A 57210-nucleotide genomic window follows, 5' to 3' on the forward strand; every position below is an offset into this window, starting at 1 on the left:
GCTTGAAATACACAAAATCATTCAAGCTACGCCGGGGCGGGCAAACAAAGCCAACCAAGAGGCAGCTTGAAATACACAAAATCATTCAAGCTGCGCCGGGGCGGGCAAACGAAGCCAGCAAAGAGGCAAGCTTGAAATACACAAAATCATTCATGCTGCATCGAGGCGGCAAGGGAAGAAATCCCCAGGAGCATAGGCAACTATGTGACTGGGGTTTCTGAGTGCAGCCAACAAAGAGGCAGCCTGAAGGATGAAGTGTATTTAGGCCTGGCGCTCCGGCGCGCCGTGTACCATGGTATACGCGTAATCCACGCCCATGCCGTACGCGCCGCTATGTTCGCGAACCAGATCCATCACCGCGTCGTAGGTCTCTTTGCGCGACCAGTCGCGCTGGTACTCAAGCAGCACCTGCTGCCAGGTTACCGGCACCGCGCCGGCCTGCACCATGCGGTCAATCGAGCGTTCATGCGCATCGACGGAGGTCCCGCCGGAAGTGTCGGTCACAACGTACACTTCATATCCCTCTTCCAGCGCCATCAGCGCCGGGAACGTCAGGCAGACTTCGGTCCACAGCGCAGAAATAATCAGCTTCTTACGCCCGGCAGCCTTAACCGCCTTAACGAAACCCGCATCTTCCCAGGAGTTCATTGAGGTACGTTCTATCGGTTTAACCTGCGGGTGCACCGCCAGCAGTTCTGGCCAGATATAGCCGCTAAAGCTCTTTGTTTCCACGGAGGTGTAAATCACCGGAACATTAAAAATCTTGCCCGCTTTGGCCAGCGCAACGGTATTATTTTTAAGCGTCTGGCGATCGATATTGGCGACACCAAACGACATCTGCGGCTGATGGTCAATAAAGATAAGCGTTGAGTTGGTTGGATCAATCAGTTCCCGAATAGACATAACATACCTTCTTAATCAATAAGTTAAAAAGAGACAATCAGCGCTGTTGTGGGTCTGGATCCTGACGGATAAAGCATGGTGAGTATAGTCAGTAATTTCTAACGAGTTATTAAAGAAATTTTTCTAATTTATTTCAAAAATAAAAGGCAAGAAATAAAAAACCCGCTATTGCCGAAGAGGGTGATAATGATGTTTATCAAAAAATTGCGGGTAACGGTTCTAAATTATTCACTGGTATTGAGCAACTGGCTTCGGTAAAACAGAGGAATTATTTATTACCGGTAAGCCACCGATGCGCCTGAATCTTGATGTCCTGCAGATCCTCGATGCCCTGGAGACCCATGGCTCCTTCGCTACCGCTGCAGAATCGCTCTATAAAACGCCCGCCGCCCTGAGCTACATGATCCAAAAGCTGGAAAGCGATCTCGGTATCACCCTGCTGGATCGCAGCGGACACCGGGCGAAGTTTACCGATACCGGCACAATGGTGCTGGAAAAGGGTCGGCTGCTGCTCAATGCGGCAAAGGATCTGGAAAAGCAGGCGCTGCAGCTGAATGCCGGCTGGGAGCGGGATCTGGCCATCGCGCTGGACGCCTCCTTCCCTTTCGATCGTCTACTCCCGCTTATCGACGCGTTTTACGCGCAAAATCCGCAAACCCGCCTCAATTTTACCCACCATACGCTGGCGGGTGCCTGGGAAGAGCTGACCCGTAACGGGGCGGATATCATTCTTGGCGCGATCAACGAACCGCCGACCTCCGCCGAATGGTCGTGGAAAATGCTCGGCACGCTGGATAACGTCTTTGTGGTCGCGCCTGGCCACCCGCTGGCGGAAACGGTACAACCGCTGACCAACAAGCAGCTCAGCCTGCATCGCGCGGTAGTGATCAGCGATAGCGCCCGCCACTGCCACCCGCTCAACAGCAACCTTCTCACCGAGCAGTCGCAAATTCGCGTCGATGACTTTGCCAGCAAGGTCGCGCTGCTGCGGGCCGGGATCGGCTGCGGTTTTCTCCCCCGTCACGTCGCCCGGCCGTGGCTGGCGAGCGGCGAGCTGGTGGAGAAAACCGTCATCTCTTTTCGCGAAAAGGATATCGCCTACATGGCCTGGCGTACGGATAACGACGGCCTGGCCCAGCGCTGGTGGCGGGAAGCCATTCTCGAAGAGCCGTTTCTACACCAGCTTTATCCCTGACGGCTAAACCAAACGCAGGCCGAGATGGCAGGAAGCGTCAGCACGCCGTCGTGCAGCGCTCCGCTGCCCTCTTTGAGCTGCCACTCGCCCACGTCCAGCAGCGGTGAATCCTCCACCACCACCTCACAGGCTTCACCGCGGTTGATAGCCACCAGCACGCGCTGATTTTTATACACCCGAGCAAATACCACCACGTTTTCTTCGGCATAAATCACCTGACACCCGCCGTAGCGCAGCGCCTGGTTTGCCTTGCGCAGCTTCGCCATGCGTTTATACAGGCCCAGCAGCGTAGCGTCCTGCAAAGCCGGGTCCCACGGGAAGGGTTTGCGGCAGAACGGATCGTTATTGCCATCAACGCCCACTTCGTCGCCGTAGTAAATGCACGGCACTCCCGGCCAGCAGAACAGCCAAACCACCGCCAGCGGCAGACGCGCAACGTCCTTACCCAGCAGCGACTTAAAGCGCGCCGTATCGTGGCTATCAAGCTGGTTAAACATCCGCAGCTGCTGCTGGTGCGACAGCCCGGCGCGGTAGTTATCCATCCACGCCACGCAGGTTTGCGCATCTATCTTCTGCGGATCGTAAGAGATATCGGTATTTGCCAGGAAGCCCCACAGCGGGAAGGTAAACCCGCGGTAGTTCATCGCCGAATCTTCGGCATCGGCCTGCAGCCACTGGCGCGCATCGCCGAAATGTTCGCCAAAGACAAAGGATTCCGGCTGCGTCTCCTTTGCCGCCTGGGTTATACCGGCGATATGGCGCAGGTTATTACGCGCCCCGCCGCCTTCCCCCAGCATATGCACCACGTCGAGGCGCCAGCCGTCCATGCTCCACGGCGCCTTCAGCCAGTAACGCACGATGCTGTCTTCCCCGGCGTAGATTTCGTTGATCAGGCTGGTCGATCGATAATCCAGCTTCGGCAGGCTGGCGTAGCCCAGCCAGCTATGCGCTTCCCCCTCGGGGGAAAAGGTGAACCAGTCGCGCCACGGTGAATCCGCGCTGTGGCAGGCTCCGCCGCTGCCGCGCTGGTGGCGGTCAAACCAGACGTGTGAATCTCCGGTATGGTTGAACACGCCGTCGAGGATCAGGCGCATCCCCTCCCGCTGCGTATTGTGCCGCAGGCGCAGCAGCGCGGCGTCCCCGCCAAACTGCGGATCGACGCGACGATAATCTTCGGTATCGTATTTATGCACGCTCGGCGCGACAAACACCGGATTCAGGTACAGCGCCGTGACGCCCAGCTGCTTGAGATACGGCAGCTTCTCGCTGATACCGTCCAGATCGCCGCCGTAGAAGGTTGAGCCGCCCGCCTCGCCGGTTAACGGTTCATCCCACTGCTTCTGAACGATATCCTGTCCCGCAGCGTGGTGATGGTAGGGCTGGTCCTGCTCGGCCTGGCGCGGTTCGCTGCGCGCAAAGCGGTCAGGAAAGATTTGATAAAAGACCTGATCGGCAACCCACTGCGGGCCGCTGTCCGGCAGATCGACCGCAAACTGCTCCAGCCGCGCCGGCGGGAAGCGGTTAAAGCCCTGCGGGGTAAACCAGCGCTGCCGGTCGGCCCACAGCAGCTTGAAGCTATAGCGCCGACGCGGCTGGCCGCTGGCCAGATTAATCTCGCCGCGCCACGCGACGACGCCCGGCCGCGGCTCCTGGCGCAGGCGGTGCATCGGCAGCGAAAGCTCTTCGTTGTCTTCTTCCGCACGCAGCGTAACGCGCTGCGGCAGCTCATCGCCGCTGACCCATAGGGTGATAAAGAGTCGTCCCTGCTGCTCCTTGATAAACGGGGCAACAGGCAGGTGCCATGCCTTCAACATCGTTATTCCTCTCTGTACAGAATGGGCACACCTTGCCACAGCGCTCAGGGGTATGACTCATCATCGGCAGAATTATTGGGGGAGGAGAGCGGAGGAGGATATCGGAAAAGCGCCAATAGCCTGCCGGATAGCGCGCGCATATCCGGCAGGCGAGCGGCCCGCCTAGCGGGCCTGCGCCAGCTGACGGTCGCGGCGAGTTTTCAGCTTCCAACCAACCAGCAGCAGCGCTATCCAGGCGAAGCCGACGTACAGGGAAATACGCGTATCCGGATGGTAGCCAATCAGCGCAATGATAAAGACGAGAAACGCCAGGCCTACCGCCGTGGTCGCCACGCCGCCCGGTACTTTAAATTTCAGCGCCCAGGCCTCTTCCGGCGGCAGACGGCGACGGAAGGCAATCTGCGACAGCAGGATCATAATCCACACCCACACCGTCGCAAAGGTTGCCAGGGAGGCGATCACCAGGAAGACGTTTTCCGGCATGATGTAGTTGAGGTAGACCGCAAACAGCAGCGCGATGGTCATCACCATCACCGTCACCCACGGCACGCCGCGGCGCGACGTTTTGGCGAACATCTTAGGCGCGCTGCCCTGCTCGGCCATGCCGTGCAGCATGCGCCCGACGCCGAATACGTCGCTGTTAATCGCCGAAAGCGAGGCGGTCAGCACCACAAAGTTGAGGATGCTGGCGGCAAACGCGATGCCCATATGCTGGAAGGTTAAGACGAACGGGCTGCCGTTAGTCCCGACCTGGTTCCACGGATAAATAGACATAATCACGAACAGCGTGCCGACGTAGAACACCAGAATACGCATCGGGACCGAGTTGATGGCGCGCGGAATGGATTTCTCCGGGTCTTCCGCCTCCCCGGCGGTAATACCGATGATTTCAATCCCGCCGTAGGCGAACATCACCATCTGCAGCGACATCACCATTCCCAGCCAGCCGTTGCTGAAGAAGCCGCCGTTGCTCCACAGATTGTGGATGCCGGTCGGCTGGCCGCCGTTGCCAATGCCCCAGATAATGATGCCGAAACCGGCGAGGATCATGATGATAATGGTGGCGACTTTAAAGAAGGAGAACCAGAACTCCAGCTCGCCAAACACCTTCACGCTCATCAGGTTGACGGCACAGATAATCAGCACCACGCTGAGCACCCAGATCCAGTGCGGAACCGTCGGGAACCAGACGCCCATATAGATGCCGAAGGCCGTCACGTCGGCGATGGCGACAATCAGAATTTCAAAGCAGTAGGTCCAGCCGGTGATATAGCCCGCCAGCGGGCCGAGATAGTCCTGCGCGTAGCGTGAAAATGAGCTGGCGGCGGGGTTATGCACCGACATCTCGCCCAGCGCGCGCATAATAATGTACGCCGCCACGCCGCCGATAATATAGGCCAGCAGCACGCTCGGGCCGGCCATTTTAATCGCATCGGCCGAACCATAGAACAGGCCGGTACCAATTGCCGAACCCAGCGCCATAAAGCGGATATGCCGGGTACTTAGCCCGCGCTTAAGTTTGTTACTACTTTCCATCGTATTCCATGCCGTTTTTCTCCTTTAGCCTTCGTCGGGCGAAGATCAAAAGAGGATTACCTGAAAAACAAAAAACCACGGGACCTGAAGTCCCGTGGTTTAACACTGATTTTTAAACGTCGGCTAGTGCGCGCTGGATGTCACCTGACGCCCTGCGGCGCGATCCCAAACCACCGCCAGAACCACCATCACGGCAGTCGGCATGAGCCAGGCCAGACCCTGCTCTGCCAAAGGCAGACGCGCGGTCCACGCCGGCAGCATATCGGCAAAGGCCGACGTTTTAATGCCGTCAATGATACCAAACATCAGGCTGATAAACATGGCCGGCGCAATAACGCGGGACGAATTATGCCACCAGTTGCGGGTAAAGCTTAATACCACCAGTGCGATACACGGCGGATAGATAGCCGTCAGCACCGGGATCGAAATCTGAATCAGGTGGCTCAGCCCGAGGTTGGAGACCGCCATCGAGAAGATGCCGAGAATAAACACCAGCGAGCGGTAGGAGAACGGCAGGTACTGGGCGAAAAATTCCGCACAGGCGCAGGTCAGGCCAACTGCGGTCACCAGGCAGGCAATGAAAATCAGCGCCGCCAGCATAAAGCTTCCCGCGCCACCGAAGGTGTGCTGGACGTACGAGTGCAGAATGGCCGCGCCGTTAGCCGACTGATCGACCAGGGTCGCGCTGTCGGAGCCGAGGCGGAACAGGGCCAGGTACAGCAACGTCAGGCCAACGCCTGCCATCAGGCCGGCCCACACGGTATAGCGGGTCAGCAGGCGCGCTTCGCTGACGCCACGAGAGCGGGCGGCGTTAACAATGACGATCCCGAAGACCATCGCGCCGAGGGTATCCATCGTCAGATAGCCGTTGACGAAGCCGTTTGAGAACGGCGCGGTGCGGTAGGCCTCCAGCGCGTTGCTGATCGGGCCTGCCGGCCAAATAATCGCCGCAACGGCGAGAATAATCAGGGCAATGATTTTCAGCGGAGCGAGGAAATTGCCGACGGTATCCAGCAGCTTGCCGGGATATAACGAAACGAGGATCACCAGGGCGAAATAGATGACGCTATAAATCAGCAGCGGCATCGCGCCGTCGCCGGTCAGCGGGGCAATCCCCACTTCAAAGGAGACCGTCGCGGTACGCGGAGTCGCGAACAGCGGTCCTACCGCCAGGTAGCAGACGACGGCCAGCAGAATCCCCGCCACTTTGCCAATCGGGGTGCTCAGGCTTTCAACGCCGCCGCCGACTTTCGCCAGCGCCACGACCGTCAGCACCGGTAAACCCACGGCGGTGATCAGAAAGCCGATAGCGGCGGTCCAGACGTGTTCACCAGCCTGTAAACCAACCATTGGGGGGAAGATGATGTTGCCTGCACCGACGAACAGCGCGAAGGTCATAAAGCCCAACGCTATGATGTCGCGAGATTTTAACTGATGGGTCATAAATTCATACTGCCTGTGGATGTGGTGGTGTTAAACGGAAAAATACCGTGCCTTCCCTTAGGGATGATACAGCGGCTATTGCCGGAAACTCAGCGAGATATGCTCCCGAAGCGGCGTGGGAAAGAATTGTTTTTTGAAATACCACGCAAAAGCAGTCTGTCTACGACTGCATGGGGCGCAATTTAAACGCTTATAACGTTTTAAAGCAAGGCGGGATCGTAAAAGCAGATGATTATGCTAAGTCTACAATTTCAACCAGCGTTATTAACCATAATGAAGGAAAACATGTGGCCAATCATGCGAACAAAAAAGCAGCAGACGTTCGTTAATTACGCAGCTGAAAATTGACTGCAAACGAAAATGACCAGCCGGAGCTGGTCATTGACAAGTTATGTTGACAGCGCGGCGTCTAGTCGCTTTTTTTGGCAATTAAACGTTCCGGCAGCAGGAAGCTAAACCGCGTTCCTTTACCGGGCGTGCTCTCAATATCCAGCCGGCTGTCGTGATGGTTGACCGCATGCTTAACGATAGCCAGTCCCAGGCCGCTGCCCCCGGTTTGCCGCGAGCGCGCTTTATCCACGCGATAGAAGCGCTCGGTCAGCCGCGGAATATGCTCGGGCGCGATCCCCGGGCCGTTATCCTCAACGCTAAACAGCGCGCCGTGCGGCGCTTTCTGCCAGCTGACGGTAATTTCCGTTCCCTCCGGCGTATGGTTGACCGCGTTATACACCAGATTCGAGATCGCGCTGCGCAGCTGCTCATCGTTACCGAGCACCTGCAGCGACTCATCGACCACAAAGTGCAGGGTATGCTTTTTCTGGCTGAGCGTTTGCGCCTCGCGCTCGACAACCCGCAGCATCATCGGCACGTCAATTTTGTCGTTCATCGCCAGAACCGGGGCCGCTTCAATACGCGACAGGGTCAGCAGCTGTTTAACCAATCCCTCCATACGCTGAGTTTGCTCGCGCATGGTATGCAGGGCCTTTTCCCGCGTCATCCCTTCCAGCACCTGCTCCTGCATCATCTCCAGATACCCCTGCAGCACCGTTAGCGGCGTGCGCAGCTCGTGGCTAACGTTGGCAAAAAAGTTGCGCCGGGCGCCTTCAAGCTGGTGCATCTGCGTCACGTCGCGCGCCACCATCAGCATCTGCTTATCGCTGTAGGGCATCACGCGGATTTCCAGATGACGGGCGTTATTAAGGATCAGATTAAGCGGTTTGCTGAAATCTTTGCTTTTGAGGTAGTTGGCAAATTCAGGATAGCGCAGGAGGTTAAGGATATTTTGTCCGCTGTCGTCCGGCCAGCGCAGATTGAGGATCTGCTGTGCCAGGCCGTTACACCAGAAGATCGCCCCCTCCTCGGTGGTCAGCACCACCGCGTCGGGCAGCGATTCCGCCCCGCTGCGAAAGCGTTTGATCAGGCTGCCCAGCTCGCGTCGGCGTTTTTTATTACGCATCTGCATCTGGTGGAGGCCGTACAGCAGCGGTTCCCAGCTGCCGCTCCCCGGCGGTGGCGTCATGCTGCGGTCCACCCACAGCCACCACGAAAGACGTAATAAATTCCAGAAATGCCAGATAAGAAGTCCGGTCACCGCCGCCAGTAAGAACCACGGCAAATGACCAAATAGCGCCCCGAGAATCAGGGCCGGGATACAAGATAAGAAAAGCTCAAGCGCCAGCCTTTTCCATGACAGCCGTTCCAGCACGGTTCACACTCCTGTCGACATTCAGAAACGGGCGGAGAAACGATATCCCGTGCCGCGAACCGTTTGTACCATCCGGTCATGGCCACTGTGTTCCAGCGCTTTACGCAGACGGCGAATATGCACGTCTACCGTTCGGTCTTCTACATACACGTTGGTTCCCCAGACGTGATTCAGCAGCTGCTCGCGGCTGTATACGCGTTCCGGATGGGTCATAAAGAAGTGTAATAACTTAAACTCGGTCGGTCCCATGTCCAGCGGGTTTTCGCCGGTCATCACGCGATGGGAGGAGGGATCGAGGCTCAGCCCCTGCATTTCAATCACCTCTTCCACCGCCATCGGGGAAATGCGCCGCATCACGGCTTTGATTCGCGCCACCAGCTCTTTCGGCGAGAAAGGCTTGGTGATGTAATCGTCGGCGCCGGTCTCGAGGCCGCGAACGCGATCTTCCTCTTCACCGCGAGCGGTCAGCATCACCACCGGAATATCGCGGGTCATCGCCTCACGCTTAAGCTGCTTAATAAACTGCAGGCCCGAACCACCCGGCAGCATCCAGTCAAGGAGAATCAGATCGGGCCAGGGTTCATTGAGCTGGTTCACCGCGCTGTCAAAATCTTCCGCCTCGACGGGCTGAAAGCCGTTTTGTTCCAGAACAAAGCAGACCATTTCGCGGATTGGAGCTTCATCTTCAACGACCAGAATTCTTCTCGCCATTATTTACCCTGTATTTTTTAGCCATCAGTATAGAGTGCGGCGCCATTATGCGTCAGTTTTGTGACAGATTTATGAAAAAAATGGTCGCCTGACGATCGAGGATTTTGAATTATGACACGCACTTAACTCCCCCTGCGTCGATGGTATAATGGCGGCAACGCTCTTAGGCAACGGAATATTTATGCGCATCATTCACACCTCTGACTGGCATCTCGGGCAAAACTTTTACAGCAAAAGCCGCGCCGCTGAGCATGCGGCCTTTCTCGACTGGCTGCTGGCCAGCGCGCAGGAGCACGAGGTCGATGCCATTATTGTCGCCGGCGATATCTTTGATACCGGCTCGCCGCCGAGCTACGCCCGCGAGCTCTATAACCACTTCGTGGTTCAGCTCCAGCAAACCGGCTGTCGGCTGGTGGTGCTGGCGGGCAACCATGATTCGGTTGCCACGCTGAATGAATCGCGCGACATCCTGGCCTTTTTAAAAACCACGGTCGTGGCGAACGCCGGCCATGCCCCCTTCGTTCTGCCGCTGCGCGACGGCTCGCCGGGGGCGATATTCTGCCCGGTCCCCTTCCTGCGCCCGCGCGAGCTGGTCACCAGCCAGGCCGGACACTCCAGCGGTGAAAAGCAGCAGCTGCTGCTCACCGCCATCAGCGACTACTATCAGCAGCAGTACCAGCAGGCCTGCGACCTGCGCGGCGACCGGCCGCTGCCGATTATCGCCAGCGGCCACCTGACCACCGTCGGCGCCAGCAAAAGCGACGCGGTGCGCGAAATCTACATCGGCACCCTCGATGCCTTCCCGGCCAGCCGTTTTCCTCCCGTCGACTATATCGCGCTGGGCCATATCCACCGGGCGCAGATCGTCGGCGGCTGCGAGCATATACGCTACAGCGGCTCGCCAATCTCCCTGAGCTTTGATGAGACCGGGAAAAGTAAAAGCGTCAATCTGGTGACCTTTACCGACGGCCGACTGACGGACGTTAGCCCGCTGACGGTGCCGATAGTTCAGCCGCTGGCGGTGCTAAAGGGCGATTTCGCCAGCATCAGCGAACAGCTTGACCAATGGCAGGACAGCGCGGAACTGCCCGCCGCCTGGCTGGATATTGAAATCACCAGCGATGAATATCTGCACGATATTCAGCGCCAGATCCAGGTCCGCTGCGAAGCGCTGCCGGTGGAAGTGCTGCTGGTGCGCCGCAGCCGCGCCCAGCGCGAGCGCATTCTGGCCGGCGAGCGGCGGGAAACCCTCAGCGAGCTGCGGGTTGAGGAGGTTTTTGCCCGTCGCCTGGCGCTGGAGAATCTCGAAGAGCCGCAGCAGCAGCGCCTCGAGCAGCTGTTCAACGAAACGCTGCACAGCCTGAACGGTGAGGAGCACCTGTGAAAATTCTGAGCCTGCGTCTGAAAAACCTTAACTCGCTGAAAGGCGAGTGGAAAATTGATTTCACCGCCGAACCCTTCGCCAGCAACGGGCTGTTCGCGATCGTCGGGCCGACGGGGGCCGGGAAAACGACGCTGCTGGACGCTATCTGCCTCGCGCTGTACCACGAAACGCCGCGCCTGAGCAGCGTGTCGCAATCGCAAAACGATTTGATGACCCGCAATACCGCCGAATGCCTGGCTGAAGTTGAGTTTGAGGTCAAAGGCACCGCCTACCGCGCCTTCTGGAGCCAGAACCGCGCGCGCAACCAGCCCGACGGCAACCTGCAGGCGCCCCGCGTCGAACTGGCCCGCTGCGACGATGGGCAAATTCTTGCCGACAAAGTCAAAGACAAGCTGGAGATGACCGCCTCGCTCACCGGCCTCGATTACGGCCGCTTTACCCGCTCGATGCTCCTCTCCCAGGGCCAGTTCGCCGCCTTTCTTAACGCCAAACCCAAAGAGCGCGCGGAGCTGCTGGAGGAGCTCACCGGCACCGAAATCTACGGGCAGATCTCCGCCCAGGTGTTTGAAAAGCACAAGCTCGCCCGCAGCGAGCTGGAAAAGCTGCAGGCCCAGGCCTCCGGCGTTCTGCTGCTAAGCGACGATCAGCAGCAGGCGCTGCAGCAAAGTTTGCAAGTACTTACTGCTGAAGAACAGCAGCGCCTCGCCGAGCAGGCGCGTGAGCAAAATACGCTGCAATGGCTGCTGCGCCAGCAGGAGCTCATCCGCGACGAGAGCCAGACCCAGACGCAACTGCGAGAAGCGCAGCAGGCGCTGGAGCAGGCCCAGCCGCAGCTGGCGGCGCTGCAGCAGGCGCAGCCTGCCGACCAGCTGCGTCCGCTGTGGACCCGACAGCAGGAGCAGGCCGAGGCGCTGGCGCAGACCCGCCGTCAGGTGGAGGAAGTAAATACTCGCTTACACGATCGGCTGCGGCTGCGGGCAGGCATTCGTCTCGCGGCGCAGCAGCAAACGAGCCAGCTGCAGCAGACCCAGCAATCGCTCGCCGAATGGCTGAAGGCCAACGACCGCTATCGCCAGTGGGGCAATGCCCTGGCAGGCTGGCGGGCGGCGTTCCAGCAGCAGGCGCGCGACGCGCAGCAGCAGGCCGGGCTGGAGCAGCGGCTGGCGGAAACCCGCCGTCGGCTCGGCGAACTGCCGCCGGCGACGCTGGCGCTGGATGCCGACCAGGTACGCCACGACCTTGCCCGCCACGCCGCCGCCCGCCCGCAGCGTCAGCAGCTGGCAACCCTGCACAGCCGTCTGCTGCCCCTGCGCCAGCGCCTCAGCCAGCTGCAGGCGACGGAGCAGGCCGGCCGCGAGGAGCAGGAGAAGCTGGAAACGACGCTCACCCAGCGGCGCCAGGCTTATAAAGAGAAAAATCAGCAGTTCAGCGATGTGAAAGCCATTTGCGAGCTGGAAGCGCGGATTGCCGGCCTGGAAGAGGAGCGCGCGCGCCTGCAGCCCGGCGCGCCTTGCCCGCTCTGCGGCTCCTGCGAACACCCGGCCGTCGCCGAATATCGGGCGCTGACGCCCGGCGTGAATCAGGCCCGCCGCGAGGCCCTCGAGCGCGAGGTTAAACAGCTGGCAGAAGAAGGCGCCCAGCTGCGCGGCGAGCTGGATGCGCTGTTGAAACAACAGCTTAAACAAAAAGAGGAGCGAGACTCGCTGCTCCAGCAGGAGCAAGCGCTTACCTCGCAGTGGCAGAGCGTCAGCGGCGAACTGCAGATTGACCTGCGGCCGGAGGATGATATTCCCGGCTGGCTCGACGCTCAGCAGGAGCGGGAGCAGCAGCTGTATCAGCATCAGCAGCGGCTGGCCTGGCAGGCGCAGCAGCAGGAGTGCGAGCTGCAGCTCCGGCAGCTGCAGCAGGATCTGGCCCAGCGTCACAGCGCCCTCAACGCCGAGCTTGCGGCCTTTGCCCTCAGCGCGCCTGAGGCGGAAACAGCGGCGGCCTGGCTGGCCGAGCGCGAAGAGGAAACCCGCGGCTGGCAGACCAGGCACGACGAATCTGCCGCCCTGCAGGAGCGCCTGCAGCAGCTGATCCCTCTGCTGGAGACGCTGCCGGAGACGGAAGAGGCGGTCCCGCCCGCGCCGCTTGAGGGCTGGCGCCAGGTGCACGACGACTGCCTGGCGCTGCAGAGCCAGTGGCGCACCCTGAGCCAGCAGGAGAGCCAGCAGCAGCGGCTGCTGGCAGAAACCGAGGGCCAGTTCGCCGCCGCCCTGGCCGCCAGCCCCTTTGCCGACCGGCAGGCGTTTCTCGACGCCCTGCTCGACGAAGAGACCCGCCAGCGCCTGGAGCAGCTCAGGCAGACGCTGGAAAATACGCTCCAGCAAAACGGCGCTCTCGCCCTGCGGGCCCGCGAAGCGCTGGCGCAGCATCAGCAGCAGCCACCGGCGGAGGCCGACATCGCCCAGCCGATGGAAGAGGTCGAGGCCCGCTTACGGCAGTTGGCCCCGCTGCTGCGGGAAAACAGCGCCCGTCAGGGGGAGATCCGTCAGCAGCTGAAGCAGAACGCCGAGAACCAGCAGCGCCAGCAGGCGCTGCAGCAGGAGATCGCGCTCGCCGCGCAGCAGATGGAGGACTGGGCGTGGCTCAATTCGCTGATTGGCTCGAAAGAAGGCGATAAATTCCGTAAATTTGCCCAGGGGCTGACGCTGGATAACCTTGTCTGGCTGGCTAACCATCAGCTCAACCGCCTGCACGGCCGCTATCAGCTGCAGCGCAAGGCCAGCGAAGCGCTGGAGCTGGAGGTGGTCGATACCTGGCAGGCGGACGCGGTGCGCGATACGCGCACCCTTTCCGGCGGCGAAAGCTTCCTCGTCAGCCTTGCGCTGGCGCTGGCGCTATCCGATCTGGTGAGTCATAAAACGCGTATTGATTCGCTGTTCCTTGACGAAGGGTTCGGTACGCTCGATAGCGAAACGCTGGATACCGCGCTGGACGCGCTGGATGCCCTTAACGCCAGCGGCAAGGCGATCGGCGTGATTAGCCACGTCGAAGCGATGAAGGAGCGTATCCCGGTGCAGATCAAGGTGAAAAAAATCAACGGGCTGGGATACAGCCGTCTCGATAAGGCCTACGCGGTGGAGTAAAACGCCACCCGGCTTCCCGGCAGCGCGGTGCCGCCGGGAAGCCGGAGTCGGGAGCCTCTCCTCAGCCGCCTACAGCGGCCACAGCCAGGCCGCGCCGCGCACGCCGCTGGAGTCACCGTGCAGCGCTTTACGGATCGGCGTTTCACACTCGCCGCCAAACACCCACCCTTTCACCAGCGCGGGTACCGTCTGGTACAGGCGCTCGACGTTGCTCATTCCGCCGCCGAGCACGATAACGTCCGGGTCGAGGATATTAATCACGTGGGCCAGCGACTTTGCCAGCCGCATCTCGTAGCGGCTCAGCGCCAGCTCCGCCAGCGGGTCCTGCTCGCCGACCCGCTGCACGATCTCGCTGCCCTTTAACGGCTGACCGCCCAGACGCCGATAGTCGGTGGCAAAGCCGGTGCCGGAGATAAAGGTTTCAATACACCCCTGCTTTGCGCAGTAGCACGGGACTTCCGCGCGATAGCGCAGCTCGTCCTCATCCATCCACGGCAGCGGGTTATGCCCCCACTCGCCGGCGGCGCCGTTGCCGCCAATATGCGAACGACCGTTAAACGCCACGCCGGCGCCGCAGCCGGTGCCGATAATGACCGCAAATACGGTTTGAGCGCCCGCCGCGGCGCCATCCACCGCTTCCGATACCGCCAGGCAGTTGGCATCGTTCGCCAGCCGCACTTCGCGATTCAGCCGCTGGCTCAGGTCTTTATCGAACGGCTGGCCGTTGAGCCAGGTGGAGTTAGCATTTTTCACTACGCCGGTGTACGGCGAAATCGAGCCGGGGATCCCCATACCAACGCTGCCGCGCTCTCCGGTCGCCTGCTCTGCCATATCGACCAGGGCGGCAATATTCTCTATCGTTTGCCGATAATCGTCCCGCGGAGTCGGCAAACGGTGGCGAAACAGCTGCTCTCCCTTATCACTCAGGGCAATGACTTCCGTTTTCGTGCCGCCTAAATCAATACCAATACGCACTGTATGCTCCTCTCCCCGATTAACAATGCAAGCATAGCGACAATTCGCTATCATGCCCGCTGGATTTAACGACAAAGCCGTGGAAATTATCATGCTGTGGTTCAAAAATTTAATGGTTTACCGTCTCAGCCGCGACATTTCACTGCGCGCCGAGGAGATGGAAAAACAGCTGGCCGAGCTGACGTTTACGCCTTGTGGTAGCCAGGATATGGCGAAAACCGGTTGGGTATCGCCGATGGGTTCGCACAGCGATGCGCTGACGCACACGACAAACGGCCAGATCGTTATCTGCGCGCGCAAAGAAGAGAAGATCCTGCCGTCTCCGGTGATCAAACAGGCGCTGGAAGCGAAGATCTTCAAGCTGGAAGCCGAGCAGGGCCGCAAGCTGAAGAAAACCGAAAAAGATTCGCTGAAAGACGAAGTGCTGCACTCGCTGCTGCCGCGCGCTTTCAGCCGCTTTAGCCAGACCATGATGTGGATCGATACCGTCAATGGTCTGATCATGGTGGACTGCGCCAGCGCCAAAAAAGCGGAAGATACGCTGGCTCTGCTGCGCAAAACCTTAGGCTCGCTGCCGGTTGTCCCGCTGGCGCTGGAAAACCCGATCGAGCTGACGCTCACCGAATGGGTGCGCTCAGGCACCGTGGCGCAAGGCTTCCAGCTGCTGGATGAAGCCGAGCTGAAGGCTATGCTGGAAGACGGCGGCGTGATCCGCGCGAAGAAGCAGGATCTGGTCAGCGACGAAATCGCCGTGCACATTGAGGCCGGGAAAGTCGTCACCAAGCTGGCCCTCGACTGGCAGCAGCGTATTCAGTTCCTGATGTGTGACGATGGCTCCATCAAGCGCCTGAAGTTCTGTGACGAACTGCGCGATCAGAATGAAGATATCGATCGGGAAGATTTTGCCCTGCGCTTTGACGCCGATTTTATTCTGATGACCGGCGAACTGGCCGCGCTGATTCAGAATCTGGTGGAAGCCCTGGGCGGAGAAGCCCAGCGCTAATCAGCTGAATGACATCCGCAGAATCACTCGATGACGCGGATCGTCATCCTGCCGCACGGCGGCAGGATGACAAAATCAGTATTACAGATAGCGGCACAGATAGGACGTTGGCTCAGCAACCTGCAGGTGGAACTCGCTGCTGCCAGGAACGTTGAATACTTCACCGGCGGTATAGACTTTCCACTCGGTTTCCCCAGGCAGCAGAACGTTCAGCGCACCGCTGACTACGGTCATCTCTTCCGGCTGTGCGGTTCCAAAGGTATATTCCCCTTCAGCCATCACGCCCACGCTCGCGCGGCCCGTACTGCTGCTGGTGAAACCAATCGATTTCACTTTTCCATCGAAGTATTCATTACTTTGAAGCATAAACAAGCCCTTATGATCTTTTGTTGAAACCTCAATATAGGGGGCGCTCCTCGTTTCTGTCACGTAAAATTAACGCCTGATGCCAGTCCTGTGACGCAGGATAGCCGCAGCGCCCGCGTTTGCCCGTAGGCCGGGCGCCCCGGAATACGCGCCGGCGCCGATCGGCTTAAACTAAAAGCTCTGCCGCCAGCCGCGAAACGAGCACATTGGAGAGCAGAACCGGCACGTCCAGCGCTTTTTGCAGCACGTCCCGATGATGCTGATGGTAGCCGAGACAGTCCAGCACCAGCACGTCGGCGCCCTGCTCCAGCAGCGCCCTTCCGGCCGCCAGCAAATCGCTGTCGCTGCCGCTAACCGGGTTCGCCAGCGCGTAGTACGGCGCGCTGTTGAGCGAGAGCCACTTTTGCTGCTGCAGCGGCAGAACGTCCTCAACGGGAACGATGACCCCCACCTGATGACCGTCGACGATCGACGCCACCAGTGGCGGGATAATGCGCTGTGGCTCCAGCAGAATAGCGTTGCGCGCCGTAAAACCGCTCAGCATGTCGGAGCTCAACAGCAGAATGACGTCATACTCCTGCCGATCGAGCAGCGCGATAAGATGTTTTAAATCACGTTCAATCTTCCACCGCGAGACCTCGGCCATCCGGTTGTCATTGAGCAAGGTAAGCAGGCGCTCGTCGTCGGGGTCAACGGCATAATCTTCCATCACCTCTTCGCGCGTCATTTTACCTAGCAGGCTAACATGCGTGATCTGCTCTTCCCTGATATGTTCGGTTAACAGCGGCAGAACCTCCGCCACCGGCACCACGCCAACGGTTAAAATGGCCATTGTTGTACTCATATCATCTACCTTTTCACTTCCACGCCTTCAGCACAGGCTTACCGCATAATATCCGCCCCCCTGGTGGCTAAAAATCAACCGTCCAGAAGCGTAGCAGCTTAGCGCTCCAGTAGAGTGTAAAGATTCCAGATGATTCAGGAACACTCCTGAAAAATCCGCACCTTAGATATTCATTAGTACGCGTGATGAATTAAAAATGTGACAGGTGTCCGGTTTGACTCTTTGGCTGAGAAAAACAGCGCGCCGCGCAGGCGCGTAAATCAGCGGCGAGAGACGTGTTCAGCGGGGGCAAAAATACCTGCCAGCGATGGCGCTGACAGGCTGCGGCGCAGAAGGCGGGCTACGATTTCTCAGGATCCTCATAGCGCCGTTTGGCATCCAGCGCTTCGCTCTCGACTGGATGTTCGCTAATCAGTGAATCGGGGGTGGGATAATCGGCGCGGAGTTGATACCAGGTTTCAGTCTGGCCCTTCTGACCTTTCTCAACGGCGACGACGCGCGCTTTGCGCGGATATGGCGGTCGGTCTGGCATGGCTCTTCCCTCTTTTACCGTACGAGCCATAAAGTATAGATAGCCGCGCTCCGTTTGCCCCAGGTAAAGTCCGAACTCGCTCCGTTACCCGCCAGCAGGCGGCTCTTTCGCCACTCTGAAGGGTTAATTATCGACCGTACAGGCGCTCTGCAGCGTCGCCACGATCTGTCCGACCACCTCATCCGGCTCGGCGGTCGCATCGATAATATGGTGCGCGGTCGCCCGGTACAGCACCTCTCTTTGGGCCAGCACTTCACCAACCTCATCGCGGATCGGTTTGCCGGTCAGCGTCGGACGCTGTTCGGTTTTCGGATAGGCTTCAAGGCGGTCAATCAGCGCAGATACCGAGGCCTGGAGATAGAAAACCACGCCGTTCTCGCGCATAAACTGACGGTTCTCTTCGATGAGCACAATGCCGCCGCCGGTCGCAATAACCGTTTCCGGGCGGGTGACCGCTTTTAGCGCCTGCGATTCCAGCTCACGAAAGCGATCCCAGCCCTCCTGCTCGACGATCGTCGCGACCGTACGCTGCTCAAGCGCCTGCAGGGCATGATCGGTATCGGTAAACTGGTAATTACGCGCCCGCGCCAGCGCGTGGCCGATCGTCGTTTTACCGCAGCCGCGTGGACCGATGAGATAGATTGGCTGTGTCATTACCGAAGACCCTCTGGTTCCGCATTTTGCGGGAAAATGAATACGAAAAGTGCGCAATGATACCTGCAAAGCGGCGTCACGATAACCGTAAAATAAACGTTACAAATTATCAGGCATTCCCTTTCATCATAGAGAGCAAAGGGATTTTGCATGTAAACTTATCATTGCATTAAATGTTGCGCCAGATTTACCTCGACTCAGGGATTATTTTTTAGCCGCTGGCTGGCGTAAACGGTAACACATTTATGCAAAGCTTTACGCTGCAACATATTTACAACATGGGTGGTCCAGACGCACTCTGACCGTAATTTATCAGTGTGACAGAGGAATGTATCATGCAATCTGAAGAACAACGCCTTATCGATGGGCTGTTTTCCCGACTAAAAGAGGCCGGAACGCAGAGCGCATCGCGCGATGCCGACGCCGAGGAGCGGATTGCGCAGCACATCAAAGAGCAGCCAGCCGCCCCCTACTACATGGCGCAAACGATCCTGATTCAGGAAGCGGCGATTAAGCAGCTCAACGATCGTATCCAGGCGTTGGAAAGCCAGGTGACGCAGCTGCAGGCGGCGAAACCGAGCAGCGGCGGGTTTCTCTCCGGCCTGTTTGGCGGCGGTCAGTCGCAGTCACGCGGTTCTGACCCTATTCCGGGCGCGGAGCAGTACGGTCGGCCGCAGGCCGGCGCGCAGCCGCAGTATGCCCCGCAAATGCAGCAGCAGAACTACGCTCCTCAGGCGGCTCGCGGCGGCGGCTTTATGGCCGGTGCGCTCCAGACCGCGGCGGGCGTGGCGGGCGGGGTGGTGCTCGGCAATATGCTGACCAATATGTTCAGCGGATCGCACCCGCAGGAGATCGTCAATATCATCGAAGAGAAGCCGCAGGCTGACCTCGCGCAGACGGCGGACAGCAGCGCATCGGACGATCCTTTCAGCCAGGACGACGGTCAGTTCCTTGCGGATAACAGCACCTACAGCTCCGACTTCGACGCCGGTTTCGGCGATGACGACATCGGCAGCGACGACGATAGCTGGGTTTAGGCTACCGACCTTTCGTTTCTGTAAGCCACTTCTCCAGCGCGGCGGCAAACTGCTGACGGTCGCGCTGCGATAGGGTATCCGGGCCGCCGGTTTGCACGCCGCTGGCCCGCATCGTTTCCATAAAATCACGCATCGTCAGGCGCTCGCGAATGGTGGCCTCGCTGTAGCGCTCCCCGCGCGGATTGAGCGCCGCGCCGCCTTTGGCCAGCACTTCGGCGGCCAACGGAATATCGGCGGTAATCACCAGGTCGCCCGGCTCGCACAGGCGAACAATTTCGTTATCGGCAACATCAAAGCCCTGCGGTACGCGCAGGGTACGAATGACGCGCGACGGCGGCACCCGCAGCGCCTGGTTTGCCACCAGCGTCATCGGCGTTTGCGTGCGCTCGGCGGCACGAAACAAAATCTCTTTAATCACGTTTGGACAGGCGTCCGCATCAACCCAAATAGCCATTCCAGCTCCTGTGGACGAAAAAGGGGGCTATTATTGTCACCTGCTTTTGTCCCCCGGGAAAGCTCCGGAGTGATAAGCTAGATAACTCACGACAAAATAAGCACAGGAGAAGGGTGATGGAGAAGAAAATTGGCTTTATCGGCTGCGGCAATATGGGTAAGGCCATTCTCGGCGGCCTGATCGCCAGCGGGCAGGTACAGCCGGGGCAAATTTGGGTCTACACCCCGTCGCCGGATAAAGTGGCGGCCCTACACGACCAGTACGGTATCAACGCGGCGCAGAGCGCCCAGGACGTTGCCCAGGTCGCAGATATTGTGTTCGGCGCGGTGAAGCCGGGGATCATGGTTAAAGTGCTGAGCGACGTGGCCTCCAGCCTGAATAAAGATTCTCTGGTGGTCTCCATCGCGGCGGGCGTCACCCTCGATCAGCTCGCACGCGCGCTGGGGCACGATCGCAAGATCGTCCGCGCCATGCCTAACACCCCCTCTCTGGTCAACGCGGGTATGACTTCCGTCACGCCAAACGCGCTGGTCACCAGCGAAGAAACCGCTGAAATTCTGACTATTTTCCGCTGCTTTGGGCAGGCTGAGATTATCTCTGAGGCGATGATCCATCCGGTGGTCGGCGTCAGCGGCTCGGCGCCGGCCTACGTGTTTATGTTTATTGAAGCGATGGCTGACGCCGCCGTGCTCGGCGGTATGCCGCGGGCCCAGGCCTATAAGTTTGCCGCGCAGGCGGTGATGGGCTCGGCGAAAATGGTGCTGGAAAGCGCAGAGCATCCGGGCGCGCTGAAGGATATGGTGTGCTCGCCGGGTGGAACCACCATCGAGGCGGTTCGGGTGCTGGAAGAGAAAGGTTTCCGTTCAGCGGTGATCGAAGCGATAGCGAAATGCATGGAAAAATCAGAGAAGCTTAGCCGCTCCTGAAGCCGGGTATGATCGGGTGAGGCCGGGCCTCACCCGTTTCCACTACCCCTGTTTTTTCAGGCAGGCGCTCATAAATTTCTTACGATCGTCCCCTTTCAGCGACTGCTGGGTCGCCTGACCGTTACACTCGCCCATTTTTTGCTGCTGAGGCGTTAACCCTTTGTTCTCCGGAGCCGGCGCATCTTTCTTCAGACAGCTGCTCATGAACGCCTTACGCTCATCCCCTTTCAGCGCTTTCGCCGACGCGTCTTTGTTACAGACCGTCATTTTTTGCTGCTGGGGTGTCGGCGTTTTTTCCGCGGCGCTGACCGCAGTGGCAAAGACCAGGCCAAACAGCAGGGCAACCAGTAATGTTATTTTCATCGCACCATCCTTCTGTGAGTCAATCCCTGTAAGTCTGGTCGCTGACGGGAAAAAAACCAGCCGGCGGCTGAAATTCGCCGCCGGCACGGGCTTATTTCAGGCCCAGAGCATCTTTCATGGTATAGAACAGATCGGTCTGATCGGTTAGGCCGACGACGTTCCCGGCATGTGGGCCGTAGGCGGCGATACGCAGCTGCGTCCCGGTATGCTCCATCGACTCGCCCTCGGAGTTACCGTAGCTCATCACCATCACCGCACCGTCTTTGGTGGTCAGCGCCTGCGTCAGGCCCGGCGCTTTAGAATCAGCGGGGATGATCTGGCTGGAGTGCGCGTGGTCGGCGGTCACCACCACCAGGGTATTGCCATCTTTTTTGGCGAACTCCAGCGCTTTCTGCACCGCTTCGTCAAGATCGACGGTCTCGCCAATCTGGCCGCACGGGTTCGCCGCGTGATCCTGTTTGTCGATGGAGGCACCTTCAACCTGCAGGAAGAAGCCCTTCTCGTTGCTGCTCAGCAGGCTGATGGCTTTATCCGTCATCTGCGCCAGCGTTGGCACCGAGGCGTCGCGCTTCGCGTTCGGCGTGCAGGTTACCGCCGGCTTGTCGATGTTGCCGTGCAGGGAGGCTTTAGGCCCTTCCCAGCGTACCGGCATATTACCGTCAGAAAACAGCCCCAGCAGCGGTTTGCCCTGGTTGGCTTCGCCGACTGCGGCCAGCGAAGCGGCGTCGGTGACAATCTGGTAGCCGCGGGCGACCGCCTGGTCATGCAGCGTTTTGCCCTGCCATTCACCGGCGGTGGCGGTTTCAGCGAAAGTTTTTGCTCCGCCGCCAAGCGTCACGTCGGGGCGGGCGTTCAGCAGCTGCTCGGAAATCGATCCCTTGCCGCCTTTTTCCAGCGCGTTGCCCGGACATTTTTCGCTGGTGACGCTGGGGCCATAGCACTTACGTGAGGTCACGTGTGCCACCAGAGCGGCGGGCGTGGCGTCCTGCAGTTCGGCGGTTGAGACGTTGCCGGTAGCAAAGCCGGCGGCTTTCGCCAGCTCAAGGATGGTCTGGTGATCTTTCTCGTGGATATCGACGCCCAGCGCGCCGTTATAGCTTTTGACGCCGGTGGTCCACGCCGTCGCGGACGCGGCGGAATCGGTCACATAATCCGGCTTGCCGGTTTTCTTATCCAGAGAATAATGGGTGTACTGACCGGTCAACGGCAGCGCATCAATACCTTTGAAGAAACCGCCCGCGCCTTCGGCATAATTGCGTGCGGCGGTAATTTCTGAATCCCCCATTCCGTCACCAATCAGCAAAATAATATTTTTGGCTGGCTTGTTGATTAATGAGGCCTGTAACGCGGCAGTTTGGTCGCCGCTTAAACGACGAGCGCCGCCGGCAGCGGTGATATCTCCCTGGGCGGCACGATTATCGAGCGCCGGGGCGGACGGGGTATCAGCATGAATAACCGGGGAAGCCAGCAGAGGCAGTAGGGCAATAAAGAGGGCGCTTAATTTCACTTTTGTCGTCTCCATGTAAAAATACTTAAAAAACAAAACGAGGGAGACTTTATAAAAGCGATGTGACAGTAAAATGACAGCATCCATACCTTGTCACAGGCGCTAGCTACGAGGATGCCGCAACAGCTTTTTTATATATTGCTGCAACCGCTGGGCATCGCGCTCGTCAACCAGCGGACCGGGGCTGGCCTGCTCGATAGCCTGTTCAATATCGTTAATTAACGCCTGCTGAGCGTCCTGCTCCATATGCCTTAGCAGCGCCGTGACCACCACTTCCAGCGCCTCAACCTGCACCGTCAGTTCCTTTGTTTCCTCTTCCTTTTGTGCCAGGTTTACCAGTAGCTCGGCAATGAGATTCTTCACAACGCTTTATCCTTTAGGCGAGGTCAGTAATTTGTTCTTTATGTCATAGATTCGTCGTCGGATACCAGATTTATTTTCTAAAAATGTCTGCGGATTATCACGGATAATAAGCGAAACGTTTTCACGATTAAAAAACAGGCAGCAAAAGCAACCACCATAAATAACGACCAAAGAGAGTTCTATAACCATTTTTAATAGTAAATAATAAAATGGTATAGCCGTCGTATTTCCGTAATAAGCAAAATGCATCACCATAATAGAATTGGTGAGCAGCCTGATACGCGGCTTTAGACCCCAGCACCATGCCGTGGTGTGCGGCGCTGATGGACTGGTGTCATAACAAAGAGTAATGAAAGCATCGCCGCGAGAAGTTAATAAGGCGGTATGCACACATACCGCCTGGCGGCAGTCAGGCAGATGCCCGGCTGCGCCGCAGCATAACCGCCAGCTGCCAAAGGTTAATCAGCACGATAATCGCCGTGGCGATAAACACCCAGCGGAAGCCGGCCATTGCCGATACCGAGGCGCCAATCAGCGGCCCGACGACGTTCCCCAGATACATAAACGACTGGTTGTAGCCGAAGATGCGTCCGGTCACGCTATCGCTGCAGTATTTGAGCAGCAGCGTTTGCACCGCCGGCAGCATCGCGCCGTCGGCAAAGCCCAGCATAAAGCGCAGCACGCCCAGCTGCAGCGGCGTGGTCACGAACGACATCGCAAAGAACATCACCACCGCGCAGCACAGCGTCGCCAGCAGGATCCGCGAGGTGCCAATCCGATCGCCAAGCTTGCCTAAACGCGGGGCCGAGATCAGCGCCGAAACGCCCGGCACGGCGGCAATCATGCCGGCGAGGAAGGCAATATTATTGCTCTCCGGGGTCATCGATTTGATAAACAGCGCCAGAATCGGCCCGATTGAACCGTTGCACAGCTGAATCACCAGGGTAGTGAAGAACAGGCTAATGACCAGGCCGGGATAGGGCAGCGTAGCAAATACCTCCCTGCCGCTTAGGCGATCCGCCTTATTGACCTGCGGGCGCACGCCCTCTTTAATCAAGAACAGCGTCACCAGGAAGCTCACCGTCAGCAAAATGGCGGTGATGATAAACACCATTCGCAGGCCAACGTGGTCGGCGAGGAAACCGCCCAGCAGCGGCCCGCCGATGACGCCGCTAATCTGCGCCGTCGATAGCGTACTGAGCGCCCAGCCGCTGCGTTCTCGCGGTACCTGAGAGGCCACCAGCGCCATCGCATTAGGAATATAGCCGGAAGTCAGCCCCATCACCGCGCGCAGGATAAACAGCTGCCAGACGTTGGTCGCAAAGGCCTGAAGCAGGATGGCAATCGCCATTCCCAGGGAGGCGCGCAGCAGCATCAGCTTGCGCCCTTTGCGATCCGCGAGGCTGCCCCACATCGGCGAAACGATGGCCGATACCAGGAAGGTGACGCTAAACGTCAGGCCCGACCACATCGACAGCGCCTCGTGAGAGGTGACGCCCAGCTGAGAAACATAGAGCGGCAAGAACGGCAGAATTTGGCTGATTGCCAGGCCGGTAAAAAAGCAGCCGAACCAGACAGAGATGAGATTAACCTTCCAGGATTCCATAACTACGCGTATTCATTAGTTTTTTGTGAATTATTATCTAGCTTAGCAAGTTCCCTCCGCCGGCGTATTACCAGAGATGCGCTCGCGATGAGTTTAGTGTTTTATCATTCCATATCCCGATTTATAAAATATTATCAGAGCTAATCGCCTGAGCCTTAGGGCGTTGTGCTGACGTCGCGGCGCCGCCGCGTATCGGCTCCCGCCCTCGCCTGCTTATCCGCAGCGGCGGTTGAACAGCTTTTAACCCCCTACCATCTGCCGCAGAGATTCTGGCAGCCATGCCGTCATCGCACATGCTATGTTATGTGCTTTGATGTAATCAGGATGGAAGTTGAAATGGCTAAGATGAGGGTTGGGATCGTTTTTGGCGGCAAGTCGGCAGAACATGAAGTGTCACTGCAGTCGGCGAAGAACATCGTGGAAGCAATTGATAAATCGCGCTTCGACGTCGTTCTGCTGGGGATTGATAAACAGGGTCTCTGGCACATTAACGATGCCGGTAACTATCTGCTGAACCCGCAGGATCCTGCCCATATTGCGCTGCGTCCCTCCGATGTCACGCTGGCGCAAATTCCCGGCCGCCAATCCCGGCAGCTGATTAATGCCGACAGCGGTCAACCGCTGGCCGCCATCGACGTCATTTTCCCGATTGTCCACGGCACCCTGGGAGAAGACGGCTCGCTGCAGGGCATGCTGCGGATGGCTAACCTGCCCTTCGTCGGCTCTGACGTGCTCGGCTCCGCCGCCTGCATGGATAAGGACGTCACCAAGCGCCTGCTGCGTGACGCCGGCCTGTCCATCGCACCGTTTATTACCCTGACCCGCGCTAACCGCCAGCGCTTTAGCTTCGCTGAAGTGCAAAACACCCTCGGCCTGCCGCTGTTTGTCAAACCGGCCAACCAGGGCTCGTCGGTGGGCGTGAGCAAGGTGAACAACGAAGAGCAGTATCAGCAGGCGGTCGCCCTGGCCTTTGAATTTGACCATAAAGTGGTGGTTGAACAAGGAATTAAGGGCCGGGAGATCGAGTGTGCGGTACTGGGTAACGATGAACCTGAGGCCAGCACCTGCGGCGAAATCGTCCTCAACAGCGAATTCTACGCCTACGACACCAAGTACATTGACGACCAGGGGGCGAAAGTCGTCGTTCCGGCCGCCATTGACGGTGAAGTTAACGATAAAATTCGCGATATTGCCGTTCGCGCCTATCAGACGCTCGGCTGCAGCGGCATGGCGCGCATCGACGTGTTCCTGACGGCAGATAATGAAGTTGTTATCAATGAAATCAACACGCTGCCAGGGTTTACCAATATCAGCATGTATCCCAAGCTGTGGCAAGCCAGCGGACTGGACTATACCAGCCTGATCACTCGCCTAATTGAGCTGGCGCTGGAGCGTCACGCCGCCGATCGCGCGCTGAAAACCTCAATGAACTGATGAAATTGCCCCGGCGACGCAGCGCTTGCCGGGGCGACAGCTTTACGGCCCGGGTGGCCGCGAAACTATCAATGCCTAGGCTTGCTCCGCCGGACGACGGCGAATAATAAACCCCGCCAGCCAGAAGCTAATGACCCAGGTCACCAGCCCCACGGCATAGGATTGCCAGCCCTGAGTTTCAAACCCCAGCAGCCCCACCACGCCGTTCAGAATAAAAATTAACCCCAGCGCAATAGCGTAATAGTGCCAGTCACGGCGAATTTTATCAGTGAGCTTCATGACAACTCCAACGGCAAAAAAAGCATCTTCGCACAGGCGCAATCCGCGGTCTGTAGCGACGTTGAGAATTATTTAACAGTGGGAGATGGCTCTCCCTTTGCCAAACTTTTAACGCGCTCGCAAAGCGATAAGTTCAGGAATATTCCTGGCCGAAAATTACCAGCAATCTGATACTGGATAGCGCCCCCCGCTGCCAAAATAATCGCCGTGTAGCCGGTGTAAAAACGGCTGAGAAGTGGAGTACGGAGGTTATATGGCAGAGTTTGCCTTTTCAAAAACGCTCTTTGGCAAAAAAAGAAGGAGCCCGCTGACCAGCAGCAATATCGCCTACGGACTGTTTGTGCTGTTCTGCTTCTGGGCCGGAGCGCAAATGCTGAGCATGCTGGTGCACGCGCCCGGCGTTTTTGAACACTTAATACAGGTCCAGAACACCCAACATCCGCGCATAGAAATAGGTCTGGCGGTGGGGACAATATTTGGCCTGGTCCCCTTTCTGATTGGCTGCCTGCTGGTGGCTCTTCTCGGGCTTATCCTGCGCTGGCGCAATAATCGCTAACGACGCGCCATGCAGCTGGCGCGCCGCTCATCAACCCGCTTCGCGAACCAGGCGGTTGTCAGATTTCGCGTAATTTTAGGGCTTTCGAGCTGGATCCCGGGGAGGATTTCCCGCGGTACGGCCTTGCCTGCTTTCTTATCCGCAAGACGGAAAACCTGCTGATAGAGGTCGGTTTTCTCAAACGCCAGGCTATCGCCTTTCTTCAGCTGTCGGTGAATATCGTCATCGCTCATCGCCAGCTGTCCGGCTACGCGCCGCACCGCCAGCTCTGTGGTCCCCGGCTCGTCGCTGTCGTAGCGAATCAAATCCCCGTCCAGCGCCAGCTTCACGCCGCTGACTTTGCTGACCGCATGTTGAAATGCGGCATTGCGGCTGGCGTACCAGCCGGCGTTGAAATCAGCAAAACGATACAGCGGCGCGCTATAGTTCGCCGGATAGTTCAGCAAATGCCGGGTGCCAAACCACAGGCCGCCGCGCAGGCTAAAGACCTCCTTGCGCACGCTGCCCTCCATTTTCCACGGATAGCCGTCGGTGTGCTGCTGGGCAAAGGCGATGCTGACCTGCATCGGGCCGCCGGTATGCACCGGGTTGAGGGAGCCAAACAGAGTCTGGCCCATCGGTACCATGTCGATAAAATCGTCAAAAACGGCGCTTAGCTGCTTCTCCGTTTTCACGCTATCCAGGCGCTCGCTGTAGCTTTTGCCGTTCGGGGAAGGAATTTTTAGCGCGGTATGCACGACGAACAGCGGAATGTGCATTTTCTCCGCCCGGCGGTCTATCTCCTGCCAGGCGATTTTATTCAGCCCAGGCACCACCGGATCAGACTGATAGTTGGACTCCTGCTGGGCCACGGCGAGCACCGAACAGACGTTTTCTTCCGTCGGCGCCAGCTTCTGGCTTTCGAAGGCTTTAGCTATCGCCTGCGCCCATTCATCACGGTCCTTCACGCTGGCCGGCATTTTTTGCCGGACTACGGCGGCAACGTCCACGGGCTTTTCGCCTTTTTTTAGCGCCGGTCCCTGATTACTGGTACAGGCGCTGAGAACCATCCCCGCCAGAAGCGTCAGGGAGAGCGAAACGATACGAGTAGAGGCTGCTGCCGCCATAATCCTTCCTTGAGATAATTAACCGAGCGTTTGCGTGACTTCATTTAACTCTTTGCCATCGAGCTCACGCTCAAAGCTGCGCAGACGTTTGTAGATGGACATCAGCTCCACCAGCGTCGTCCAGGAGCTGATCAGGTACTGGAACGAACCGCGCACCTGGCCAAATACGTTGGTTATCTGCGTCATCAGGCCCAGCGTAATCGTACCGGCAACGATCGACGGAAAAAGCAGGAACAAACCGAAAACGTTATCGACCTGCAGATAGAGAATGCGCGCGATGTTGAAGTACATGTAGTGGAAATAGAGGCGGAAATAGTTGCGGCGTACGGCGCCGAACAGCTCGCGTACGGTCGGTGGCGTCGCGCGAGCGGCGTCATCTTCGCCGTATACCAGCTCTTTACGATAGGCCGCCTCAACGCGCTGGTTTTTAAACTCCAGCCCCGGCAGCTTGATCCCCACCACCGCCAGCATACCGGTGCCCATCAGCGACCAGACGATCGCCGCAATCACCAGGCCATACGGCAGGTGGCCAACAATCGGCAGGTCCGGCACGTGCTCGGACAGGGTGACCAGCACCGGCAGAAAGGCAATCAGGGTCATCACCGCGTTGATAAAGCTCACGCCCATATCTTCAAGGGTAGAGGCAAAGCGCATGGTATCTTCCTGCACACGCTGGGCCGCGCCTTCGATATGGCGTAAATGGTGCCAGTGCGCCATGTAGTGTTCGTTCATCGCGGTACGCCAGCGGAAGACGTAGTGGCTGACGAAAAAGTTGTTCATCACGCCGATAATCACCGCAATAACCGCAATCCCGAGGAATACGCCAATCTCTTGATAAAACTGGTTAATGCTGACCTTATGCGGCGTGGCCAGCGCGGCCTGTATCAGATCGTAGAACGGCGCGTACCAGGCGTTGATCGCCACCCCCACTTCCACCAGGAACCAGGTGACGAAGATAATCAGCGACGTGCCGAGGATCGACCAGTACTGCCAGCGATGCGGGCACCAGCTAAACCAAAACAGGGCGAAAACGCCGACGCAGAACAGGTAGTAGGCGTAAAAAACCAAATAGTTCAGCGACCAGAAGCGCGCGGCGCTGATGGCCACGTTTTGCGATGCGCCGGCCATTCGCAGCAGCCAGTCGCCGCCGCCCGCCTGCCAAAAGATCACCGCCAGCAGCGACCAGATAAAGGCAGAGATAAAAAACGGCCCCGGTTTGGGGAAAAAAGATTTAAACATCATGCTCTCCTGCTAACTTCTTATCATTCTGATTATGCTGTGTACCACGACAATGCCCGCCGCAGAGGAGCAGCGGCAAGGAAAGGCGACCGAATTATGAGACCGGATATCAGCAGCTTAGTTCGTCTGCCAGGCGCTAAGAATTGTTTCTGTGGATTTCACGCGTACAGGATTGCCGGGGACGGTCAGCGTACGCCAGACCTCGTTATAGTGGGCAATCAGCGTTTGCGCCTGCGCCGCCGGGCGGTTAGCGGTAGTATGCGCATCTTCGGCGACGGTTAGGGCATAGCCGCGGCTGGCGCCGTTTTTGATGGTGGTATCAACGCAATAGTCCGTTGCGCAGCCGCAAATCACAAACTGCGTAATGTCCTGCTCGCTCAACACCTGCGCGAGGCGGGTCTGGTAAAACGCATCGCAGGCGGTTTTGGTGACAAAAATTGCATTTTCCGGCTGCTCCACCTCAGGCAGCAGCGCAAAACCTTCGCTTCCCTCTTCCAGCCCGCCATCCTCTGCGTGCTGAATAAAAATCACGCGATCCGCCGCGCGGATCAGGCGGTTAATTTGTGCGACGCAGCGCTCACGCTCAATACGCGGGGTCGCAAAAACGCCATTTTGCATATCTACTACCATTACTACCCGTTGAGCGGCCATGTCTCTCTCTCTTACAACCTGATTAACCAAACAATAATCATACGCGCCCGCCGGGTAAAGCGGGTATCGAAAGCGTAAAAAATCGTTTTTTACGCACCGTTACGTTTTTCCGTGAAATATTGTCGTCATTGCGCTTCGCTGTGCGCCGCTTCGTAGTATAAATACGCTCTATATCTCTTTTCATCATATGGATACCCCCGTTGAAACGTAGTCTGCTCATTTTTGCTGCGCTGTGCGCGGCGTCGTGGACATCGGTCCAGGCTGCTCAACCGAGCGTCGATCCGGAATTTGCCTCCGATGTTGTCGACCGTTATGCCAACCATATCTACTACGGTAGCGGCGCCACCGGCATGGCGCTGGTCGTCATCGACGGTAACCAGCGCGTTTTTCGCAGCTTTGGCGAGACGCGTCCGGGCAATAATGAACATCCTCAGCTGGATTCCGTTATCCGCATCGCCTCACTGAGCAAGCTGATGACCAGCGAAATGCTGGTGAAAATGCTCGATCAGGGGGTGGTGAAGCTTAACGATCCGCTGAGCAAATACGCTCCGCCGGGCGCTCGGGTGCCGAGCTATCAGGGCACGCCGATTACGCTGGTTAACCTGGCGACGCATACCAGCGCCCTGCCGCGTGAACAGCCCGGCGGCGCGGCGCACCGCGCGGTCTTCGTCTGGCCAACCCGCCAGCAGCGCTGGGAATGGCTGTCGACGACGTCTTTAAAAGCCGCGCCCGGCTCGCAGGCCGCCTACTCCAACCTCGCGTTTGATCTGCTGGCGGACGCCCTCTCGAACGCCGCGGGCAAGCCTTATCCGCAGCTGTTTGAAGAGCAAATTACCCGCCCGCTGGGCATGAAGGACACCACCTTTACGCCATCGCCGGATCAGTGTGGCCGCCTGATGGTCGCCGAGAAGGGCGCCAGCCCGTGCAACAACACCCTGGCGGCGATCGGCAGCGGCGGCGTTTACTCCACGCCGGGCGATATGATGCGCTGGATGCAGCAGTTCCTCTCCTCTGATTTTTACACCCGCGGCCAGCAGGCTGACCGCATGCAGACGCTGATCTATCAGCGCAGCCAGCTGACCCGCGTTATCGGTATGGACGTGCCGGGGAAAGCCGATGCGCTGGGCCTTGGCTGGGTTTATATGAAGCCGAAGAATGGGCATCCGGGCATTATTCAGAAGACCGGCGGCGGCGGCGGATTTATTACCTACATGGCGATGAACCCGCAGGCTAACGTGGGTGCCTTCGTGGTCGTCACCCGTTCCTCGCTGACGCGCTTTAGCAATATGAGTAACGGCATCAACGATCTGGTCAGCGAACTCAGCGGCGAAAAACCGCTGCCCGTTCCCGAATCCTGATTAATATTCTGAAGGCAAATGGTTGATGCTGACCAGTTTGCCTTTATCCATTTCGATATAGCCGCCCTTACGCAGAGCAGCAAGCACTTCGGCAACAACGGAGCGCGAAATACGTGTTTTTTGATGAATATAATTCATAACGCCAATACGGAAACGTAATTCTTCGTCCCAGTCAATCATCGACAGCAGCGTTGCGCGAATTTGCTCATAGGAGTTATTACCGATTAGCTGCAGGTCGCGTAGCTCCATAATGCGGTTATGCCATACAAGCCAGCAGAATGCGTCGCGCCACAAATTATTCTGGTCGATTATTTTAATCGCCAGGGAGGAAGGCAGGTGGTATCCGCTGCACTCTCCTTCGGTCATTAATTTATATTTCACCTCATTTTTCATTACCCCATCGGCCAGCCCGATAATAAAAGGGGCCTGAGCGATGCCCACAAGGATATTTTCACCTCGGCGCAGCGAGATTACGCCGGCTAAAATAACCACCGTTTGGTCACAATGTATATCGTTCGAAAATATAATCTGCTTTTCACTACAAAAATCGAAGCGCGTGCCGTATTTTGACAGGCATTGATCCAGCTGACCAAATTCATTAAGCGGTTTACTCAGCGATAGCATTTATGCATTCCTGACAATAATGCCCGTCAACTCCTTGACGGGCATACTTTTAGATTAAATAACCTTTAATGTTTTATCACTGCAAACTATCTTACCAGGTGTATTTAACGCCCACGTTAGCAGACCAGTCCTGATCCACATCCCCGCCGCCGAGGTAGCTCACATCAGAGTAGGCGCTGAAGCTGCGGGTAAAGCTGAACTGCGTACCCAGCCCAACGCGTACCGCAGAACCTTCGGTGCCGTTATCGATAGCATCCCCGTTGACCTTAGCGTTGTTGTCGGCATCGTCATACACGTAGGCCAGCTTGAAGTAAGGCGTAAGCGCCTGATCGCTGCCATAGCTAAAGGTGTAGCCCGCGTCAACGCCCAGCTCATAGCGCATGCTGTCGTAAGACTGTTCGCCCACTTTCATGCCGTTGCTCAGGCGGTAGTCGTCCCCGGACTGGAACAGGCCGGATACGCTGCCGTACGGGGTCACATAGCCCGCATCGCCCAGCTTCCAGTCGTAGCCCAGCTTCAGACCAAAGCCCCAGGCGTCTGTGGAAGTCCTGCCATCGACGTACTGGCCGTTGCTCATGTTGGCAGACAGCTCGTTGCTGAAGCGAGAGTAGTTCAGAGAACTGTCAACAAAAACGTTGTTTGCAAAGCGAGCGGACGAGTAGACGTAGGCCGTCTGGCTGTCCTGATCCACCTGACCGCTGCGATCGCTCAGGTCGCCTTTCACGAAGCCCGCTGCGGCCCCGACGATCCACTGGGCATGGTTCCCCTCAATTTTGCTATCCAGCCCCAGCATGACGCCGTTCACGTTCTGATCGTAGCTGATAGCGTCATTGTCGCCGTTGAAGCTACCGCCAAAGTAGCTGCCCCAGACGCCGCCGTTATCCGCCAGACCATGCCGGGAGTGGGTCAGACGAGTCGCCACGGTATCCTGCTGCAGGTTCCAGATATTGCTGTTAGCGGACGGGATGCTGAGCGCCATATTCGCGTAATCGGTCAGCGACCGCTGCTGCATAACCACCACGTTGCCTTCCTGCTTAGCCTGCCAGGTGTAGGCACCCAGATCGGCTTTGTTTGCCGCAGAGAAGGTGGCGGTGCTGCTCTTGTCGTTGACATAGACCAGCTCTTTGCCTTTGTAATCAGCAATGGAGCCCGTACCGACCGCGTTATCAATACGCACTTTATAGTTGCCGGTGGCGGCCGCAACGTTGTCGCCCGCGTTATCCACTTCGGACTGGTCAAAAGAGGTATCGGAGTCACCGTTGCCGTTGATGGTCAGGTGACCATCAGAGTTCATGGCGATGATGCCGTAGCCGTAGTTAGGCTTAGCGGTATCATTAGTGCGATCGTTGGTTAAATCGGCATTCAGCACGAAGCGATTGCTGTGAACATTAAACACGCCAGCATGTACATCCCCGCGGGCATCCGTCGAGCTGGTCAGGTTCAGCGTATCGGCCTGCAGCGCGTACGCCGTGCCGTTGCCGACGTCCAGAATACCGTCGTGAGTCACGTTGACGAAGTTGGTATACAGCGCAGCATCATCCACGCCCCAGCCGGCGGAGACATCGTCGGCAATCGTGACGGTACTGCTGTCGATTGTCAGCGCGTGGGTCGCCACGTGGCCATCTTCATCGATCTTCAGGACAGAGCCGCCGGTCAGAGAGATGGTGTCAGAGACCAGGGTGGAGTCCGCTACGTTGACCACAGAACCGCTGTTGATGCTTAAAGTATCAATCAGCGACGTTTTGGTCGTATCCCACCGTGAACCGCCGTTCAGCGTCACGTTGAACAGACCGCTCTGATAGACTTCGTTGCCGGCAACGTGACCGCTTTCACTGTAGGCCGTGTCGCTGCTGTTGACACCATAGGTTGACCATGGCCACAGGCTGTTCGCCGCGACATCAATCAGCGTTGCGGTCGCTTCAGTGCCTTCGCCAAAGCTGTCGTAAACGCCATCGCCATCAGAATCGATCTGATGCGTGGAGATCGCGGCCCCCACCCACTTGCTGCCGTTATTCAGCGTAACATCCATACGATCGGTACCATCCCAACCGTTAGTGTCTACGGCAGAATTGGTATCCCGATAGCTGTCCGCACCGTTCGGGAAGAAATTGTGGTCAAAGTTACTGGAAAATAAGATATCCCCCATCAGGGTCGAATGAGTAAGGTTAACCGTCGTCTGCATCGCGTTATCCGCATTCGGATTGGCGATGGCGGAGATCGCGACGTCATCAGCATTGAAGCCGGTACCGCCGTTCACGCTCAGGCCGCTCCCGCCGTAATCGCTGGCGTTATTGTTGTTGCCGAACCAGCCGGAGGTGCCTTCATCCGACCATGAGCCGGACGTCACGGTAGAATCCGCTACGCTAATCGTGTTCTGAAACACTTTGCCGCTGTTGACGCCGGTGCTGACGGTATTGTCGTCAATATCTCCCCACTCGTAGCCCTGAGTCAGAGTGATGCCGGCAACATGGGAGTTATTTTTGACGGCCAGATCGACCTCCTGATCCAGCGTAATGGCCGTCCCCAGATCGTAAACGTCAACAGCATGCGTATCTACGGAGCCATCGGCGTGCGTGCCGTTGTAGGTATAGTGCTCGTAGTTATCATCAATGGTCGAGTTATCAACGGTCAGCGCCAGGCGGTCATAAACGTAGCCGGTAGCGTCACGCCCCACGCAGTCGGTGGTCATGCACTCGGAGGTGATCATCCCGTGAATGGTGCTGTTTTTAATAGTCAGGCTATTGCTGTTCGCGTTGGTAGCAAGACCATCGTCCAGATAGTAAGTCGAGATCACGCCATTAACGACGGACTTATTGATGACAGGATAAATGTCACCGTTATAAATACTGTCCGTCGCATAGTTATTCCAGCCTACATAGCCATTATAGTAAACGCCGTCAGCATAGGCAGCGTCGTTATAATGTTTAAATGTCGTGTAGTTGGTTCCAGATATATCAGTAACAGCACTTGCCTGAGAGGTGATAGCCAAAGTGCAGGCTAATGCTAATTGTGAAACTACAAATTTCTTTTTCCAAGGGTGCATTGTCATCCCTCCTCAGGGACGTAATATCGTTGATCCATCAATTATCAATACGTAGAAGAACATTATTATGCTTCGCGGAACGATTATGCGGTGTCAGCGGGGAAAGGTTCAATTATTCTTTAGCCAAAGTCCGAAACCGGACAATAATTTAATCAGCCCACTTCTCAGAAAGAAAAAATAAACACTCTAACTTCAGTTAATTAGCCACCAAATAAACAGAAGGTATAAAACAAACAAATACATTAGCAAACAAACAAAACAACAATGAATAAGCAGACCAACACCCTCGCCCACATTAAATATATAAATCCCATTAACTCCAAAAACATCCAATAAAAAAATAAACATTATCTTGGAATATAAATATTCGCCATGCGCATGCAATTCAGGAACCCATTATTATTGCCAGCGCCGTTCGCGAGGGGAGATTTTAAGCCACTTTCGTAAAACGCCCGCCCTCAGGTTCGGGTATACTGCAGTCTTTCATTTCACAAAATCAGGCAAACCATGACAGATTTAATCACTCGCCCGCGCCGCTTGCGTCAGTCCGCTTCGCTACGAGCTATGTTTGAAGAGACAACACTGAGTTTGAATGACCTGGTGTTGCCGATCTTTGTTGAAGAAGAAATCGACGATTACAAAGCCATCGAGGCCATGCCCGGCGTGATGCGCATCCCGGAGAAACACCTGGCGCGTGAAATCGAGCGTATCGCTAACGCCGGTATCCGGTCGGTGATGACCTTCGGTATTTCCCATCACACCGATGCCAACGGCAGCGATGCCTGGAACGAAAACGGCCTGGTCGCGCGGATGTCGCGTATCTGTAAGGATGCGGTACCGGAGATGATCGTGATGTCCGATACCTGCTTCTGCGAATACACCTCCCACGGCCACTGCGGCGTACTCTGTGAGCACGGCGTAGACAACGATGCCACCCTCGTGAACCTCGGCAAGCAGGCGGTTGTTGCGGCAGCGGCCGGCGCTGATTTTATCGCGCCATCCGCCGCGATGGACGGTCAGGTGCAGGCGATTCGCCAGGCGCTGGATGCCGCCGGCTTTACCCGCACGGCCATCATGTCCTACTCCACCAAATTTGCCTCTTCGTTCTACGGCCCGTTCCGCGAAGCGGCGGGCACCGCGCTGAAGGGCGATCGTAAAACCTATCAGATGAGCCCGATGAACCGCCGGGAAGCAATTCGCGAGTCGCTGCTCGATGAAGCCCAGGGCGCTGATTGCCTGATGGTGAAACCGGCCGGCGCCTATCTTGATATCCTGCGCGATATCCGCGAGCGCAGCGATCTGCCGATCGGTGCTTACCAGGTCAGCGGCGAGTACGCGATGATCAAATTTGCCGCTCAGGCGGGCGCCATCGATGAAGAAAAAGTGGTTCTGGAAAGTCTTGGAGCCATTAAGCGCGCCGGCGCGGATCTGATATTCAGCTACTTCGCCCTTGATCTCGCCGAGAAGAAAATCCTGCGCTAAATCCGCCTTGCGGGCGCCAGGCTCCGCGCGCAGGCCGGGAACTCTCCTGACCTGCGCCGCGCTTTCGGGCCTGACAATGCCGAATCTTCACCCAACTGCAATATAAGCGACACTTCCGCCTTCTACTGTCTGGGCAGGACCGAGGAGGAAGCGCTATGTTTAGTCTCGACCATGTACTCGACAACCTGTGGCCTCAGGCCAGGCCCGCCGCCTGGCAAAAGAAGCTGCTAAAAAAACTCCTCCATGAGGAAGAGTTTCAACAATTTGCCGCCCGCCATCGTCACCTGAAGGGGCTCGATACGGTCGAACAGGTGCTGGAACACCTGAATATTCGCTGCGCAATCCCGGCGCACGATCTGGAACAAATTCCTGAACACGGCCCGCTGGTGATCGTTGCCAATCATCCTACCGGTACCCTCGACGGCCTTGCCCTACTCTATGCCGTCTCCCGCGTTCGCCGCGATGTGAAAGTCGTGACCAACCGCCTGTTGACCCACCTTGAGCCGCTCAGCTCGCTGTTCATTCCGGTCGATAACATCAACGGCCGTACCGCTAAAGCCGCGCTGCAGCAAATGGATCGCCAGTTGCAAAACGGCGGCGTGCTGATCTTTTTCCCGGCAGGTGAAGTCTCACGCCCGACGCGCCGGGGGATCCGCGATAAGAAATGGCACCCCGGCTTTATCAAGCTGGCGACCAAATATCGCGCCCCGCTGCTGCCGGTGTGGATCCGCGCGCACAACAGCGCCCTGTTTTACGCCAGCACCCTGCTTTCAGAAAACCTGCCGCTGCTGCTGCTCATGCAGCAAATGTTCCGTCGCCGCAACAGCAGCCTGCCGATCGGCATTGGTCAGCAGATTGCCTGGTCCAGCTGGTATAGCCCGCAGATGTCTCCTCGGGAGCTAGCGGACCGCTGCTATCGCCACGTCGAGCTGATGGGCAAAGGTCTGGCGGGCATATTTAAAACGGAAAGCGCCATCGCCCGCCCCGAAGACCGCGCGCTGATAAAACGCGAGCTGCACCGCGCGGAGAGCCTGGGGCACACCGCCGATGGCAAAACCATCTATCTGTGGCAGCGCAACGGTCAGGACGACGCCCCGCTGCTGCGCGAGCTCGGCCGCCTGCGGGAGATCGCCTTTCGCGCGGTGGGGGAAGGTAGCGGCAAGCGTCGCGACGTCGACGGCTATGACGACGATTATCTGCATCTGATTCTGTGGGACGAGGAAGATCTGGAGATCGTCGGCGCCTATCGCTTTATGCCCACCGCAATGCAGCTGGAAAAGCGCGGGATGGAGGGGATTTACAGCTATAGCCTGTTCCATTACGACCAGCGGATGGACGACATTCTCCAGTACGGTATTGAGCTGGGGCGCAGCTTTATTCAGCCGCGCTACTGGGGACGGCGCGGGCTGGATTATCTGTGGTCGGGCATCGGTGCCTACCTCGCACGCTACCCGCACTATCGCTATCTGTTCGGCCCGGTGTCGATTTCTGGCGGCCTGCCGCCGGCGGCCCGCGATCTGCTGGTGGCCTTCTATCGGCTGTGGTTCCCGGCGACCCACCCGCTGGCGGAGTCGCGCCGTCCCTATCCCGCTTCGCTACCGGACGTGCTGGCGCAGTTTAGCGGCGAGGATTATGCCGAGGATCTCACCCGGCTGAAGTCCCTGCTCGGCAATCTCGGCTGCGCCATTCCCCCGCTGTATAAGCAATACTCAGAAGTGTGCGAGCCGGGCGGCGTGCAGTTTATCGATTTCGGCAGCGATCCTGACTTCAACAACTGCGTGGACGGGCTGGTGCTGGTGGATTTGACCTACCTGAAGGCCAACCGCTATCAGCGTTATATCGGCGCGCATCTATAAAGCGTCATCTCCCGGCCTGCGGCGCGCAGCGCCATAGCCGGGCGTCCCGGGGCGCTATCCGGCCCGGTAATACGGCTTATCGCCGAGGATCGTCGCCCGGTGCATGATGCGCCGCTGCGGCAGATAGTCGGCGTTGGCGTAATGCTGGGTCACGCGGTTATCCCAAATCGCCACATCGTTCGGCTGCCAGCGCCAGCGCACCTGAAACTCGGGTTTCGTTATATGGCTAAACAGGAAGCCCAGCAGCGCCTCGCTCTCTTTCTCGGTGACGTCAACAATGCGCGTGGTAAAGCCTTCGTTAACGAACAGCGCCTGCCTGCCGGTCACCGGATGCGTGCGCACCACCGGATGCTGCAGCGGCGGGTTCTTCTCTACCGCCTCCAGCCAGCGCCGGTGCTCCTCTTCGCTGTTGCGGTATTTATACTCCTGGAACGATTTACGGAAATCATGCTCCGCCCGCAGGCCGCTCAATAGCTGACGAAAAGGCTCAGAAAGCGCTTCGTACGCCGCCACGCCGCTGGTCCACAGGGTGTCACCGCCGGTGGACGGCAGCTCTTTCGCCGCCAGAATCGCGCCGGCGGGCGGCGTCTCGATGAACGTGACGTCGGTATGCCAGTTGTCGTTATCCGGCGGATTATCGTCATGGGTGTCGAGCACGATAATTTCATCGACGCCCGGCGCGTGGGGATAGACCGGATGAATATGCAGGTCGCCAAAGCGTAGCGCAAAGTCACGCTGCTGCTGCGGGGTAATATTCTGCTCGCGCAGGAACACCACCTGATGGCGCAGCACCGCGTGATACAGCTGCTCAAACTGGTTATCGCTCAGCGGACGCGCGAGGTCCACGCCGGCGACCTGCGCGCCAATATAGGGCCCCAGCGGGGTAATGCTCAGACGTTCACTCATTGTACTTCTCCATGCCAGGGCGTCAGGCGGCGCTGCAGCGCGCGCAGCCCCAGTTCCAACAGAAACGCAATTATCGCAATCACCGCAATCCCGGCCAGCACCACGTCGGTTGCCAGGAATTCGCCGGCGGATTGCACCATAAAACCTAATCCGCGGGTGGCGGCGATCAGCTCCGCGGCCACCAGCGTTGACCAGCCCACGCCAAGACCAATGCGCAGCCCGGTGAGGATCTCCGGCAGCGCGCCGGGTAAAATAACCAGCCACAGCACCTGCGCGCGGCTGGCGCCTAACGACTGGGCGGCGCGGATGCGCACCTGCTGGGCGCTTTTCACCCCCGCCAGCGCCGACATCGCCACCGGGGCGAAAATCGCCAAATAGATCAATAAGATCTTCGACGTTTCGCCGATGCCGAACCAGATAACCATCAGCGGGAGATAGGCCAGCGGCGGCACCGGTCGGTAGAGCTCAATTAACGGATCGAGAATACCGCGCACCGTCGGGCTCAGCCCCATGGCGATCCCCACCGGAACGCCGAGCAGCACCGCCGCCAGCAGCGCGATGACGATCCGCGTCAGGCTCGCCGCCAGATGCTGCCAGAGGGTGGCATCCATAAAGCCCTGCGGGCCGGCAATGGCGATCAGCTTGTGCAGCACCTGGCCCGGCGGCGGCAGAAACAGCGGGCTAACCAGCTGTAGCGCCGCGACGGCCCACCAGATAGCCAGCAGCACCGCCAGCGTCGCCGCGCTCAGCGTCAGCTGGCGGGAAACCGGCCAGCGCCACTTCAGCGGCCGCCGACGCGGTTTATCGTTGATGACCACGCTCATGAGAAGGCCTCCCGTTGTTCAAATACCCGGCTCAACACGTATTCACGCTGCTCGATAAAGCGCGGATCGGATTTAATGCTGCGGCAGGACTCGCCGGCGACGAAGCGGCGGCCAAAGTCGAGCGGCAGGCGCTCCAGCACCCGCCCCGGTCCCGGCGACAGCAGCACCAGCTCGGTGGCCATAAACACGGCCTCTTCAATATCATGGGTAATAAGCAGGACCTGCTTGCCGGTCTCGTGCCACAGGCCGAGCAGCAGGGTTTGCATCTGTTCACGGGTAAAGGCGTCCAGCGCGCCGAACGGTTCATCAAGGAGCAGCAGCTGCGGGTTTGCCGCCAGCGCTCTGGCAATCCCCACCCGCTGACGCTGGCCGCCGGAAAGCTGCCAGATAAAGCGTTTTTCAGCCCCTTCGAGGCCCACCTTCTTCAGCATCTGCGCCGCGGTTTCCCGACGCAGCGCTTTGTCCACGCCCGCCAGCTGCAGCCCCAGCGCCACGTTATCCTGCACGTTACGCCACGGCAGCAGGCCTTCATGCTGAAAGACCACGCCGCGTTCGGCTCCCGGTCCGGTTACGCGCTGCCCTTCAAGGACGATGCTGCCGTGCTGATAAGGCACGAATCCGGCAATCAGGTTCAGCAGCGTGGTTTTACCGCAGCCCGACGGTCCAAGGACCACCAGCAGTTCACCGCTGTCCAGCGTCAGGTTGATATCCGCCAGCGCCGGTTTGCCGCCGTAGTCGGCAAAGAGATGCGAGATTTGCAGCATCGTGACCTCCTTTATTTCACAAAACGGTCGGTGACGTACTGGCTGTAATCGGCGCCGGCATCGGGTACTTTGCCCTGCTCTTTGAGGAACTTAGCCGTATCGATAATCGCTTTGTTCACCGGCCCGTTCAGCTCCTGCGCCTGCTGCGCCGCGGTCAGGTAGGTATTGCCCTTCACCAGCCCGGGGACGTCCGCATCCGGCACGCCGCTGAGGCGCGACAGTTTGCTGATATTTTCCGGCTGCTTCAGCCACGCATCCGGGTTAGCGATGTAGGGCTGCTGGGCGTCGATTGCGCTCTTCGCAAAGGCTTTCACAATCTCAGGGTGCTTCTCGGCAAAGTCTTTACGCACCACCCACACGTCCAGGGTTGGCGCGCCCCACTCGCCGACCTGCGACGAATCGGTCAGCACCTTGCCCTCTTTTTCCAGGGCGTTGACCGCAGGAGCCCAAACGTAGGCGCCGTCGATATCCCCGCGCTGCCAGGCGGCAATAATCGCCGGCGGCTGCAGGTTGATAATCTGTACCTGGCCCGGCTTGATGCCCCAGTGCTTCAGCGCCGACAGCAGGCTGTAGTGGGTGGTGGAGATAAACGGCACCGCGATACGCTTGCCGATCAAATCTTCGGGTTTGGTAATGCTCTTTTTCACCACCAGCGCTTCGGAGTTACCGAGCTTTGAGGCGAGGAGGAAGACTTCAATCGGCACCTGCTGGCTGGCGGCTACCGCCAGCGGGCTGGAGCCGAGGTTGCCAATCTGCACATCGCCGGAGGCCAGCGCGCGCACGATGCTCGCCCCGCTGTCAAACTTGCGCCAGTCAACGGTCGCCCCGCTCTCTTTGGCAAAGGTATTGTCCGCCTGGGCGACTTTCGCCGGCTCGGCGGACGTTTGATACGCCACGGTGACGTTGACCGCCTGGGCCTGAAAAGCGGCGAATGCCAGGGCGGCGAAAAGTGTAATGCGCGATGCGTGTGCCATAGTGTCTGCTCCCCTTCGTTGTTATGGGTGCAGTATTTCCGGCCTGATGCGTTTGATGAAGTAATTAAAAATTCTGGCTAATAGCCAATCGTCATTAGAAAAAAAGCGGCAAAAGATAGTTAAAAACGGGGATTGAGAAGCGGGAGCGCTGGCCCCGGTAAGCATTGCTGGGCGAGGGAAACGCCCGGCCGGCAGCGCGCTGCGCCGTCGCCGGGCTATCGGTCAGCGTTTGGCCGCCAGGGCGGCAATATCTTTCGGCGTGGTGCGACAGCAGCCGCCAATCAGTTTTGCCCCCGCCGCCAGCCACTGCGGCAGATACTCGCTGAGGGCAACGCAGGACTCGCCGTGATGGTGCCAGGTTTTGCTCACCGCGTCGTAGTGTTCCCCGGAGTTGGGATAGACCACCAGCGGCAGCGCGGTCAAACCATGCAGATGCTGTAACGCGGCGGTGGTGTTCTCCAGCGCAATACAGTTAATGCCCAGCGCCACCACCTGCGGAGACTCCGCAAGCGCCGCCACCACTTCGCTCAGCGGCGTGCCGTCGCTGAGATGCCCGGCGTCGCGCAGGGTAAACGAGAACCAGGCGCGAGCGCGCGGGTACTCAGCCAGCAGCAGCGCCAGCGCCTTAATTTCGGCAAATGACGGCAGGGTTTCGCAGGCCAGCAGATCGGCTCCGGCATCGAGAAGCGCTTCCACGCGCGGGCGATGGAAGGCCTGAAACTCTTCCACGCTGCGCTGGTAATCGCCGCGATATTCCGAACCATCGGCAAGATAGGCGCCGTACGGCCCCACCGAACCGGCGACCAGCAGCGTGCCGGCCTGCGGGTTTTCTGCGAGGTAGGCTTCCCGCGCCTTGCGCGCCAGCTCAACGCTTTTTCCGATCAGCGCTTTCGACTGCGCCTCATCCAGCCCACAGGCGGCGAAGCCCGCCGGAGTGGCCTGATAGCTGGCGGTGATTGCGACCTGCGCTCCGGCGCGGAAATAGTCGAGGTGCACGTCGCGAATCAGCTGCGGATTTTCCAGCAGCACCCGCGCTGACCACAGGCTATCGGCCAGATTACAGCCGCGCGCTTCCAGCTCCGTCGCCATCGCACCGTCGAGCAGCACAAAGGGCTCGCGGGAGAGGATAGAGGTTAACGGGTTATTCTGCGACATGCTGTTGCTCCCTGTTGAGTTGTCGTGAGTGGGTCAGATACCAGGCACCATAGCACAGCGCCACGAAGGGGATCCCGCACCACAGCGCAATGCGCTGGCTGGGGTCAAACGCCAGGCCCACGCAGGCCACCAGGCATAAAATGAATCCCAGCACCGGCACCAGCGGATACCAGGGCGCGCGGTAGTGCAGTTCGCTCAGGGCTTTACCCTGCTGGAGATGGCGACGGCGGAACATAAAGTGCGAGGCGCAGATGCTGAGCCACACCGCCACCACCGCAAAGCCGGAAATCGCCGACAGCGCAACAAATACCGTATCTGGCGCAATTACGCTGGAAAACAGCGCCAGCACGCCGCCAAGCATGCTCACCGACAGCGCGGTCAGCGGCACGCCGTTTTTGTTCACTTTGGCAAAGCACGCCGGCAGAGTCCGCTCGTTCGCCAACGACCACAGCATCCGCCCGGAGGCGTAGAGGCCGGAGTTGGCCGCCGACAGGATCGCCGTCAGGATCACGAAGTTAAAGATATCCGCCGCGTAGGGGATGCCCACCTTTTCAAAGACCAGCACAAACGGGCTTTTCTCCACTCCCGCCTGCTGCATCGGGATCAGCGCCGCCAGCACAAACACGGTGCCGATAAAAAAGATAATCAGCCGGGCGATGGTGGTACGAATGGCGATCGGGATGACCTTATGCGGGTTTTGCGTTTCGCCCGCCGCGATGCCGATAAGTTCGGTCCCGGAGAAGGCGAAGTTCACCGCGACCATGGTCATCAGGATCGGCAGGCCGCCGTGGGGGAACCAGCCTTCAGAGGTCAGGTTACGCAGCCCCGGCGCCGGCGAGCCGTCCTGCATCGGGATAATGCCGAATATCGCCGCCCCGCCGAGAATAATAAAGGCGATGATGGTGATGACTTTGACCAGCGAAAACCAGAACTCGCCTTCGGCAAAGAAGCGGGTAGAGATGACGTTGAGAAAGAAAATCACCGCGCAGAACACCACGCACCATACCCACACCGGCACCTGCGGAAACCAGTACTGCATACAGAAACCGGCGGCGGTAAAGCTCGAGCCGAGCGCCACCGTCCACGTCAGCCAGTAGAGCCACGCTACCGTGTACCCCGTTGCCGGGCCGAGATAGCGGGCGGCGTAGACGTGAAACGCCCCGGTCTCCGGCATCGCCACCGACAGCTCGCCGAGGCACTGCATCACCAGCCAGACCACCAGCGCGCCAATCAGATAGGCCAGCAGCGTTCCCGCCGCCCCGGTGGTCGAGATGATATAGCCGGTATTAAAGAACAGGCCGGTGCCAATCACGCCGCCCAGCGAGAGCATGATCAGGTGGCGGGTTTTCATGGTGCGCTTCAGCGGCTCACCCTGCTGTAGTGTACTTTGCATATTACCTTCTATACGTATGGACATCTAAACATCCAAAGAGGTGCAGTTATACCGCGCCGCAGCTGAAATTGCAAAACAAGCGCCGCTTTCCACGCCATTTTACGGGCGTTTGCCCGAAAAATGCGCGCGGGTTCCGGGCATTTAAATGACAAAAAGCAAAACGTGATCGGCATAAACACAAAAATAAAACAATGTTGCTATTTTTACAAAACACAACACCTAAAAAGGATAATCAGATGACAACCCGCCCCTTTCCTCTGTTGGCTGCCGCCGCTATCGTCGGCGTCATCCCCTTTCATACGGTTCTCGCCGCCAGCGCGGTGACGTTTGCGGATAAAGTCTGCGACGTCACCCAATACGGCGCAGAAGGCCACCGCCTGCAGATTGCGCTGAATACCGACGCCATTCAAAAAGCGATCGATGACTGCGCCGCCGCAGGTGGCGGCACGGTGCGGGTCCCGAAGGGAAACTATCTGACCAATCCGCTGTTTTTGAAAAGTAATATTCGGCTCAAGCTGGAGAAAGACGCGACCCTCGTCGCCTCAAGCGAAGTCGCAGCCTGGCGCGGAGATGAAAAAACGCAGTATGCTGCAGCGGAAAACGGCTGGCTGCCGTTTATCAGCATCGCCAATGCGCAAAACGTCGCTATCGTGGGTGAAGGGACCATCGACGGCCAGGGAGCGGTATGGTGGGAGCGCTGGCGAGAAAATATTCGCGCCAGCGGCAAGAAAGGCGGCACCGACCGGCCGCGGCTGATCTACATCACCCGTTCGAGCAACGTGCTGATCGACGGCGTGACCCTCACCCACTCTCCCAGCTTCCACATCGTCACCCGCTACGCGCATGATATCGACATTAACGGCACGCGAATTTTATCCCCGTGGCATGCGCCGAATACCGACGCCATCGATCCTATCGACAGCCAGAACATCCGCATCACCAACAACTATATCGACTGCAATGACGACCATATCGCCATCAAAGCGGAGAGAGCCGATCCGCGCTTCCCTGACGGGGTGGTCGATAATATTTACATCGCCAACAATACGCTCAGGCAGGGGCGCGGTATCTCTATCGGCAGCGAAAGCGCCGGCGGCGTCAACAACGTGCTGGTGGAAAACAACACCTTTGAAGGCTCAATGTACGGCATTCGCATTAAGAGCCCGCGCGGCAAAGGCGGAGAGGTAAAAAATATCGTTTACCGCAACACCACCATGCATAACGTCGAGGTGCCGCTGGTCTTCTCCGCCTACTACAAAGCCGCGCCTATCGTGCAGGCCGAGGTCGACAAGCAGCTGCAGGCCGGAGGATTTACCCTCGGCGAGCAGATCTACCCGCCGGACAGCGACCCGAAACAGCCGTTCGACAAATATAAAACCCCGCACTTCAGCAATATCACCGTGGAAAATTTAACCTCCACCGGCGATAGCAAAGCGGCGGCCTATATTATCGGCACCCCGGAGGCGCCGCTGAGCGGGTTCCACTTTAGCAACGTCAACATCGAGGCGACCCGCGGTCTGCGCATTCGTCACGCCGAGCTGGAGACCCGAGGCCTCAACCTGAAGGTAAAAGAGGGCCCGGTGATTCAACAGGACGCGGGCGCCGTCGTTCGCGACTAGCGCTACATTTGTGGGCAGCTGCACCAGGACGCATATCTTTGCGCGCGCAGGCTGCCCTTTTTTGGATCGTCCCGCGGCTAACCCCCCGCGTTTATCGGGGCTCTGACCTGGCACTCTCTTTGCAACCCTCCACATATCTGAAATACCAGGTTCACCAGGCGTCATTATTGCAGGCAGTTTGGGCATGGACAGCGCGCAAAAACCGGAGCGTACACCTGGTACGTGAGGATTTATTCGCTGCGCTCACCCTGCGGGCCGCCCTAAAGGGCGTTCAAAATACTCGCGTATTTTGTTGAGCACTGCCCAGGCCTCAGCTGGCAAATAAAATAGCGTGGTGAGCCGGGTCACTTTATCTGGCGAGGTCGTAAAAATGACAGAGCAAACCACAACGCTAAAAAGAACGCTCGGCAGTTTCCGCCTGTGGGGGATTGCCGTTGGGCTGGTTATTTCCGGGGAGTATTTCGGCTGGAGCTACGGCTGGTCCCAGGCCGGGACGCTGGGATTTCTCATCGTGGCGCTGGCGGTTGCCGCCATGTACTGCGCCTTTATTTTTAGTTTCACCGAGCTGACGACCGCGATCCCCCACGCCGGCGGCCCGTTCGCCTACGCCTACCGCGCTTTTGGCCCGACCGGCGGCTTTATTGCCGGCTTCGCGACGCTGATTGAGTTCGTCTTCGCCCCGCCGGCGATTGCCATGGCGATTGGTGCCTACCTCAACGTCCAGTTTCCGGCGCTGGACCCAAAATGGGTGGCCTGCGGCGCCTACGTCATCTTTATGACGCTGAACATTCTCGGCGTCGGCATTGCCGCTACCTTTGAGCTGATTGTCACCCTGCTGGCGATTTTCGAACTGCTGGTGTTTATGGGCGTGGTCGCTCCGGGCTTCTCGTGGAGCCACTTCACCGCCAACGGCTGGGCCGGAGCGGAGAGCTTCAGCGGGCTGGCGCTGCCGGGAATGTTCGCGGCCATTCCTTTTGCAATCTGGTTCTTTCTGGCTATTGAAGGCGCATCGATGGCCGCCGAAGAGGCTAAAGATCCGCAGCGCACCATCCCCCGCGCGCTGGGCGGCGGGATCCTGACCCTTACCGTATTGGCGCTCGGCGTCATGGTGTTTGCCGGCGGCGTCGGCGACTGGCGGGCGCTCGCTAACATCAACGATCCGCTGCCGCAGGCGATGAAAATGGTGGTCGGCAGCAGCAGCGGCTGGCTGCATATGCTGGTATGGCTGGGGCTGTTCGGCCTGGTGGCTTCGTTCCACGGCATTATCATGGGCTACTCCCGGCAGATCTACTCGCTGGCGCGGGCCGGCTACCTGCCCGCCAGCCTGGCAACGCTCAACCGCCGCACCCGCACGCCGCATCTGGCGATCCTCGCCGGGGGCGTGGTGGGCATTGCCGCTATTTTCTCCGACTCGCTGATCACCATCAGCGGGATGCCGCTCACCGCCTGCATCGTCACGATGTCGGTATTTGGCGCTATTGTTATGTATATCACCTCGATGGCGGCGCTGTTCAAGCTGCGCCGCAGCGAGCCGAAACTGATTCGCCCGTTCCGCGCGCCGCTCTATCCGTGGGCGCCGGCCTTCGCCCTGGCGATGGCGGTGCTCTGCCTGGTGGCGATGGTCTGGTATAACACGCTGCTGGCGCTGATTTTTGCGGCCATGATGCTCGGCGGCTACCTGTGGTTTCGTAAAACCGCGGCGGCCCGCGAGCGCGCGCCGGTGGATCCGCAGCTGCGTATAGTCTCCTGAGGAGGCGGCATGTATAAAACAACGCTATCAGGCCAGGTCTGGCGCTTTGATAGTCTGAAGACGCTACTGGCGAAGGCCTCTCCGGCACGTTCCGGGGATGCCCTCGCCGGGATTATCGCCGAGAGCGCCGAAGAGCGGATGGCGGCGAAAATGGCGCTGGCGGAGGTGCCGCTAAAGGCGATCCTCGACAGCCCGCTCATCCCCTACGAGCAGGACGAAGTCACCCGGCTGATTATCGACACTCACGATAGCCGCGGCTTCGCGGCGATTAGCCACCTGACGGTGGGCGACTTTCGCGACTGGCTGCTTGACGACGCCACCGATACCGCCACCCTGCAGCAGGTGGCGCGGGCGATAACCCCGGAGATGGCGGCCGCGGTCAGCAAGCTGATGCGTAACCAGGACCTGATCCTCGCCGCCAGCAAATGCCGGGTAACCACCCGCTTTCGCAATACGATTGGCCTGCCGGGGCATCTTAGCGTGCGTCTGCAGCCCAACCACCCGACCGACGATCTGAAGGGCATCGCCGCCAGCATGCTCGACGGCCTGCTGTACGGCGCGGGCGACGCGGTTATCGGCATCAACCCGGCCAGCGACAGCCTGCCGGTGCTGGCGCAGCTCAACCATATGCTCGACGATATCATTCAGCGCTTTGCGATCCCCACCCAGTCCTGCATTCTGACCCACGTCACCAACACCCTGCAGCTGATTGAGCGCGGCGCGCCGGTGGACCTGGTATTTCAGTCGGTGGCGGGCACCGAGGCGGCCAACGGCGGCTTCGGTATTAATCTGGCGCTGCTGCAGGAGGCCAGGGAGGCCGCGCTGAGCCTCAACCGCGGCACCCTCGGCAACAACGTGATGTATTTTGAAACCGGCCAGGGGAGCTGTCTTTCGGCTAACGCCCACCACGGCGTCGATCAGCAAACCTGCGAAGCCCGCGCCTACGCCGTCGCCCGCCATTTCGATCCGCTGCTGGTCAATACCGTGGTGGGATTCATCGGCCCGGAATATCTCTATGACGGGAAGCAGATTATTCGCGCCGGCCTCGAGGATCACTTCTGCGGCAAGATCATGGGGCTGCCGATCGGCTGCGACGTTTGCTACACCAACCACGCCGAGGCGGATCAGGATGACATGGACACCCTGCTGACCCTGCTGTGCACCGCCGGGCTGACCTTTTTAATCGGCGTTCCCGGCGCGGACGATATCATGCTCAACTACCAAAGCACCTCGTTCCACGATGCCCTGTACGCCCGCCGCCTGCTGGGCCTCAAGCACGCGCCAGAGTTCGCCGCCTGGCTGACGAAAATGCAGATAACCCACCCGGACGGCGCGCTGCGCCTGACCGACGCCCGCCATCCTCTGCTTTCCGTGATGGCGTAAGGAGAACCGGTATGAATCGCCCCGACGCCTGGAACCCGCTACGTGAATTCACCGCTGCGCGCATCGCGCTGGGCCGCAGCGGCGCCAGCCTGCCAACCCGCGAGGTGCTGAATTTTGGCCTCGCGCACGCCCGGGCGCGCGACGCCATCCACCAGCCTTTTGACAGCGAAGGGTTGATATCCCCGCTGGCGGAGCTGGGCCTCTCGTCGCTGACGGTGCACAGCGCCGCCGCCGATCGGCATATCTATCTTAACCGCCCCGATCTGGGGCGACGGCTGAACGATGAGAGCCGCGCGGACCTCGCCGCCAGCGGCGCGCGTCCCGCCGACCTGCTGCTGGTTATCGGCGACGGGCTCTCCTCTTACGCGGTGCAGCGCCAGACCCTGCCGCTGATCCGCGCCCTGCTGCCCTATCTGCAGACGCTGGGGCTGAGCCTCGCGCCGGTGGTGCTGGCCCATCAGTCTCGGGTCGCGCTGGGGGATGATATTGGCGAAACGCTGCGGGCCCGCGCGGTGGCGATACTGATTGGCGAACGGCCGGGGCTTTCGTCACCGGACAGCCTCGGGGTTTACCTGACCTGGCAACCGCATCGTCAGCGGCTGGAGTCGGAGCGCAACTGTATTTCGAATATTCGCCCGGAAGGGCTGGGCTATGATGCCGCCGCCTTTAAGCTGGCGTGGCTGCTGGAGCAGGCTTTTCTGCGCCGGCTGACCGGCGTGCGTCTGAAGGATGAAAGCGATAATCCGGCACTGCATGGCAGGGTGAAACCCCTGGTCATCGGGAAAGATTAAAGCTGCTCGGGGCTGCGGCAGATAAGTTCAGTCGCCGCAACCGCAAGCAGCCTTGTGCTACACAAAGCACACCTCGTTCCAGTAGGCTTCACGCGTCCTGCGCCGCTCAGTATGTTTTATCATGGCGAAACCACCGCGTTTCGACATTCCCCATATCAATGCCGTACAGGCTGGCGACCGGTAATATGGCCTCCATCATTCTCTGGGTATCCTGCTGTCCGGCTTCAGCGTGAGATAGCGAAGCCAGCCAGCGCGTCATTCGCTGCCATAATGTGAGTTTCATTTTTTCCTCCGTCGGGAAGCGTTTTGCCTGGGTCTATTTCAACCACAGCCTGCGCCGCTCGGGAAATATCAATTCCGTCTTTTCAATCCCGGAAGATGCATATTACGCGTCTTCTCCAGGGCCGCCGGGCGTGCGCCGCCCTATGCCAATACCCATGATCTTGTTAAGTTCTTTTTTGCTATAGATAAGAACTTTTTCTTCTTTGCCGTCAGCGGCCAATCTATGGGAGCGTAATAACCACAGAACATATACAGGGACTTAGGGGATATAATAATGCGCAAGACAAAAACAAAAATTGCACTGGCGCTGGGCATTTTGGTGCTTGCCGCGCAGACTCAGGCCGACCAGCTGGCGGATATCAAAGCCGCCGGGGTAGTAAAAGTCGCCACCTTCGATGCCAACCCGCCGTTTGGCTCGGTTGACCCGAAAACGCACCAGATCGTCGGCTATGACGTTGATTTCGCCCAGGCGCTGGCTAAATCTCTCGGCGTGAAGCTGGAGCTGGTCGCCACCAACCCGGCCAACCGCATTCCGCTGCTGCAGTCCGGTAAGGCCGATCTGATCGTCGCCGATATCACCATCACCCCGGAACGCGCGCAGGTGATTGATTTCTCAACGCCGTACTTTGTCACCGGCCAGCAGTTCCTCGTGCCGGCTAAGTCGGCGGATAAGCTTGATGACTACAGCAAAGCGCGCATCGGGGCGGTCAAAGGCACCACCGGCGAGCAGGCGCTGCACCAGCGCTTCCCGCAGTCGCGCGTGCTCTCCTATGACGATATTCCGCTGGCGCTGACCGCGCTGCGTAACGGCAACGTGCAGGCGATTACCCAGGACAGCACCATTCTCGCCGGCCTGCTGGCGGAAGCGCCGGATAAAGCCAACTTTAAAATCATCCCCGACCTGCTGAGCAAAGAGGAGATCGGCGTCGGCGTGAAGAAAGGCGAGCCGGCGCTGCTGAAGGCGGTGAACGACGAGCTGGTGAACCTGGAGAAATCTGGCCAGGCGGCAAAAATTTACGACGTCTGGTTCGGCCCGGCGACCAAAACCCCACAGCCGCGCGCGTTTACCATAGAAGCTAAATAATATGTTATCGGGTTTATTTTCACGCTCCGCGGCCTCGGCCGCGGATTTTTCACATCTGCAGAACGCCAGTATCGAACTGCGTAAAGCAGCAAAAAGCTACGGCGATCATCGGGTGCTTAACGGCGTCGATCTGCAGATAAATCCCGGGGAAGTGGTGGCGATCCTGGGGCCTTCCGGATCGGGAAAATCAACGCTGATCCGCCTGATCAACCAGCTCGAAACCCTGAGCGACGGCGAGATCCTGATCGACGGCAGGCCCACGCGTCAGCTCAGCACCGCCGCGTTACGCCAGCTGCGCAGCCGCGTCGGATTCGTGTTTCAGCAGTTTAATCTCTACGCCCACCTGACGGCGCAGGAAAACATCACCCTGGCGCTGGAGCGCGTGCACGGCTGGGCGAAAAATGACGCCCGCCAGCGGGCGCTGGAGCTGCTGCGGCAGGTGGGGCTGGAGGATAAGGCCAGCCAGATGCCGGCCCAGCTCTCCGGCGGCCAGCAGCAGCGCGTGGCCATCGCGCGCGCCCTCGCCTCTTCGCCGCAAATTATTCTGTTCGACGAGCCAACCTCGGCGCTCGACCCGGAGATGATCGGCGAGGTGCTGCAGGTGATGAAAACCCTGGCGCACAGCGGCATCACCATGGTGGTGGTCACCCACGAGATGCAGTTTGCCCGCGAGATTGCCGACCGGGTGGTGTTTATCGACGGCGGCGATATCCTCGAAGTGGCGCCGCCGGCGGAGTTTTTCGCCCGCCCGCAGCACGCCCGCAGCCGCCGCTTTCTGCAAAAGGTGCTTAATCCGCTGCACCAGGAGGGCCTCGAGTGACGCCGATTCTCGACTGGCACGGCGTACTCAGCGGCCAGCCGCTGCAGTGGATCGTCTCCGGGTTTCTCACCACCGTATGGGTCAGCGTTGCCGGGATGGCGCTGGCGACCGTACTGGCTATCCTGCTGCTGGCGCTGCGCCTCGGCGGCGGCAGGCCGGGGCGCTGGCTGGTGGCCTGCTGGGTTTCACTGTTCCGCAACACCCCGCTGCTGGTGCAGCTGCTGTTCTGGTACTTTGCCGCCTGGAACCTGCTGCCCCTCGGTGCCCGCGATTTTATCAACGCCGACCACGCCTGGTCGATTCTGCCGGGTAACGTCTGGTGGCTGACGCCGGAGTTTATCTGCTCGATGTGGGGACTCGGGGTCTTTACCTCGGCGTTCCTGATCGAAGAGATCGCCTCCGGGCTGCGCGCCGTCGGCAGCGGCCAGCGGGAAGCGGCGGTCTCGCAGGGGTTTACCCCATGGGGAGAGCTGCGCCATATTCTGCTGCCGCAGGGGCTGGCTAACGCCTGGCAGCCGATTGTCGGCCAGTATCTGAACCTGATGAAGCTCTCGTCGCTGGCAAGCGGCATTGGCTTTGCCGAACTGACCTATCAGGTGCGGCAAATTGAAAGCTATAACGCCCACGCGCTGGAAGCCTTTGCCGTCGGCACCGCGCTGTATCTGGCGCTCGGCGTGGCGATGGGGCTGCTGCTAACGCGCCTCGGCCCGGGTAATAGTCCGCACAGGAGAGCCCAGCATGAACGCTAATCTGGCGGTTATCGCCGACAATCTCGATTACCTGCTGTGGGGACGCCTGGCGGAAGGCATTCCCGGCGGCGTGGCCCTGACGCTGATGATGGCCGTTGGCGCAGCGGCGCTGGCGCTGCCCGGCGGGATTTTACTGGCCGGCGCCGCCTGGCGCTATGGCGGAACCGTCCGTCGGCTGCTGTTTTTGTGGGCCGAAATCATTCGCGGCATTCCGCTGATTTTCGTCATTTTTTGGCTCTGGTATCTGCTGCCGATGCTCACCGGCAGCGATCTGCCTGGCGCCGTGACGGTGACCCTGGCGCTGGCGTGGTTTACCGCCGCTTCGGTGATGCACTCGGTGCTGGCCGGCCTGCAGTCGCTTCCCGCCGGACAGTATGAGGCGGCGCGGACGCAGGGCTTTTCCGCCGGACAGGCGCTGCGCCTGATCCTGCTGCCGCAGGCGCTGCGCAACGTACAGCCTTCGCTGGTGGGGATTTTTATCGGCCTGCTGAAGGATACGTCGCTGGCGTTTATCGTCAACGTCCCGGAGCTCACCACCGTCGCCGGCCAGGTGAACAACCGCGTCCAGATCTATCCCCTGGCCATTTTTGTCTTTACCGGAGCGGTCTACTATCTGCTGTGCTGCGGCCTGAGCCTGCTGGCAAGCCGCCGTTTTCGCTGGCACAAGCGGCTGAAGCCGGCATAAAAATCGCCGCCGTACCCGGCGCGCTACCTCCCTGCCCTTCGTCATCGGAGGGCACTATTTTCGCCCTTTCCGCGGCGACAAATCGCGACCGTTCACTATTTGTTCGCCTTACCGTCATATAACGATCATATAAAACGCCATTAATAGTGCCCAGTTTAACGACGAACCTGGACGCTGTTATGAATAGTTCTCTCGCTGCACTAACCGATACCGATTACCCACAATTTAGTCAGCCGGATACCGATCGGCAGCGGAAAGTCTTAAGCGTGCGCGGCCTGAGCAAGTCCTACAGCGCGCAGCAAACCGTGCTGGACGACATCAGCTTCGATCTCCACGCCGGCGAGCTGGTGGGCGTTATCGGCCGCTCCGGCGCGGGCAAATCAACCCTGCTCCACGTGCTTAACGGCACCCACAGCGCCACCAGCGGCGAGATCCTCAGCTATCCGGAAGTCGGCACGCCGCACGATGTCGCCAAACTCAAGGGCCGGGCGCTGAACGCCTGGCGCAGCGAATGCGGGATGATTTTCCAGGATTTCTGCCTGGTGCCGCGCCTTGATGTACTGACAAACGTCCTGCTCGGGCGCCTGAGCCAAACCTCAACGCTGAAGTCGCTGTTCAAAGTCTTCCCCGATGCCGACCGGGCGCGGGCGATCTCCCTGCTCGAATGGATGAACATGCTGCCGCATGCGCTGCAGCGGGCGGAAAACCTCTCCGGCGGGCAGATGCAGCGCGTGGCTATCTGCCGGGCGCTGATGCAGAACCCCGGTATTTTGCTGGCCGATGAGCCGGTCGCCTCTCTCGATCCGAAAAATACCCAGCGCATCATGAACGTGCTGCGCGAAATTAGCGAACAGGGCATCAGCGTGATGGTCAACCTGCACTCGGTCGAGCTGGTGAAAGAGTACTGCACGCGGGTTATCGGCGTGGCGCGGGGCAACATTATTTTTGACAACCATCCCTCTCAGCTGAATCAGGATATTCTGCATCGGCTGTACGGTGATGAAATTAGCCAATTGCATTAATTTCCACTCACACGGGCAAAATAATGAAACAATATATCACTGGCGCAGTTCGTTTATCCGCAGCGGTAGCGGGCATTATGATGGCATGGCAGGCGAGCGCTGCCGCGCAGCCGAAAGAGTTAAACCTGGGGATCCTCGGCGGCCAGAACGCCACCCAGCAAATTGGTGATAACCAGTGTGTGAAAGACTTCCTCGATAAAGAGCTGAACGTCGATACCAAATTACGCAACTCTTCCGACTACTCCGGCGTTATTCAGGGCCTGCTGGGCGGCAAGGTTGACGTGGTATTAAGCATGTCGCCCTCCTCGTACGCCTCGGTTTATATTAATAACCCGAAAGCGGTCGATATTGTCGGCATCGCCGTGGATGATAAAGACAAGTCGCGCGGCTACCATTCGGTGGTTATCGTTAAAGCCGACAGCCCGTATAAATCGTTAGACGATCTGAAAGGCAAAGCCTTTGGCTTCGCCGACCCGGATTCAACCTCCGGCTTCCTGATCCCGAACCACGCCTTTAAGCAGAAATTTGGCGGCAGCGCGGATGACAAATACAAAAACTTCTTCTCCAGCGTAACCTTCTCCGGCGGCCACGAGCAGGACATTCTCGGCGTGCTGAACGGCCAGTTTGCCGGCGCGGTGACCTGGACCTCTATGGTGGGTGACTACAACAGCGGCTACAGCGTGGGCGCGTTCAACCGCCTGATTCGCATGGATCATCCGGATCTGATGAAGCAGATCCGCATCATCTGGCAATCGCCGCTGATCCCCAACGGCCCGATCCTGGTGAGCAACGCGCTGCCGGCTGATTTTAAAGCCAAAGTTATCACCGCGATCAAGAAGCTGGATACCGATAACCACGCCTGCTTTATCAAAGCGATGGGCGGCACCCAGCATATCGGCCCGGGCAGCGTTGCCGATTTCCAGCAGATCATCGATATGAAGCGCGAGCTGGTGAGCGCCCGTTAATCCCGCCTCCACGCCGTCTCCCGCCGTAGCAGGCGCGAGGCGGCGGTATGCTGAAGACCTCTTGACGTATGAATATTTCGAATACCGAATTTGAACGCTATTACCAGCAGGTGCGCGCGCGGCAAAAGCGCGACACCTTTAGCTGGTCGCTGCTGCTGCTGGTGCTTTACTTCGCCGCGGGCAGCGCGGCTGAATTTAATCTCTTCACCATCTGGCACTCCCTGCCAAACTTTTTCGATTACATGTTTGAGACGCTGCCGACGCTGCATCTCAGCGATCTGTTCGCCGATTCGCATACCAAAGGGTCATTCGCTTACTGGGGCTACCGCCTGTCGATCCAGCTGCCGCTGATTTGGGAAACCCTGCAGCTGGCGCTGGCTTCCACCCTGGTCGCCGTGGTCATTGCCACCCTGCTGGGCTTTCTCGCCGCCAATAACGCCTGGTCGCCGCCGCCGCTGCGCTTCGCCATTCGCGTTTTGGTCGCCTTTTTACGCACCATGCCGGAGCTGGCGTGGGCGGTCATTTTCGTGATGGCCTTCGGCATTGGCGCAATCCCCGGCTTCCTCGCGCTGATGCTGCATACCATCGGCAGCCTGACCAAGCTGTTTTATGAAGCGGTGGAAAGCGCCCAGGACAAGCCGGTTCGCGGGCTGATGGCCTGCGGCGCCTCGCCGCTGCAGCGAGTTCGCTTCGCCCTGTGGCCGCAGGTCAAACCGATTTTTCTCTCCTACGGCTTTATGCGCCTGGAGATCAACTTCCGCTCCTCAACCATTCTTGGACTGGTGGGCGCAGGCGGGATCGGCCAGGAGCTGATGACCAACATTAAGCTCGATCGTTACGATCAGGTCAGCATCACGCTGCTGCTGATCATCATCGTAGTATCGCTGCTGGATATGCTGTCCGGCCGCCTGCGGCAGTGGGTTCTTGAGGGTAAAAAATGAGTCAGTGGCAAAACCAACCGGATATCGCCGCCAGCCGTCGCCAGCATAAGGCGCTGTATCAGGCCCAGGGGCGCTATTTGCGCTACGTCGGCCTGCTGGCGCTGCTGAGCGTGCTCTATTACGTCTGGTTCTTTATGCAGTTTGGCATCAGCGGGGAGCAGCTCACCACCGGGCTGCAGCAAATCAGCCGCTACCTGCTGCGCATGTTCGTGTGGCACGACTTTTTTAACTGGCCGTTCCGCTACTATTTCACGCAGATCGGGATTACCCTGGCGATCGTCTTCGTCGGGACGCTCACCGCCACGGTTATCGCCCTGCTGCTCTCCTTCCTCGCGGCGCGCAATATTATGCGCGGCTTGATTCCGGGGATTATCGCCCTGCTGATGCGTCGGCTGTTTGACGTCCTGCGCGGGATCGATATGGCTATCTGGGGGCTGATTTTTGTGCGCGCCGTCGGCCTCGGGCCGCTGGCCGGGGTGCTGGCGATTATTATGCAGGATACCGGCCTGCTCGGCCGCCTGTATGCCGAAGGCCACGAGGCGGTAGACCGCTCACCGGGTCGCGGGCTGACCGCCGTCGGTGCCAACGGCCTGCAGAAACACCGCTTCGGCATTTTCACCCAATCCTTCCCGACGTTTCTGGCCCTGAGCCTTTATCAAATCGAGTCCAACACCCGCTCGGCGGCGGTGCTGGGCTTCGTCGGCGCCGGCGGGATCGGCCTGATTTACGCCGAGAATATGCGCCTGTGGAACTGGGACGTGGTGATGTTTATCACCCTCCTGCTGGTGGCGGTGGTGATGGCGATGGATACGCTCTCCGCCTGGCTCCGTCGGCGCTACATCGGCGGCAGCGTGGTGCCGCTGTTTAAATCCTGATAGCGCCCGCCTCCCCGAGGCGGTGCGCTGCACCCGCCCGGGGAGATTAAAGCTGCCAGCTGAGCACCGGCCAGCGATGCTCCTCATTCGCCGCTGCCAGCTGCGGGCAAGGGTTGACCAGCCGCACGCGATCGGCGTGCAGGCACAG

55 protein-coding genes (1 of these 55 only partly in view) are annotated in these 57210 nt (G+C 58.8%); 24 read left to right on the plus strand and 31 right to left on the minus strand.

What is annotated here, in order from left to right; translation table 11 throughout:
* On the plus strand, positions 1–221 hold a 221-nt coding region (locus RTE01_RS26245), incomplete at its 5' end, for a hypothetical protein (RefSeq protein WP_218029260.1).
* A gap of 40 nt (positions 222–261) precedes the next feature.
* Here RTE01_RS26245 and RTE01_RS15705 read toward each other — a convergent pair.
* Entirely contained in the window at positions 262–903 is a 642-nt protein-coding gene (locus RTE01_RS15705; protein ID WP_041144271.1) for a hydrolase, read from the minus strand.
* 292 nt (positions 904–1195) lie between these two features.
* Here RTE01_RS15705 and RTE01_RS15710 point away from each other — a divergent pair, with 292 nt between their 5' ends.
* The gene (locus tag RTE01_RS15710) at positions 1196–2098 is read left to right on the plus strand and encodes a LysR family transcriptional regulator (RefSeq protein WP_115193466.1); all 903 of its coding nucleotides are present in this window, start codon (positions 1196–1198) and stop codon (positions 2096–2098) included.
* Here RTE01_RS15710 and malZ read toward each other — a convergent pair.
* The 5 genes from malZ to phoB all read right to left on the minus strand — a co-directional run bounded on the left by malZ (position 2089) and on the right by phoB (position 9307).
* The gene (malZ, locus tag RTE01_RS15715) at positions 2089–3912 is read right to left on the minus strand and encodes a maltodextrin glucosidase (protein WP_141335159.1); all 1824 of its coding nucleotides are present in this window, start codon (positions 3910–3912) and stop codon (positions 2089–2091) included. The two genes, RTE01_RS15710 and malZ, sit on opposite strands and share 10 nt — an antisense overlap.
* 162 nt (positions 3913–4074) lie before the next feature.
* A complete protein-coding gene (proY, locus tag RTE01_RS15720; RefSeq protein WP_141335161.1) occupies positions 4075–5448 on the minus strand; it encodes a proline-specific permease ProY in 1374 nt (457 codons plus the stop codon).
* A gap of 123 nt (positions 5449–5571) precedes the next feature.
* Positions 5572–6891, minus strand: a complete 1320-nt coding sequence (gene brnQ, locus RTE01_RS15725) for a branched-chain amino acid transporter carrier protein BrnQ (RefSeq protein WP_041144267.1) — start codon at positions 6889–6891, stop codon at positions 5572–5574.
* A gap of 409 nt (positions 6892–7300) precedes the next feature.
* Positions 7301–8596: a phosphate regulon sensor histidine kinase PhoR gene (phoR, locus tag RTE01_RS15730; protein ID WP_041144266.1), complete on the minus strand. Its 1296-nt coding sequence runs from the start codon at positions 8594–8596 to the stop codon at positions 7301–7303.
* 21 nt (positions 8597–8617) lie between these two features.
* The gene (gene phoB / locus RTE01_RS15735; RefSeq protein WP_004099401.1) at positions 8618–9307 is read right to left on the minus strand and encodes a phosphate response regulator transcription factor PhoB; all 690 of its coding nucleotides are present in this window, start codon (positions 9305–9307) and stop codon (positions 8618–8620) included.
* Between the two features lie 181 nt (positions 9308–9488).
* Between phoB and sbcD the strand changes: the two genes are divergently transcribed.
* Both sbcD and sbcC read left to right on the plus strand, forming a co-directional pair.
* Complete coding sequence (gene sbcD, locus RTE01_RS15740) at positions 9489–10691, plus strand: exonuclease subunit SbcD (RefSeq protein WP_141335163.1); 1203 nt, start codon at positions 9489–9491, stop codon at positions 10689–10691.
* Positions 10688–13822 (plus strand): exonuclease subunit SbcC, encoded by a 3135-nt coding sequence (gene sbcC, locus RTE01_RS15745; protein ID WP_141335165.1) that lies wholly within the window; start codon positions 10688–10690, stop codon positions 13820–13822. The genes sbcD and sbcC overlap by 4 nt, the downstream gene beginning before the upstream one ends.
* A 69-nt stretch (positions 13823–13891) precedes the next feature.
* Here sbcC and mak read toward each other — a convergent pair whose 3' ends face one another.
* Entirely contained in the window at positions 13892–14797 is a 906-nt protein-coding gene (mak, locus tag RTE01_RS15750) for a fructokinase (RefSeq protein WP_041144263.1), read from the minus strand.
* A 91-nt stretch (positions 14798–14888) separates the two neighbouring features.
* Between mak and rdgC the strand changes: the two genes are divergently transcribed.
* Positions 14889–15800 (plus strand): recombination-associated protein RdgC, encoded by a 912-nt coding sequence (gene rdgC / locus RTE01_RS15755; protein WP_041147534.1) that lies wholly within the window; start codon positions 14889–14891, stop codon positions 15798–15800.
* 81 nt (positions 15801–15881) lie between these two features.
* Here rdgC and ppnP read toward each other — a convergent pair whose 3' ends face one another.
* The 4 genes from ppnP to aroL all read right to left on the minus strand — a co-directional run bounded on the left by ppnP (position 15882) and on the right by aroL (position 18196).
* The gene (gene ppnP / locus RTE01_RS15760; RefSeq protein WP_041144262.1) at positions 15882–16166 is read right to left on the minus strand and encodes a pyrimidine/purine nucleoside phosphorylase; all 285 of its coding nucleotides are present in this window, start codon (positions 16164–16166) and stop codon (positions 15882–15884) included.
* 166 nt (positions 16167–16332) lie between these two features.
* Positions 16333–17010 carry an AroM family protein gene (locus RTE01_RS15765; protein WP_123550979.1) on the minus strand — a complete coding sequence of 226 codons (678 nt, stop codon included), beginning with the start codon at positions 17008–17010 and terminating at the stop codon, positions 16333–16335.
* A gap of 340 nt (positions 17011–17350) precedes the next feature.
* The gene (locus tag RTE01_RS15770; RefSeq protein ID WP_041144260.1) at positions 17351–17542 is read right to left on the minus strand and encodes a YaiA family protein; all 192 of its coding nucleotides are present in this window, start codon (positions 17540–17542) and stop codon (positions 17351–17353) included.
* 123 nt (positions 17543–17665) lie between these two features.
* Positions 17666–18196, minus strand: coding sequence for a shikimate kinase AroL (gene aroL / locus RTE01_RS15775; protein ID WP_115193471.1), 531 nt, complete (start codon positions 18194–18196; stop codon positions 17666–17668).
* A gap of 335 nt (positions 18197–18531) precedes the next feature.
* On the opposite strand from aroL, the gene RTE01_RS15780 reads away from it, so the two are divergent.
* Positions 18532–19233 carry a DUF2076 domain-containing protein gene (locus tag RTE01_RS15780; RefSeq protein WP_134525317.1) on the plus strand — a complete coding sequence of 234 codons (702 nt, stop codon included), beginning with the start codon at positions 18532–18534 and terminating at the stop codon, positions 19231–19233.
* Position 19234: 1 nt separating this feature from the next.
* On the opposite strand, the gene RTE01_RS15785 is transcribed toward RTE01_RS15780, so the two are convergent.
* The gene (locus RTE01_RS15785; protein ID WP_041144257.1) at positions 19235–19687 is read right to left on the minus strand and encodes a YaiI/YqxD family protein; all 453 of its coding nucleotides are present in this window, start codon (positions 19685–19687) and stop codon (positions 19235–19237) included.
* A gap of 116 nt (positions 19688–19803) precedes the next feature.
* Between RTE01_RS15785 and proC the strand changes: the two genes are divergently transcribed.
* Positions 19804–20613 (plus strand): pyrroline-5-carboxylate reductase, encoded by an 810-nt coding sequence (gene proC, locus RTE01_RS15790; protein ID WP_041144256.1) that lies wholly within the window; start codon positions 19804–19806, stop codon positions 20611–20613.
* A gap of 42 nt (positions 20614–20655) precedes the next feature.
* Here proC and psiF read toward each other — a convergent pair whose 3' ends face one another.
* The 5 genes from psiF to RTE01_RS15815 all read right to left on the minus strand — a co-directional run bounded on the left by psiF (position 20656) and on the right by RTE01_RS15815 (position 24452).
* The gene (gene psiF / locus RTE01_RS15795; protein WP_041144255.1) at positions 20656–20976 is read right to left on the minus strand and encodes a phosphate starvation-inducible protein PsiF; all 321 of its coding nucleotides are present in this window, start codon (positions 20974–20976) and stop codon (positions 20656–20658) included.
* 91 nt (positions 20977–21067) lie between these two features.
* On the minus strand, positions 21068–22498 hold the full coding sequence (phoA, locus tag RTE01_RS15800) for an alkaline phosphatase (protein ID WP_166793711.1): 1431 nt from the start codon (positions 22496–22498) through the stop codon (positions 21068–21070).
* Between the two features lie 87 nt (positions 22499–22585).
* Positions 22586–22846 carry an anti-adapter protein IraP gene (gene iraP, locus RTE01_RS15805; RefSeq protein ID WP_041144254.1) on the minus strand — a complete coding sequence of 87 codons (261 nt, stop codon included), beginning with the start codon at positions 22844–22846 and terminating at the stop codon, positions 22586–22588.
* 6 nt (positions 22847–22852) lie between these two features.
* Positions 22853–23236 carry a hypothetical protein gene (locus RTE01_RS15810; protein WP_134525315.1) on the minus strand — a complete coding sequence of 128 codons (384 nt, stop codon included), beginning with the start codon at positions 23234–23236 and terminating at the stop codon, positions 22853–22855.
* A 19-nt stretch (positions 23237–23255) separates the two neighbouring features.
* Positions 23256–24452, minus strand: coding sequence for a multidrug efflux MFS transporter (locus tag RTE01_RS15815; RefSeq protein WP_115193472.1), 1197 nt, complete (start codon positions 24450–24452; stop codon positions 23256–23258).
* 336 nt (positions 24453–24788) lie between these two features.
* Here RTE01_RS15815 and ddlA point away from each other — a divergent pair, with 336 nt between their 5' ends.
* Positions 24789–25886, plus strand: a complete 1098-nt coding sequence (gene ddlA / locus RTE01_RS15820; RefSeq protein WP_134525314.1) for a D-alanine--D-alanine ligase — start codon at positions 24789–24791, stop codon at positions 25884–25886.
* A 75-nt stretch (positions 25887–25961) separates the two neighbouring features.
* On the opposite strand, the gene RTE01_RS15825 is transcribed toward ddlA, so the two are convergent.
* Positions 25962–26165 carry a DUF2754 family protein gene (locus RTE01_RS15825; protein ID WP_041144251.1) on the minus strand — a complete coding sequence of 68 codons (204 nt, stop codon included), beginning with the start codon at positions 26163–26165 and terminating at the stop codon, positions 25962–25964.
* Positions 26166–26418: 253 nt separating this feature from the next.
* Here RTE01_RS15825 and RTE01_RS15830 point away from each other — a divergent pair, with 253 nt between their 5' ends.
* Entirely contained in the window at positions 26419–26721 is a 303-nt protein-coding gene (locus tag RTE01_RS15830; protein ID WP_041144250.1) for a DUF2755 family protein, read from the plus strand.
* On the opposite strand, the gene RTE01_RS15835 is transcribed toward RTE01_RS15830, so the two are convergent.
* The 3 genes from RTE01_RS15835 to RTE01_RS15845 form a co-directional block, all read right to left on the minus strand.
* Positions 26718–27827 carry a DUF1615 domain-containing protein gene (locus tag RTE01_RS15835; RefSeq protein WP_041144249.1) on the minus strand — a complete coding sequence of 370 codons (1110 nt, stop codon included), beginning with the start codon at positions 27825–27827 and terminating at the stop codon, positions 26718–26720. The genes RTE01_RS15830 and RTE01_RS15835 overlap by 4 nt on opposite strands.
* An 18-nt stretch (positions 27828–27845) precedes the next feature.
* The gene (gene sbmA / locus RTE01_RS15840) at positions 27846–29066 is read right to left on the minus strand and encodes a peptide antibiotic transporter SbmA (RefSeq protein WP_041144248.1); all 1221 of its coding nucleotides are present in this window, start codon (positions 29064–29066) and stop codon (positions 27846–27848) included.
* Positions 29067–29183: 117 nt separating this feature from the next.
* A complete protein-coding gene (locus RTE01_RS15845) occupies positions 29184–29696 on the minus strand; it encodes an isochorismatase family protein (protein WP_166793765.1) in 513 nt (170 codons plus the stop codon).
* 221 nt (positions 29697–29917) lie between these two features.
* Between RTE01_RS15845 and ampH the strand changes: the two genes are divergently transcribed.
* Positions 29918–31075, plus strand: coding sequence for a D-alanyl-D-alanine-carboxypeptidase/endopeptidase AmpH (gene ampH, locus RTE01_RS15850; RefSeq protein ID WP_041144246.1), 1158 nt, complete (start codon positions 29918–29920; stop codon positions 31073–31075).
* Here ampH and iprA read toward each other — a convergent pair whose 3' ends face one another.
* Both iprA and ehaB read right to left on the minus strand, forming a co-directional pair.
* Positions 31076–31699, minus strand: coding sequence for a hydrogen peroxide resistance inhibitor IprA (gene iprA / locus RTE01_RS15855; RefSeq protein WP_041144245.1), 624 nt, complete (start codon positions 31697–31699; stop codon positions 31076–31078).
* 91 nt (positions 31700–31790) lie between these two features.
* A complete protein-coding gene (gene ehaB / locus RTE01_RS15860; protein ID WP_134525313.1) occupies positions 31791–34742 on the minus strand; it encodes an autotransporter adhesin EhaB in 2952 nt (983 codons plus the stop codon).
* A 507-nt stretch (positions 34743–35249) separates the two neighbouring features.
* Here ehaB and hemB point away from each other — a divergent pair.
* Positions 35250–36224, plus strand: a complete 975-nt coding sequence (gene hemB / locus RTE01_RS15865) for a porphobilinogen synthase (RefSeq protein ID WP_041144243.1) — start codon at positions 35250–35252, stop codon at positions 36222–36224.
* Between the two features lie 155 nt (positions 36225–36379).
* A complete protein-coding gene (locus RTE01_RS15870) occupies positions 36380–38080 on the plus strand; it encodes a lysophospholipid acyltransferase family protein (protein ID WP_134525312.1) in 1701 nt (566 codons plus the stop codon).
* Between the two features lie 54 nt (positions 38081–38134).
* On the opposite strand, the gene tauD is transcribed toward RTE01_RS15870, so the two are convergent.
* From tauD to mmuP, 6 genes are all read right to left on the minus strand, one after another.
* A complete protein-coding gene (tauD, locus tag RTE01_RS15875; protein WP_041144241.1) occupies positions 38135–38986 on the minus strand; it encodes a taurine dioxygenase in 852 nt (283 codons plus the stop codon).
* Positions 38983–39810, minus strand: coding sequence for a taurine ABC transporter permease TauC (gene tauC / locus RTE01_RS15880; RefSeq protein WP_041144240.1), 828 nt, complete (start codon positions 39808–39810; stop codon positions 38983–38985). The genes tauD and tauC overlap by 4 nt, the downstream gene beginning before the upstream one ends.
* Entirely contained in the window at positions 39807–40574 is a 768-nt protein-coding gene (tauB, locus tag RTE01_RS15885; protein ID WP_041144239.1) for a taurine ABC transporter ATP-binding subunit, read from the minus strand. The genes tauC and tauB overlap by 4 nt, the downstream gene beginning before the upstream one ends.
* Positions 40575–40585: 11 nt before the next feature.
* On the minus strand, positions 40586–41548 hold the full coding sequence (gene tauA / locus RTE01_RS15890) for a taurine ABC transporter substrate-binding protein (protein WP_041144238.1): 963 nt from the start codon (positions 41546–41548) through the stop codon (positions 40586–40588).
* Between the two features lie 222 nt (positions 41549–41770).
* Complete coding sequence (gene mmuM, locus RTE01_RS15895) at positions 41771–42703, minus strand: homocysteine S-methyltransferase (RefSeq protein WP_134525311.1); 933 nt, start codon at positions 42701–42703, stop codon at positions 41771–41773.
* A complete protein-coding gene (gene mmuP, locus RTE01_RS15900; RefSeq protein ID WP_134525310.1) occupies positions 42690–44096 on the minus strand; it encodes an S-methylmethionine permease in 1407 nt (468 codons plus the stop codon). The genes mmuM and mmuP overlap by 14 nt, the downstream gene beginning before the upstream one ends.
* Before the next feature lie 236 nt (positions 44097–44332).
* Here mmuP and RTE01_RS15905 point away from each other — a divergent pair, with 236 nt between their 5' ends.
* The 4 genes from RTE01_RS15905 (at position 44333) to eutC (ending at position 49639) form a co-directional block, all read left to right on the plus strand.
* Complete coding sequence (locus RTE01_RS15905; RefSeq protein ID WP_134525309.1) at positions 44333–45715, plus strand: glycoside hydrolase family 28 protein; 1383 nt, start codon at positions 44333–44335, stop codon at positions 45713–45715.
* A gap of 370 nt (positions 45716–46085) precedes the next feature.
* On the plus strand, positions 46086–47465 hold the full coding sequence (gene eat, locus RTE01_RS15910; RefSeq protein WP_041144234.1) for an ethanolamine permease: 1380 nt from the start codon (positions 46086–46088) through the stop codon (positions 47463–47465).
* Between the two features lie 9 nt (positions 47466–47474).
* Positions 47475–48848, plus strand: a complete 1374-nt coding sequence (locus RTE01_RS15915; RefSeq protein WP_115193479.1) for an ethanolamine ammonia-lyase subunit EutB — start codon at positions 47475–47477, stop codon at positions 48846–48848.
* A gap of 11 nt (positions 48849–48859) precedes the next feature.
* Entirely contained in the window at positions 48860–49639 is a 780-nt protein-coding gene (eutC, locus tag RTE01_RS15920) for an ethanolamine ammonia-lyase subunit EutC (protein WP_134525308.1), read from the plus strand.
* Between the two features lie 106 nt (positions 49640–49745).
* Here the strand turns inward: eutC and RTE01_RS15925 are convergent, their stop codons facing one another.
* The gene (locus RTE01_RS15925) at positions 49746–49922 is read right to left on the minus strand and encodes a hypothetical protein (protein ID WP_041144231.1); all 177 of its coding nucleotides are present in this window, start codon (positions 49920–49922) and stop codon (positions 49746–49748) included.
* Between the two features lie 273 nt (positions 49923–50195).
* Here RTE01_RS15925 and RTE01_RS15930 point away from each other — a divergent pair, with 273 nt between their 5' ends.
* From RTE01_RS15930 to phnE (RTE01_RS15965), 8 genes are all read left to right on the plus strand, one after another.
* Positions 50196–51005, plus strand: coding sequence for an ABC transporter substrate-binding protein (locus RTE01_RS15930; protein ID WP_166793710.1), 810 nt, complete (start codon positions 50196–50198; stop codon positions 51003–51005).
* 1 nt (position 51006) lies between these two features.
* Complete coding sequence (locus RTE01_RS15935) at positions 51007–51825, plus strand: amino acid ABC transporter ATP-binding protein (RefSeq protein ID WP_076944615.1); 819 nt, start codon at positions 51007–51009, stop codon at positions 51823–51825.
* Positions 51822–52574, plus strand: coding sequence for an amino acid ABC transporter permease (locus RTE01_RS15940; RefSeq protein WP_041144228.1), 753 nt, complete (start codon positions 51822–51824; stop codon positions 52572–52574). Before RTE01_RS15935 ends, RTE01_RS15940 begins: the two co-directional genes overlap by 4 nt.
* Positions 52564–53259 (plus strand): amino acid ABC transporter permease, encoded by a 696-nt coding sequence (locus tag RTE01_RS15945; protein WP_041144227.1) that lies wholly within the window; start codon positions 52564–52566, stop codon positions 53257–53259. Before RTE01_RS15940 ends, RTE01_RS15945 begins: the two co-directional genes overlap by 11 nt.
* Before the next feature lie 179 nt (positions 53260–53438).
* Entirely contained in the window at positions 53439–54281 is an 843-nt protein-coding gene (phnC, locus tag RTE01_RS15950; protein ID WP_041144226.1) for a phosphonate ABC transporter ATP-binding protein, read from the plus strand.
* Positions 54282–54304: 23 nt separating this feature from the next.
* Positions 54305–55246 carry a phosphonate ABC transporter substrate-binding protein gene (phnD, locus tag RTE01_RS15955; protein ID WP_041144225.1) on the plus strand — a complete coding sequence of 314 codons (942 nt, stop codon included), beginning with the start codon at positions 54305–54307 and terminating at the stop codon, positions 55244–55246.
* Positions 55247–55314: 68 nt separating this feature from the next.
* Positions 55315–56187 (plus strand): phosphonate ABC transporter, permease protein PhnE, encoded by an 873-nt coding sequence (gene phnE / locus RTE01_RS15960; protein WP_134525306.1) that lies wholly within the window; start codon positions 55315–55317, stop codon positions 56185–56187.
* Entirely contained in the window at positions 56184–57062 is an 879-nt protein-coding gene (phnE, locus tag RTE01_RS15965; protein ID WP_041144223.1) for a phosphonate ABC transporter, permease protein PhnE, read from the plus strand. Before phnE (RTE01_RS15960) ends, phnE (RTE01_RS15965) begins: the two co-directional genes overlap by 4 nt.
* A 46-nt stretch (positions 57063–57108) precedes the next feature.
* On the opposite strand, the gene RTE01_RS15970 is transcribed toward phnE (RTE01_RS15965), so the two are convergent.
* Positions 57109–57210: the final stretch of an HAD family hydrolase gene (locus RTE01_RS15970; RefSeq protein WP_134525305.1), read on the minus strand. The gene runs 561 nt beyond the window's last position; only the last 102 of its 663 coding nucleotides appear in the window; the start codon falls outside the window, past its right edge; it ends in the stop codon at positions 57109–57111.

This window comes from Klebsiella terrigena (assembly GCF_006539725.1).
GTDB classification, from domain to species: domain Bacteria; phylum Pseudomonadota; class Gammaproteobacteria; order Enterobacterales; family Enterobacteriaceae; genus Klebsiella; species Klebsiella terrigena.

Excerpts from the sequence above, each read along its gene's own strand:
- RTE01_RS15705 (WP_041144271.1), bottom strand. The coding sequence starts at position 903 with ATGTCTATTCGGGAACTGATTGATCCAACCAACTCAACGCTTATCTTT.
- RTE01_RS15710 (WP_115193466.1), top strand. The coding sequence starts at position 1,196 with ATGCGCCTGAATCTTGATGTCCTGCAGATCCTCGATGCCCTGGAGACC.
- malZ (WP_141335159.1), bottom strand. The coding sequence starts at position 3,912 with ATGTTGAAGGCATGGCACCTGCCTGTTGCCCCGTTTATCAAGGAGCAG.
- proY (WP_141335161.1), bottom strand. The coding sequence starts at position 5,448 with ATGGAAAGTAGTAACAAACTTAAGCGCGGGCTAAGTACCCGGCATATC.
- brnQ (WP_041144267.1), bottom strand. The coding sequence starts at position 6,891 with ATGACCCATCAGTTAAAATCTCGCGACATCATAGCGTTGGGCTTTATG.
- phoB (WP_004099401.1), bottom strand. The coding sequence starts at position 9,307 with ATGGCGAGAAGAATTCTGGTCGTTGAAGATGAAGCTCCAATCCGCGAA.
- sbcD (WP_141335163.1), top strand. The coding sequence starts at position 9,489 with ATGCGCATCATTCACACCTCTGACTGGCATCTCGGGCAAAACTTTTAC.
- rdgC (WP_041147534.1), top strand. The coding sequence starts at position 14,889 with ATGCTGTGGTTCAAAAATTTAATGGTTTACCGTCTCAGCCGCGACATT.
- ppnP (WP_041144262.1), bottom strand. The coding sequence starts at position 16,166 with ATGCTTCAAAGTAATGAATACTTCGATGGAAAAGTGAAATCGATTGGT.
- RTE01_RS15765 (WP_123550979.1), bottom strand. The coding sequence starts at position 17,010 with ATGAGTACAACAATGGCCATTTTAACCGTTGGCGTGGTGCCGGTGGCG.
- RTE01_RS15770 (WP_041144260.1), bottom strand. The coding sequence starts at position 17,542 with ATGCCAGACCGACCGCCATATCCGCGCAAAGCGCGCGTCGTCGCCGTT.
- aroL (WP_115193471.1), bottom strand. The coding sequence starts at position 18,196 with ATGACACAGCCAATCTATCTCATCGGTCCACGCGGCTGCGGTAAAACG.
- RTE01_RS15780 (WP_134525317.1), top strand. The coding sequence starts at position 18,532 with ATGCAATCTGAAGAACAACGCCTTATCGATGGGCTGTTTTCCCGACTA.
- RTE01_RS15785 (WP_041144257.1), bottom strand. The coding sequence starts at position 19,687 with ATGGCTATTTGGGTTGATGCGGACGCCTGTCCAAACGTGATTAAAGAG.
- proC (WP_041144256.1), top strand. The coding sequence starts at position 19,804 with ATGGAGAAGAAAATTGGCTTTATCGGCTGCGGCAATATGGGTAAGGCC.
- psiF (WP_041144255.1), bottom strand. The coding sequence starts at position 20,976 with ATGAAAATAACATTACTGGTTGCCCTGCTGTTTGGCCTGGTCTTTGCC.
- phoA (WP_166793711.1), bottom strand. The coding sequence starts at position 22,498 with ATGGAGACGACAAAAGTGAAATTAAGCGCCCTCTTTATTGCCCTACTG.
- RTE01_RS15815 (WP_115193472.1), bottom strand. The coding sequence starts at position 24,452 with ATGGAATCCTGGAAGGTTAATCTCATCTCTGTCTGGTTCGGCTGCTTT.
- ddlA (WP_134525314.1), top strand. The coding sequence starts at position 24,789 with ATGGCTAAGATGAGGGTTGGGATCGTTTTTGGCGGCAAGTCGGCAGAA.
- RTE01_RS15825 (WP_041144251.1), bottom strand. The coding sequence starts at position 26,165 with ATGAAGCTCACTGATAAAATTCGCCGTGACTGGCACTATTACGCTATT.
- RTE01_RS15830 (WP_041144250.1), top strand. The coding sequence starts at position 26,419 with ATGGCAGAGTTTGCCTTTTCAAAAACGCTCTTTGGCAAAAAAAGAAGG.
- RTE01_RS15835 (WP_041144249.1), bottom strand. The coding sequence starts at position 27,827 with ATGGCGGCAGCAGCCTCTACTCGTATCGTTTCGCTCTCCCTGACGCTT.
- sbmA (WP_041144248.1), bottom strand. The coding sequence starts at position 29,066 with ATGTTTAAATCTTTTTTCCCCAAACCGGGGCCGTTTTTTATCTCTGCC.
- RTE01_RS15845 (WP_166793765.1), bottom strand. The coding sequence starts at position 29,696 with ATGGTAGTAGATATGCAAAATGGCGTTTTTGCGACCCCGCGTATTGAG.
- iprA (WP_041144245.1), bottom strand. The coding sequence starts at position 31,699 with ATGCTATCGCTGAGTAAACCGCTTAATGAATTTGGTCAGCTGGATCAA.
- ehaB (WP_134525313.1), bottom strand. The coding sequence starts at position 34,742 with ATGCACCCTTGGAAAAAGAAATTTGTAGTTTCACAATTAGCATTAGCC.
- hemB (WP_041144243.1), top strand. The coding sequence starts at position 35,250 with ATGACAGATTTAATCACTCGCCCGCGCCGCTTGCGTCAGTCCGCTTCG.
- RTE01_RS15870 (WP_134525312.1), top strand. The coding sequence starts at position 36,380 with ATGTTTAGTCTCGACCATGTACTCGACAACCTGTGGCCTCAGGCCAGG.
- tauD (WP_041144241.1), bottom strand. The coding sequence starts at position 38,986 with ATGAGTGAACGTCTGAGCATTACCCCGCTGGGGCCCTATATTGGCGCG.
- tauC (WP_041144240.1), bottom strand. The coding sequence starts at position 39,810 with ATGAGCGTGGTCATCAACGATAAACCGCGTCGGCGGCCGCTGAAGTGG.
- tauB (WP_041144239.1), bottom strand. The coding sequence starts at position 40,574 with ATGCTGCAAATCTCGCATCTCTTTGCCGACTACGGCGGCAAACCGGCG.
- tauA (WP_041144238.1), bottom strand. The coding sequence starts at position 41,548 with ATGGCACACGCATCGCGCATTACACTTTTCGCCGCCCTGGCATTCGCC.
- mmuM (WP_134525311.1), bottom strand. The coding sequence starts at position 42,703 with ATGTCGCAGAATAACCCGTTAACCTCTATCCTCTCCCGCGAGCCCTTT.
- mmuP (WP_134525310.1), bottom strand. The coding sequence starts at position 44,096 with ATGCAAAGTACACTACAGCAGGGTGAGCCGCTGAAGCGCACCATGAAA.
- RTE01_RS15905 (WP_134525309.1), top strand. The coding sequence starts at position 44,333 with ATGACAACCCGCCCCTTTCCTCTGTTGGCTGCCGCCGCTATCGTCGGC.
- eat (WP_041144234.1), top strand. The coding sequence starts at position 46,086 with ATGACAGAGCAAACCACAACGCTAAAAAGAACGCTCGGCAGTTTCCGC.
- RTE01_RS15915 (WP_115193479.1), top strand. The coding sequence starts at position 47,475 with ATGTATAAAACAACGCTATCAGGCCAGGTCTGGCGCTTTGATAGTCTG.
- eutC (WP_134525308.1), top strand. The coding sequence starts at position 48,860 with ATGAATCGCCCCGACGCCTGGAACCCGCTACGTGAATTCACCGCTGCG.
- RTE01_RS15925 (WP_041144231.1), bottom strand. The coding sequence starts at position 49,922 with ATGAAACTCACATTATGGCAGCGAATGACGCGCTGGCTGGCTTCGCTA.
- RTE01_RS15930 (WP_166793710.1), top strand. The coding sequence starts at position 50,196 with ATGCGCAAGACAAAAACAAAAATTGCACTGGCGCTGGGCATTTTGGTG.
- RTE01_RS15935 (WP_076944615.1), top strand. The coding sequence starts at position 51,007 with ATGTTATCGGGTTTATTTTCACGCTCCGCGGCCTCGGCCGCGGATTTT.
- RTE01_RS15945 (WP_041144227.1), top strand. The coding sequence starts at position 52,564 with ATGAACGCTAATCTGGCGGTTATCGCCGACAATCTCGATTACCTGCTG.
- phnC (WP_041144226.1), top strand. The coding sequence starts at position 53,439 with ATGAATAGTTCTCTCGCTGCACTAACCGATACCGATTACCCACAATTT.
- phnD (WP_041144225.1), top strand. The coding sequence starts at position 54,305 with ATGAAACAATATATCACTGGCGCAGTTCGTTTATCCGCAGCGGTAGCG.
- phnE (WP_134525306.1), top strand. The coding sequence starts at position 55,315 with ATGAATATTTCGAATACCGAATTTGAACGCTATTACCAGCAGGTGCGC.
- phnE (WP_041144223.1), top strand. The coding sequence starts at position 56,184 with ATGAGTCAGTGGCAAAACCAACCGGATATCGCCGCCAGCCGTCGCCAG.